Here is a 55,020-nt window from a genome sequence, read left to right as displayed (position 1 = left end):
CCTGCGCCGCGAGGAGGTCGCGGTCCTCGCCGGCGTCAGCACCGAGTGGTACACGCGGCTGGAGAAGGGCCACATCGGCGAGGTCTCGGAGGAGGTGCTCGACGCGGTCGCCGTCGCCCTCCGCTTCGACGACGACGAGCGCACCTACCTCCATGACCTCGCGCGCGCGGCGAAGCCCGCCCACCGCAAGGCCACCCGCCGCCGCGACGTCCCGCTCGCCCCGCAGGTGCAGTGGATGCTCGACTCGGTCACCATGTCGGCCGCCTTCGTGCGCAACGGACGCCTCGACGTCATCGGCTCCAACCCGCTCGGCCGTGCCCTGCACGCGCCGATGTTCGCGAGTCCCACGATCGTGGACGGGAAGCCCAACTTCGCCCGCTACCACTTCCTCGATGAGGGGTCGAAGGACTTCTTCGTCGATTGGGAGGCCGGGGCCGCGGCCACCGTCGCACTGTTGCGCGCCGAGGCCGGGCGCGAACCCTATGACAAGGCCCTGCGGGAACTGATCGGCGAACTCTCCACCGCCAGCGACGAGTTCGCCACGTACTGGGCGGCGCACGACATCCGCATCCGCCACGAGGGCACCAAGCGACTGCATCACCCCGAGGTCGGCGAGCTCGAGCTCACCTACCAGTCCGTCGACCTCCCCACCGGCAAGCGGGCCTGGCACGACTTGTCCTTCTACACCGCCGAGCCCGGCTCGCAGCATGAGGCGAGCCTGAAGCTGCTGGCGAGCTTGGCGGCACCGGCCCTCCGGGCAACGCACACGACGAAGGGCTGACGCCTGCAGCGCGGATGCGCAGTGGTCGTGCGGCACTCGCAGGTGTGGAGGCGGAGGAGCTACTCGGGTACTGCAATGACTTCTCTGTTGCGCGGGAGGGTGCCGTGGAACGACAGCGGAACCGCACGGGCTCGTTCGACGTCAATACGGTCGATCGCCTGGATGTGGAGGTGGGGTTCGGTGCTGTTGCCCGAGTTTCCGCAACGCGCGATGGGGTCGCCGGTGCGAACACGTGCGCCGGGAACCACCCGCGCGCTCGACCGCTGGAGATGGCACAAGGCGATGACGACGCCGTCCTTCTCGATGAGGACGTGATTGCCGGCGAGTGCCGGCCACCCACCGGCCAAGCGTCGCCGTTGCGTCAGGGCGTAGCCGATCGAGGGGACGCCGCGATAGGCGTCATGATCGGTCCCGTCGTCGTTGATCGCGACGACCGTTCCGTCCACCGGAGCAAGAATCGGGCGACCGTAACCGGGGAAGCGGTCGGGCGGTTCCGAGTGAAGGAACGACCCCATGCGCATGGGGGCGCTCCGTCCGTCGGGTGTCACTGGAACGAAGTCGATCGCGTGCGATGAGGCGAATGCCGAGGTGCCATGGCTCGGCACCCGATCGGCCGGGCTGTTCTGCACGCGCCAGGTTCCTGTGAAGGGGTACGCGACATCGAAACCTGCTTCCATCACAACCTCCGTCCAGCATCATTGTGGCCCGTCGCCGCATCGGTTCCTCGCGACATGACGACCGGGATGTGTCTCACAGCCCGCTTCCGTGCGAACTGATCAGTCGACGGGCTACTGGTTGAAAAACGTCTCCAGTACACGGGCCATGAGTTCGGGGGCGACAACGTGTCCCTGCCCGTCGAGCGTGTGTCGTTCGGTCTGGGGGGTGGCAGCGACTATCGCTGTGGCGGCGCGGTCGAAGAAGTCGGTCGGGAGGCCCGCCATCTGGGGCTCGGTGATGGGGCCCTCGGTGGTCACCAGGACCGACTGAGTGATGCGGGAAAGCCGGTTCGTGGGGAGGTTGTAGTCGTTGAGGACCACGGCGTCCTTGACGAGCGTGTGGGCGAGCGCGACGGACGGGGCCCAGTACGGGTGTTGTCTGCCACTCGCGATGTCCGCGTCGGGTCCGCCGGTGAGCCTCATGAACAGTTCCAGGAGCTCCTCGTCCCGGCCGGCCTTGTACGCCTCGTGGGTGTCCGCGAGGTACTGGTCGAACCTCGGCCGTAGGTCGTCCCCGATCACGTACGGCACATCCCACACCGCGATCTTGTCGATCGCCGAACCTGCCGCTGCTGCCTCCAGCGCGAGGGCGCCGCCAGATGAGGCGCCGTACACGTGAGCTGAGCCGCCGGTTGTCGCAATCAGCGCGTCGAGGTCTTCCACCTCCCGCGCTACGGCGTACGGCGGCGTATTGCCGCTGGCGCCCCGGCCGCGGCGTGCGTAGTTGTAGACCGTGAAATGGTCGGCAAGGAGCCGGGCCAGCGGCGCGTTCTCAGCGCCGTCGTCCAGTGTGCCGCCGACGAGGATCACCGCCGGGCCAGTGCCTTGCCGGTCGTGGGCGATCCTCGTGCCGTCGGCGGACGTCACACGAAGTGTCATCTCGTTCACTGCTTCTCTCCAATTCTCGATGCGTGGTCGTCACCGTCGGAGCATGTCGACCGGGGTTGCGTGACGTGGGTTGTCGCCCGTCACTTGCCGTGTGTACCGACGACTGCGGCTGTGGCGGAGGTCACAGGATCGATACTCCTAATATAGGAGTAAACACACCTGTTGTGCAAGTACGATCGGGGCATGAGCAAGAAGCGGCTGTTCGACGACCCCTGCGGCATCGCGCGAGCGCTGAACGCGGTCGGCGAGCGGTGGGCGTTGCTCGTGGTGCGGGAGCTGGTTTTCGGCCCGAAGCGCTACTCCGACCTACATCGCGGGCTGCCGCAGATGAGCCAGAACGTCCTCGCGCAGCGCTTGCGCGAGCTCGAAGCCGACGGTCTGGTGAGGCGAAGACGCCTGGGACCGCCTGCGCCCGCCGCCGTGTATGAACTCACCGAGCGGGGGCAGGAGCTGGAGCCCGTGCTCCGCGCGCTCGCCCACTGGGGCAGTCGCGCGCCGCTGCCCGTGGACGGCGCGGCGGAACTGAGCGTCGACGCGCTCCTGTTCGCCCTGCGGGCCACCTTCGATCCGGCACTGGCGGGGGAGCTGTCGCTGCGCTGCCAGGTGGATGTCGCGGGCGATCGGTTCCGCATCACCGTTGCGGGTGGGCGCATCGAGGTGGATCGCGGTGAGCACTCCGACCGCGATGCGTCGCTGACCGTGCCGGAGGCTGCGACGTTGCGCGATCTGGTGTTCGCCGGTGCGACGCTGCACGACGCCGTCGAGCGGGCAGGCGCCGAGGTGGCGGGCGATACCGCGCGGCTCGCCGCATTGCTGCGCTGCTTTCCCGCAGCCGTGCGGTATCCCGCGCCATAGGGCTCGGTCCGTCGGGCCCGTTTCACCTGGCTCCCGCGTCTGCGGAGGAAGTCGCCGGGGGTGGGGGCGATCCGTGGTCCTCAGGCGCCGATGGTGAGATACCCCGGCCGACAGTGCGACTCCGTCGCGGCGCCGACCGCCGGGTGCCCGTCAGGCGGCCCTATCGGGGGATCGAGTCCCCGGGGAATCCGTGGCAGGGGTGCACCTGACACGTCATCATCCCGGCCCGCACACACGGGTCCTCAGCCATGATCGCGGTCGCCTCCTCCGCCGGCACGGTCATGACGGCGACACCGCACGTCGTATCGGAGCCCACCGGGCAGAGGACCGCGATCACGCCGTCGGCGCGCAGTGTGACCATGCGCCGCTGGTGCTCGAGCTCGACGGCGTCGGCGCCGTCCATCGCGCGGTTCGGACCCCACGCGAGGAGCGCGATGCTGAGCGGCCTGGCGGTCGCCGCCAGGTCCTGGATGTCCTTGTCCGTCACTGTGACGCCCATGCCTGCCCAGATCTCCCGATGGTCCTGGTGAGCTACGGCGCCGACGTGGTCGAACGGAGCGGCGTTCCGGCTCATACGTCGACCGTAGCCCCGCTGGAGGTCCTTAATAGGCGGTTCGCGTTGCGCAACCAGGGAATCCGGGCGCACGGGGCGATTTCCGGCGCCGTGCACCCGGATCCGGCCGGCTTCACGCGACGGCGGTCCCCTCCAGTTCGACCATCTGGCCGGGTATCGCCAGGCGGGCGACGCCGAGCATCGTCGTCGTCGGCGCGACCCCGGCGGCGCCGAGCCGCCCGGCGAGTACGCCGTAGTGCGGGAACAACGCGTCCACGTCGGTGGTGTAGACGTTGAGCCGCACCAGGTTCGCGAGCGACATGCCCGCCGCGGTGAGTACGGCCTCGAGGTTCGCCACGGCCAGCGCCAGCTGCGCCGCGATGTCTCCGTCGTGTTCCGGTCCGCCGGCCGCGTTCATCGCCGTCTGCCCGGAGATGTACAGGGTCCGTGCCTCGCCCGAGACGACCTCTCCCTGGTTGAAGCCCATCTCCTGTGACCAGGTCACCGGGTTCACTGCCGTGCGTTCCATTTCTGCTCCGATCATCGGTGTCGCGCCGATCGACGGCCGGTCGGCCGCCGTCCTCGACGTGCACATCGAGGCTTCCAACGAATCACGACACCTTCTGTCGTGATTCTTGGTAAGCATGGATTCGTGCGAGCGGACCGATTGGTCTCGCTGATTCTGCTGCTGCGCAGGCGAGGCCGCATGACGGCGGACCAGCTGGCGAACGAGCTCGAGGTCTCGTCGCGGACGGTGCTGCGCGATATCGACGCGCTCTCCAGCGCGGGCGTCCCGGTCTACGCCGATCGCGGCCGCCACGGCGGCTACTCGCTGTTGCCGGGATTCCGTACGGAGCTGACCGGGCTGAACCACGACGAGGCTCTCGCGCTGTTCACCGCGGGAGCGGGCCGGGCGGGCACCGTGTTCGGGCTCAGCGCGCCGCTGGCCTCGGCGATGCGCAAGGTCGTCGATGCACTGCCCGACGGGCACCGCACGAGCCTGGACGACGCTGCTGCGCGATTCCTGGTGGAACCCGAGATCGACCTGCTGTCCCGGCGGGCGATCCCCGAGCACGTGGCCGAAACGGTGATGAACGAGGTCCGCGCAGCGGTGCTCACCGGACGCCGGCTTCGCTTCGACTACGCGGCGCCGGGCGTGCCGCGCGGTCGGCGCACGGTGGATCCGATCGGACTCGTCACGGTTCGCGGCCGCTCGTACCTGCTGGCGATCAAGGCCGGTGAGGATCGCACGTACCGTCTGTCCCGGATTCTCAGTGCCGCAGTGCTTCCCGATGCGGCGGAACGCCCAGCGCAGGTCGATCTGGACCGCATCTGGGCCGAGCGCACCGCCAGGTTCCTCTCGGAGGATCACATCGCCGTGGACGTCCGGGTGAGGTCGTCACGCCGCGACGAACTCCTGGACGCGGCCCGTGCCGTCCGCTCGGAGGAGAATGCGGAGAACGATTGGGTGCGACTGGACGTGGCCTTCGAGGATCTGCGACACGCGTCCTGGGCGGTGTGGCAGCTCGGATCCGACGCCGAGGTCCTGGCGCCGGAGACTCTGCGCATCGAACTGCGCGATCGGGCGCTGCGACTCGTTACCCGCTACAGCGGACCTACGCCGGAAGTGTGATCGAACCGTGCCGGGAGCCGCGCGGGCGTGCCGCGGGATGAGTGCCGGCTCAACGGGAGTCTGAGATGCTTCCGGTGTGATCGCCCTCGTCTCCGCTCCGTCGAATCTGGGTTTGCGGCCGCCGGAGCGCGGCGCCGTCCCCGGTACGCACAAGGCCCCCGAGGCCCTGCGTGAGGCTGGGCTGTTCGACGATCTCCTGCGCGCCGGCGCCCGCGACGCCGGGGTGGTGCTTCCAGGACGCTACGTCGACGACGATCCCGTGCGGCCGCCCGGCCACGTCCGGAACGAGCGGGCGCTGGTCGAGCATGCCCGGCGTCTCGCCGATCGCCTGGCCGTTCTGCTGGACGGTGGCGCCGCGCCGCTCGTCCTCGGCGGCGATTGCAGCCTGCTCATCGCGGCGGGACTCGCGGTCGCGGGCCGGGGTGGGGCCGGCCTGGTGCACATCGACGGCCACACCGACTTCCGGCACCCCGGGAACAGTGACGAGTGCGCCAGCGTCGCCGGTGAGGATCTCGCGGCCGCAATCGGGCTGCATTGGGACGCGATCGCGGACATCGACGGCCTTCGCCCCTACTTCGCTCCGGAGCGCGCCGTCCACATCGGGCACCGCCACGACGACGAGGCGGTGGACGAGGTCACGGAGCGAATCGGGCTGGTCGTCTCGGCGGCCGACGCCGCAGCGGAGGATCCCGCGCGTCTCGCGGAGCGAGTCCGCGAGGTCGCCGGCCCGGCCTATTGGCTGCAGATCGATGTCGACGTCCTGGACCCGCAGGTGATGCCGGCGGTCGACAGTCCCGATCCGGGTGGCCTCCGGGTCGAGGAACTCGTCGCGGTGCTGGAGCGCCTCGCCCCCGACGCCGTCGGCGCTTCCGTCACCGTCTTCGATCCCGACCTGGATCCGGACGGGCGGTACGCGCGCACCGTCGCCGATGTCGTCGTCCGGGGACTCGGGCGCCTCGGGACCGCAGCGATCGTTCCGCCGGGGCCGGCGTGAGCGCGGGGCGGGACCCGACGGGCCGTGTCGAAATACCTGTCGGTGGTTCGTTGTATAGATGAAGGCGATGACCGTCCGGGTCGTTGCCGCGCCGACCACGAGGACTTCGCCATGACCACCTCCACCGAACCGATGGACCTTCCGGCCGATCCGCCGAGGGACCTCGGTGCCGACGCGACCCATCAGCCCGGCCGCACGCCGCTCGTGATCAAACTCCTGGTCGCGGCCACGTTCGTCGTGATCCTCAACGAGACGATCATGATCAACGCCATCCCGCGGTTGATGACCGACTTCCACGTCGACGCGCGCGCCGCCCAGTGGCTGTCGACGGTCTTCATGCTCACGATGGCCGCGGTCATCCCGGTCACCGGCTGGTTCCTGCAGCGCGTCAGCACCCGCACGGCGTACGCGGTGGCCATGTCCACGTTCAGCGTCGGCACGGCGCTCGCCGCGGCGGCCCCGACGTTCGAGGTGCTGCTGGCGGCCCGCGTCGTGCAGGCGGGAGGCACCGCGGTGATGATGCCTCTGCTCATGACGACCCTCATGACGGTCGTACCCGAGAGCGATCGCGGCCGGGTGATGGGCCAGGTCACGCTGGCCATGTCCTGCGCGCCGGCGCTCGGCCCGGCGGTGTCCGGGATGATCCTGCACCTGGGCTCGTGGCGCCTGATCTTCGTGTTCGTCCTCCCGATCGCAGTGCTCGTCGGCGTCGCCGGGATGCGTCAGCTGGAGAACGTGGGCGATACGGCGAGCACTCCGGTCAGTTGGCTCAGCGTGGTGCTCGCCGCGGCCGGATTCGGCAGCCTGGTCTACGGCCTGAGCGAGATCGGTTCGGGCGGATGGACGGGCCCGGCGCTCACCGTGGCCGCGGGTGTCCTGCTCATCGTCGCTTTCGCCGCCTACCAAGTGCGGCTGCAGCAGCGCGAGATGCCGCTGCTCGACCTGCGTGCGTTGCGGCACCGCACCTTCGCCGTGTCATTGCTCCTCATGACGGCCGGGTTCATGGCCTTTCTCGGTTCGATGATCCTGCTGCCGCTGTACCTGCAGGACCTGCGCGGCCTGTCCGAACTGCAGACCGGGCTGCTGGTGATGCCCGGCGGTCTCGCGATGGGCCTGCTGGGCCCGAAGGTCGGCAAGCTCTACGACCGGGTCGGTGCGCGGCCGCTGGTGATCCCCGGATCCGTCGGCATCGTGCTCGCGCTCGCGGCGCTGAGCCGCATCGGGGCGACCACGCCGTACCCGGTCATCGTCGCGATCCACGTCGCGCTCATGGTGTGCCTCGCCGCCATCTTCACCCCGGTCTTCACCGTCGGACTCGGCGACCTGCCGGAGCACCTGTACTCGCACGGGTCCTCCCTGCTCGGAACCCTGCAGCAGGTGGCGGGCGCCATCGGCACCGCCGCGCTGATCGTCGTCATGTCGAACCGCTCCGCGCAACTCGCCGAGACGGGCTCCTCCCAGCCGGAGGCCTTCGTCGGCGGACTGCAGTGGGCCTTCGCCGCCGCCGCCCTGATGGGCGTCGTGGTCGTCGCGTCGTCGCTGCTGCTGCCCGCCAAGGTCGACGGTGCCGCGCCCGCCGGAGCGCATCACTGACCGACAGCGGCACCGGCGACTCCGGGACCGGGGTCAGTCCCCGAACTTCTCCAGGAGCGCGAGTGCGGACTCCTTGCCGAGCCGGTGGGCGGCGAGCGGGCTGTCCCCGGTGAGGAGGTTGCGGTCGCGCGTCGTCGCGCCGCTCATGTCGTCGTTGACGACCTCGAGACCGGCGGCGCGGAGGCTCTCGCCGAGCTTCCACGGCATCGCGCCGGGGAGGTAGCCGATCTCGATGTTCGCGCCGAAGTCGAGGGAATCGGGGAACGCGACCAGCTCGTAGCCCGCGAACGGGTTCGCATCCCGCCCGATCCCGGCGGCGAGTAGGCCGGCGGGCCCGTGGCACAGCGTGATCACGAGGCGGTCGTTCTCCAGGAAGTAGCGGAGCGCCTCGCCGACGTCTTCGCTGAACGGCACGCCGTTCATGGCCGCGTGCCCGCCGGGGATGAAGATCGCCGCGTAGTCGTCCAGGCCGCCGGCGATCGCGTCGGACAGGCGCTTCGGCGCCTTGAAATCGTCGGCGGTCGCCTCCCACGCGCTCGCGACGGCCTCGTCCTCGCGGGGATAGGCCCACCACTCGAACTTCCCGGGGCCGCCGGTGACGGTCGCGATATCGATGCCGAAGCCGGCCTCGGCGATGTGGTGGAGGGGGAGCAGCGTCTCGACGGGGTGGTTTCCGGTGGAGAAGAAGGTCTCGTTCTGCATGAGCATGTACCGCTCGTGGGCGGCGGTCACCAGGACCTTCCAGCGCCCGCCCCGGTACTTCTCCTCGGTCGCCAGACCGTCGAAGTCGGTTCGTGGCGCGGTGTACTGGGACAGCGAGTACGGCGACGGGAAGAACGCCCCGTCCTCGGCGGGGTCCGCGGTGGGATTGCGGTCTTGCTGGGCATTATCGTTTGCTGAACCAGTCATATGTTCAACATACGATATGGGGGTGGCTGAGGCAAGTGCATTAGCCTGTGATCGATGAATGACCGGGCTACCGCACTCGAAGCGTGCGATTTGGGGTGGTCGATCGCGATGATCGGCCGCGGGTACGCGGCCGTGGTCGACCCGGTCTTCGCGGACGTGCCGCGGGGCGCCCGCGGGTATCAGCTCCTGCACACGGTGATTCACAAGAGCATCCGGTCGCAGACGGCTCTCGCGGACTACTTGGGAGTCGACCGCACCGTGATGCCGTACTTCGTCGACGACCTCCAGGCCGCCGGCCTCGTCGAGCGCCAGGACGACCCCGCGGACCGTCGGCGGAGGATCGTCGCCGCCACCCGGCACGGGAGAGCGCGGTACGCGGAACTCTCCGAGCGGGTCCTCGAGGCCGAGAGGGTGTTCTTCGGCGACCTCCCCGACGGGGAACGCTCGGCATTCGTCGCGACGCTCGCGACCATGGCGCACCGCAGCCGCGAACTCGCGGCGCAGCGACGCTGACGACATCCGCCGGCGATCAGCGCGGGGAGAGGACGAAGACCCTGGCGCCACCTTCGTAGGCGCGCCGCAGGTCGGTGGGGTCCGGTGCGCCGTCGGCGGTGAATCCGATGTCGTTGAACGACGCGAAATTCTTGTTGTCCGCGGCGATCACGCCGTACAGCTCCATCACGCCGGCCTCGTCCGCGACCACCGTCACGTCGGCGGTCCGACGGTGCCCCGCGAGCTGGATGTCGATCGGCTCGCCGGTGCGCAGGTTCTTCCCCCACGGGAACGGCGATCCGACCAGGAGATCGCTGCCGCGCTTGGTGTAGGCCACGGGTACCTCGAACACCTTGCCGGACTTACGCCCCACCACGTACAGGGTGAGGAGCCGTTCGCCGAGGAACGACGAGACGCCGGGCACCCGCAGCAGAGTGCGCATCACGGCGTTCATCAAGCCCTGCAGCGGCATCGTCTTCGCGGTTCCCGCGGTCCGGCCCATACTCCGACGGTAACCCCAGATCGCCCGCGCGGCCAGTGCGACTGACGCGGGGCCGGACCTCGCCGCAGGTCCGCGCGGACCCGCTCCCCGTCACCGCATGCCACGACTGCTCCCTTCGGCATAGGATCCGACTGTGCTCGTGTCGGCGCTCGACCCCGGTCGGACAGGTGAGAGGAACGCCATGGATCTGTTCGCGCGCATCGCGGTCACCGATCTACCGCGGGCGATCGCGTGGGGAGACGCGCTCTTCGGCGCCGTCGAGTCCTTCGCTCCCAACGACGTCGAGCACGTGTGGACGCTCGAGGCGCACCTCCACGTCTACGCCGAGCTACTGCCCGAGCACGCCGGCCACAGCTCCGTGACACTGTTCGTCGACGACTACGGCGCCTTCCTCGCGGGAGCGGAGAGCCGTGGTCTCGCCCCGTCCTCGGTGGAGGTCTACGAGAACGGTGTGCGGAAGGCGCTGTTCCACGACCCCGACGGCAACGAGGTCGGGATCGGCGGCGCACCGCCGGGCGCGGAGGACTGAACGATGCGATTGAACGTGCACACCACCCTCGAGCCCACCGGCCCGGCCACCGCGATCGTTCTCACCGAGGAGCAGGTGACCGCGCTCGGCGGCGGAAAGCGGGCCGCCGTCCGCGTCACCATCGGTGATCGCACCGCGCGGCTGCGGCTCGCCGCGATGGGCGGCTGTTACTTGATCGGCATGTCGAAGGCGGCGCGGAATGAGCTCGCGGTGGAGATCGGCGACACGGTCGACGCGACCATCGAGCTCGACGACGCCGAGCGCACCGTCGAGGTTCCCGACGATCTGGCGGCGGTCCTCGATGCGGAACCCGGCCTGCGCGCCGCGTTCGACGCGCTCAGCTATACGCGGCGCAAGGAGTACGCCCGCGGCGTCGCGGAGGCGAAGAAGCAGGAGACGCGGGAGCGGCGGATCCGGGCGGTGGTGGACGGCGTCCGCGGTTGAACCTTCACGGGATCTAACTGTGGCACGGGTCACACCATCGGCGGTAGAATCATCGCGACGTGGGGGCCTCGTAGGAGGTGCTCGATGAAGCGAACGACACGAGTGGCGGCCGTCGCGATGATCGCGACTGCACTGTTCGGAATCGGCGGGACCGCGTACGGCGACCCACCGCCACCGCCGCCCAAGCCCGGGACCAGTTGCGGTGTCAACAAGGTGATCACCAGCATCAACACGTGCGCGCAGATCAACTCCCACTGCACGGGGTACGACATGATGCTGATCGGTCGCGTCGACAAGTTCGGCCACTGCGTGATCCCGGGTATGAACGGGACGACCTGGTGACGTGACGTCGTGACCGACCTGACGCTGCTCCTGGTCGGCGTCGTCGGCGGAATCCTGGCGGGGGTCTCGCCCTGCGTTCTCCCGGTGTTGCCGGTCGTACTGGTCGGCGGCGCCGGGGCGGCGCAGGGCGGCGAGCGTGCGCCGTCGAAGGCGCGGCCCGTGGCCATCGTGGCAGGCCTCGTGCTGAGCTTCTCGCTGTTCACGCTGTTCGGCAGTCTCCTCCTCTCACTGCTGCACCTGCCCGCCGACCTCATCCGGTGGGTGGGCATCGCCGCCCTGCTGCTGCTCGGCCTCGCGATGCTCTTCCCGCCCTTGGAGAGGTTGCTCGAGCGACCGTTCGCCCGTCTGCCCCAGCGGGTTCCGGGTGGCAGGTCCGACGGTGCCGGCGGCGGCTTCCTGCTGGGTGTCGCGTTGGGCGCCGTGTACGTCCCGTGTGCGGGCCCCGTGCTAGCGACCATCGCGGTGGCCGGGGCGACGGACCGGATCGGCCCGCGCACGCTGCTGCTCACCGCCGCGTTCGCGATCGGCACCGCGATCCCACTGCTCGTCGTGGCCCTCGCCGGCCGCGGGCTGGCGGATCGAGTGAAGGCGTTGCAGCACAGGCAGAGGGGCATCCGCGTGGCCGGGGGAGTGGTGGTGATCGCGCTCGCCGTCGCCCTCGCGCTCAACGTGACGGACGTGATCCAGCGGCGCATCCCCGACTACACCCAGGCCGTCGGCGGAAAGCTCGGCGCCGCAGTCGCTCCCGCCGTCGCCGGGACCGGATCCCTGCAGCGCTGCCAGCAGGACGCCTTCACGGGTGGCACCGCGCTCGCCGACTGCGGGAAGGCGCCGGAGATCGCGGGCATCACGGCGTGGCTCGGCGACCGCACGGAACCCCGCACCCTCGACGCGATGCGCGGAAAGGTCGTGCTCATCGACTTCTGGGCGTACTCCTGCATCAACTGCCAGCGCGAGCTCCCGCACGTCGAGGCGTGGTGGAAGAACTACCGCGACAGTGGGTTCGAGGTGATCGGCGTGCACACCCCGGAGTACGCCTTCGAACGCGATACGGGCAACATCGAATCGGGGATCGCCAAGCTGGGGCTCACGTTCCCGGTGGCCGTCGACAACGACCACGGGACCTGGAACGCCTACCGCAACGTCGCCTGGCCGGCCGGTTACCTCATCGACGCCACCGGCACCGTCCGCCTCGTGACCCTCGGCGAGGGGAAGTACGACAAGACGGAGGAGTCGATCAGGTCCCTCCTGCTCGCCGCCCGGCCCGGCGCGCACCTGCCGTCCGCCACGGACCTCCCCGACACCACGCCGCGCACCGTCGGGCAGACGCCCGAGACGTACCTGGGTGCCGCGCGCCAGCAGAACTTCGCCGGTGACGGGTACGAGCCCGGAACCCGCACGTTCACCCCGCCGCCCACACTCGATCAGCACCGGTTCGCCCTCTCCGGAACGTGGACCGTCGGCCCCGACGACATCCGGGCGGGGGACGGCGCGCGGGTGACGCTCGCCTATCACGCGCGGCGGGTGTACCTGAACGTCGCCGGAACCGGCACGCTCACCGTCACCGAGGACGGCGCCACCCGGACGGTGCCCGTATCGGGGCCGCCGGACATCCGCACCGTCGTCGACGGCGCCGAAGCCCGATCGGGGAACGTGACCGTCGCCCTGTCGCCCGGACTGACCGCGTACTCGTTCACCTTCGGCTGAACGCGGGAGGTGGCCGACTGCGTGATCGCGGCGCACACTGGGGAGACGTACCGCTTCCACCGAAGGAGTCCGCCATGGCGGGTAACGAGAATCCGTTCGGCTTCGGGCCCGGCGAGTTCGACGATCTCGCACGCGAGGCCCGCGACATGCTGGGCAGACTCGTGGGCGCGGCCGGCGGGCGCGACGTGTTCTCCGGCCTGTTCGACGAGGCGTCCCGGCGGCCCCGCCGGGAACCCGAGACCGCGGGGGAGGCGGGAGACGGCGTGTGGGCGGTCATCGCCACCGCCGAGGACGGCGGCGCCCGCGTGGAGCAGGTGTACGCCACCGAGATCGAGGCCCTGCGCGCGCATCAGCACAACACGGACGCCACCCGGCGGGTCCGGTTCCTGCCCTACGGGATCGCGGTCAGCGCTCTGGACGACTGACGTCCGGATCGGACTCCGGGGCCACCGCGGCGTCGGTCTCCGCCGGCGGCTCGGGCCGCATCCAGAGCCACACCGCCACCGTCGCCATGATCGCGGTGCCGAGTGCTGCGGTCCACCACATCGGAGTCACCAGGAACAGGATCACCGCGCACACGGCCATGCTGCCGATCGCCGCGTACTTCGCCTTGCGGCTCACCGACCCCGTCGCCTGCCAGTCGCGGATCATCGGACCGAACACCTTGTGCTCCAGAAGTTTGCGATGCAGCGTGTCGGAACCGCGTGCCGCACAGAACGCCGCCAGCAGGATGAACGGCGTGGTCGGCAGCAGGGGCAGGGCCACCCCCAGGATGCCGAGCCCCAACGCGAGATAGGCCAGTACCCACCACGCCCACCGAAACCGCGACCGCTCCGCCATACCGCCAGTGTAGGAGCACCGCCCTGCCCGGAGCGGATGCGATTCTTCGCGGACGTAGCATCGATCACATCGCACGAGAAGTCCACCGAGAGCCAGGAGGCCACGAATGTCCCAGTACCGGGCGCTGATCGCAGAACTCGCCGACGATGCCGTGACGTCCCGCGTGGAGGTCCGCGACGCCGCGGCACTCGAGCCCGGACAGGTGCGGATCGAGGTCGAGCACTCCGGCGTGAATTACAAGGACGCTCTGGCGTTCACGCCCGGCGGCGGTGTGGTGCGCTCGTACCCGATCGTGCCGGGCATCGACATCGCGGGCACCGTCGTCGAATCGGCGTCCGACGATTTCGCGGCCGGCGACCGGGTGGTGGCCCACGGCTACGACATCGGCACCGCCCACGACGGCGGCTACGCGGAGCAGGCCGTGGTCCCGGCGGAGTGGGTGGTGCGGCTGAGCACGCTCACCACGCGAGAGGCCGCGACGGTCGGGACCGCCGGCTTCACCGCCGCGATGAGCGTGGCGGCGATCGTCGACCGCGGGATCAAGCCCGGCGACGGTCCGGTCGTGGTCACGGGCGCGACCGGCGGGGTCGGGTCGGCGAGCATCGACCTGCTGTCCGGACTCGGCTACGACGTAGTGGCCTCCTCGGGCAAGCCGGAGGCCGCGGACAGGCTGCGCGAACTCGGCGCGTCCCAGGTGATCGGCCGCCTACCCGAGGACCCCGACGCGAAGCCCCGAGCCCTGGGCAAGGGGACGTGGGCCGCGGCCGTCGACTGCGTGGGCGGTGCGGCGCTGGCCGAGGTGATCAGCACCCTGCGCTACGGCGGCGTGGTCGCCGCGAGCGGCCTCACCGGCGGCACCGGCCTCCGAACCACCGTGATGCCGTTCATCCTGCGCGGAGTGGCCCTCGAGGGCATCGATTCGGTGCAGCAGCCGATCGCGGCCCGTCGTGCGCTGTGGAGCAGGATCGGGACCGACCTGCGGCCCCGTCACCTGGACCTGATCGGCAACGACATCGGCGTCGACGGCATCGCCGGGGTGGTCGACGCGCTCCGCGACGGCACCTACACCGGCCGCGCGGTCGTCGACACCACCCGCGGCTGGTAGCGGCTAGCGTGGTGCCCATGAAACCCGGTGACAAGGCCCCCGACTTCGAGCTTCCCGACCAGGTCGGCGAACCGCGCAGGCTGAGCGACCTGCTCGCCGCCGGCCCGGTGGCGCTGTTCTTCTACCCCGCCGCGTTCACCCCGGGGTGCACCAAGGAGGCCTGCCACTTCCGGGACCTCGCCACCGAGTTCGCGGACGCCGGCGTGCAGCGCGTCGGCATCAGCCGGGACGCCGTCGCCAAGCAGCAGGACTGGGCCGCAAAGCACGAGCTCGGCTACCCGCTGCTGTCGGACGTCGACGGCGCCGTCGCCTCCGCCTACGGCGTGCGGCGCGACGGCCTGCTCAAGCTGGCCGGGATGCCCACCAAACGCACCACGTTCGCGATCCGCGCCGACGGCACCATCGCCGACGTCATCGCCTCCGAGGTGAACATGCAAGCCCACGCAGACAGGGCGCTCGCCGCCCTGACGGCCGGCCGCTGAATCGCGGTCAGACGTCCCCGTGCTCGACGAGCCAGTCGAGCAGCGAGGACGTCTCGCGCCAGTGCTTGCGGATCTGCGGCACCAGCTTCGGCGAGTGGATGACGTCCTCGAAGCCGTAGTCCCGCATCACCGTCAGCGACCGGTGCCGGAGGAGTTCTATGCGCGGGTGGTCGACGTCCCACCCGCGCGGCGCCGTCTTGAGGGTGTCGCCGCCGATCTCCCATCCCCTGCGCCGCAGCTTCGCCACGATCTGCTCCAGTTCCGGTCCGAAGCGGTCGTGGTCGATGGCCTTGCGGAAGGCCGCGAGCCGCGTGGGGCTCGCCTCGTAGAACCCCGCGCCCACGCGGACCCCGGGCGCGCCGATCTGCACGTAGTAGCCGGTGGCGGGGCCGACGCCGACGAACGCGCCCTGATGGGTCTTGTACGGAGTCTTGTCCTTCGAGAACCGCACGTCGCGGTACGGCCGGAAGATCTTGGCGGTGCCGAACTCGTCGGCCAGCGCGTCGGTGAGCGCGGCCATCGGCTCCGCGACCGCTGAGCGGTAGACCTCCTTGTGCGCCTCCCAGAACACCTTCGAGTTGTCGGCCTCGAGGTCGTCGTAGAAGTCGAGCGCCGCCTCGGGGAAACCGCTGAAGCTCATGGTCGTGAGGCTACCGCTCGGCCCGATTGCGATCGGGCGCACGGGCTGCGATTGCGTGTAGCAATGGACCCGTGAAGAATAGGAAATATGAACGGTGGGGCGGGGGAATCGCCGGCGGTCGCGCCGATGGTCGTGCGCCTGGGTTTCCGGCCGGCCGGCGTCGCCCTTCTCCTCGGCTGGATCCTCTCGGGGATCGCGATGCTGGCGGTCCTCGTCACGGTCTTCAAAGAAGGGGGCGGCGGATCCGCCGTCGTGATCGGTGCCCTGTCCCTGGCGATCGCCGCCGGGATGTTCGGATTGGTCGCGTTCCTGCTCATGAGCATCGACGAGGGGCGGGAGGATGCGGTCATCGAGCCCGACGGGGTGGTGTTCCTCCGGGTGCCGTACCCGGGCCTGCAGTCGTGGGGCTGGTCCGAGATCACCCGGATCACCACGTCCGAGGAGTCCGCGCGCGGTGTGCGCCTGGCCCTGGTGTTCCACTTCCACGTCGAGGATGAGCGCAGGCTGTGCGAGATGGAGCACGCGGTACCGGCCGCGACGAGGTCGGACAAGTTCTGGTTCCGCTCGTACTCCGTTGCGACGGTCCGCGTCACGCCGTTCCACACGCCGTCGCCCCGGGCGGTGAGCCGGTACATCTACTCCGTGGCGCCGGAGCTGGGGCTCGAGCTGATCCCGCCGCGGCACCGCCCCAAAGGCTATCCGTGGCGGGACATCAGCGGCGACGGCACGCGGTAGGTGCTCTGGGCACGTACGCGAACCTTCCGGAAATCAGGTCGTGAACTGACCGGTGGTCGGCTTAGTGTCACCCTATGACAGTCAGGCAGGTCCAGATCACGTTCGATTGCGCGGATCCGAAGAAGGTCGCGCTGTTCTGGTGCGAGGTGCTCGGCTACGTCGTTCCGCCGCCGCCCCCGGGCTTCGCCGATTGGGACGCGTTCGAGCAGACGCTGCCGCCGGAGGCCCACGGTTCGGCGTTCGCCTGCGTCGACCCCACCGGCGCCGGCCCGCGCCTGTTCTTCCAGCGGGTGCCGGAGGGCAAGACGGTCAAGAACCGGGTGCACCTCGACGTCCGGGTGGGCGCGGGGATGGTGGGCGCCGAACGCCTCGCCGCCCTGGAGGACGAATGCGCGCGGCTGGAGCAGCTGGGCGCCACCAGGCTCTACCTGCAGGAGGCCGACGGGGTGAACGAGTCCTGCCTCACGATGCAGGACGTGGAGGGCAACGAGTTCTGCCTCGACTGACGGCGGCGCCGCGGGAAACCGGGTGGCGACGGTGCGCCGCCGCCCGGCATAATCCCCGGCGTGATCCGTCTTCGCCCCTGCGCGGGAAGCGCTGAGTACCCCGAGCTCGTCCGGATCTGGCGCAGCGCCGTGGACGCGACCCACCATTTCCTCGCCGACGCGGACCGCGACGAGATCGAGGGCGCGCTGGCCGGGGCGTACTTCCCGCAAGTGACGCTCACCGTCGCGGAATTCGACGGGCGTCCAGCGGGATTCGCCGGAACGGCGGGCGCGGATCTGGCGATGCTGTTCGTGGACGCGCCGCACCGGGGCCGCGGCGTGGGTGGTGCACTGCTCGAGCACGCGATCACCGAGCAGGGCGTCCGCACCGTGGACGTCAACGAGCAGAACGAGCAGGCCGTCGCCTTCTACGCCGGCAAGGGGTTCGTCGTCGCCGGCCGCAGCGAGCGCGACGGTGAGGGCAGGCCGTATCCGCTGCTGCACCTCGCCCTCGACGCCGGGGCGCGCAGCTAGCGGGCGAGGGCGGCGCTCCCGCGCGGCGGAAATCCCTCCGGGCGCGTGTCGATTACCGGTCGGCTCGATCGTCATCCCTGTGCCCCGCCCCTGGGGCACAGTGGAACGAGGAGGAACATCATGCGCTACGCACTGCTGCTCAACAACGCCGAGCCCGGCCCGGGCGAGATCGCCGACGAGGTCATGCTGCAGATGCAGCAGGCCATGGCCGACTACACCGCGGCGCTCGAGGCCGCGGGCGTCTTCGCCGGCGCCGACATCCTGGAGCCCGTCGGGCAGACGGTCACCGTCACCCGGCGCGACGGTGACCTCCGGGTCCAGGACGGCCCCTTCGCCGATACCCGCGAGGCGCTGGCGGGCGTGTTCGTCATCGACGTGCCGGACCGCGATGCGGCGATCGCCTGGGCGGAGAAGCACCCCGCCAGCCAGTACGCGGTCATCGAGGTCCGCAAGGTGGCCGCCGCGTGCGACAAGGGCGTCTGGGGCGGCGGCACCACCGACGCCGGCTGATGGAGGCCGACGCGCGGGTGCGGGCGGAGAACGCCGCCCGCACCTCGTACGGCCGCCTGCTCGCCCTGCTCGCCGCACGCACCCACGACGTGGCGGCCGCGGAGGACGCCCTCGCCGACGCCTTCGAGCGGGCGCTCGACCGGTGGCCGGCGGACGGCGTCCCGGACGACCCCGAGGCCTGGCTGCTCACCGTGGCCCGGAACCGCCAGCGCGACAGGTGGAAGTCCGCGGCCGAGCGCACCTCCGTGCCGCTGGAGGACCGTCACGACGGCCCCTCACTGGAGGAGCAGCCCGACCGGCGCCTCGAACTGCTGCTGGTGTGCGCGCATCCCGGGGTCGCCGGGGCCTCGGTGCCCCTCATGCTCAACACGGTGCTCGGTTTCACCGCGGAGCAGATCGGATCGGCGTTCCTCATCCCCAGCACCACGATGGCGGCGCGACTGACCCGCGCGAAGAAGCGGATCAAGCGCGACGGGGTGCCGTTCGAGATCCCGGCCGCAGCGGATCTGCCGGACCGGCTCACGCGGGTCCTCGAAGCCGTCTACGGCGCGTACAGCATCGAATGGCCCACCCCGCCGCGGGAGCGCCACGCGCTGCTGCTCGGCCTCGCGGAGACCATCACCCAGGCGGCGCCCGCCGCGGCGGAGGCGCACGGCCTGGCCGCGCTGCTGTTCCTCACCAGCGCCCGCCTGCCCGCGCGGACCGACGAGGACGGCCGCTACATCCCACTGGCGCAGCAGGACCCGGCGCGGTGGGACGCCCACCTCATCGCCGCCGGTCATCGCCACCTGCGCGCCGCGCACGCGCTGGGCACCGTCGGGCCGTTCCAGCTGGAGGCCGCGCTCGGCGCCGTGCACTGCGCGCGGCGCGCAGGGGAGCCCCCGGACTGGCGGGCCCTGCGACGGCTGCACGAGGCCCTGCAGGCGCTCGCGCCCACCCGGGGCGGGGCGGTGGCACTCGCGGCCGTGATCGCCGAGACCGACGGTGCCGCCGCCGGTCTGGCCGCGCTGGACGCGGTCGACGACACCCGGGGGTTGCAGTCCGCGTGGGCGCTGCGGGCGCACCTGCTGAGCGCGCTCGCCGATCCCGGCGCGAAAGCCGCGTACGACAAGGCGATCTCGCTCACCACGGATCCGGCCGAGCGCCGGCACCTCGCCGCACGCGCCGCCCGAACCGGACCATAACGGCACGAACAGGCGCGAAGCGGATAGGGTCGGGCCATGTCCGACAGCGATGGAATCCGGGTCGGCGACCCCGAACGACAGCGCGCCGTCGAGCTGCTCGGCGAGGCGATGGCCACCGGCTACCTCACCGTGGAGGAGTTCGACGAGCGCACCCACGCCGCCTACCGCGCGACGCATCGTGGGCGGCTGCGCGAACTCGTCGCCGACCTGCCCGTCGCCGACCGCCTGTTCCCGCCGACGCCCGTCGAGGTCGCCGCGCAGTCGCCACCGGAGGTGCTCGGCATGGACTGGGGCAGCGTCGTCCGGCGGGGCGTGTGGACGGTCCCTGCCCGGCTCCGCATCGAGGGCACGATGGGGACCGCGAAGATCGACTTCCGCCGGGCCGATTTCCCGTACGGACGAGTGGAGATCGACGTGCAGGTCTCCGGCAGCACGGTCAAACTGCACCTCGGGCCATCGATGCAGCTGGACCGCAGCGGGCTGGAGGCGACGGGGTGGAGCTCGGTGAAGGAGAAGCTGGGCGGTGCTCCCGGGCCCGGCGGTCCGTCGGTGGTGCTCCGCGGCTCGCTCGCCGCGATGAGCACCCTGGTGCTGCGGCGCTGAGCGGGCGCGGTCGCTACCCCGCGGTCTCCGGACGGTACGTGGACAGCACCTCGCGCACGGCGGCGTCGACGGCGGCGTGGTCGATCCCCAGGTCGGCGAGCATCGTCGCACCCGGGCCCGCGTCCTCGGCGAGGATGCCGAGCAGGATGTGCTCGGTGCCCACGTAGTTGTGCCCCAGGCGCAGCGCCTCCCGCAGGATCATCTCCACGGCCTTCTTGCCCGCGGGAGTGAACGGGATCATCTCCGGGACATCGGTGTTCTCCCGCACGGAGATCCGCGCCCGCACGGCCTCCTCGGTGACGCCGCGCCCCACGAGGAGCCGGGCGGCGATGCCCTCCGGCTCCCGGAACAGGCCGAGCAGCATGTGGTCGGTGTCGATCACGGTGCTGCCCGCGGCGCGCGCCTCGTCCTGCGCCGCGACGACGGTGCTGCGCGCGCGGGGCGTGAACCGCGAGTACGGCGACCCCGACGCGCCGATGAGCGCCGCCGCGTCGATGCTCGGCGGCGCCGACCGCTGCTGCGCCGCCTGTTTGGTGACGCCCATCGACGAGCCGATCGATGTCCAGGTGGCCCCGCTGCGGCGCGCCTGATCCACGAAGTGGCCCACCAGGTGGTCGGCGGTCTCGCCGAGATGGGACGCGACGGCCACGGCGTCCGTCAGGTGTTCCAGCGCAGTGCCCTCGGGGTGCAGGGCGTGCACGGTGCGGATCAGGTCGTCGAGTCCGATCGGAGCGGGGGTGTTGTCAGCCATGCGTCAATCATGAGTTGACAACTCCGGCGTGTCAAGACGGGGTTGACGCCTCGATCAGGCGGCGTTCCCGTCGCGACCCAGACGCTCCGCGATGCGCGCCGCGGCCCCGCGTGCCGTCGCGTGCCGCGCCGCGTGCGCGTCCGGGTCGGTGGACTCCCCGTCGTGCAGCAGTACGAGGCTCGAGTCACCCGCCCCCGAATAGCCGGCGATCCCGGTCACCAGCTGGGCGTGCATCGCGTCGCGATAGCCGTACTTGTCGTAGGCGCGCGCCCCCGCGGCGCCGATCCCGAAGAAGTGCAGGTTCTTCGGCGCGCGGAGCACGACTCCGCTGCCCGTGTCGTCGTAGGCCCAATCGCGGGTGAACACCCGGTCGATCCACCCCTTGAGGGTGGACGGGAGCGACCACCAGTACACGGGGAACACGACCGCGATCAGGTCGAAGCCCTCCAGGTAGCGCTGCTCCTCGCGTACGTCGCCGGGGAGCGGTGCGTCGCCGCGGTAGGCCGCCACGTCCGCGGCGCGGAAGGCGGGGTCGAAACCCGCGAGGAGGAGGTCGTGAACCTCGACGTCCACGGCGCCGCCGTCCCGGAGGCCCGCTGCGACGGCGCGGGCGGTGGCGGCGGTCGCCGCGTCCGCATCGGGGTGGGCGGTGACGACGACGGCACGGAGGGAATCGGTCTGCTTTGTCATACTGGCAGCATGAACCCTGACATCAGTGTCATAGTCAAGCCCGCGATCCGGATGCGCGATCTGTGCGCCCGAACGGGCGCGACACCGCGCATGATCAGGCACTACGAGAAGACCGGAATCCTCGCGCCCGGCCGGCAGTCGAACGGGTACCGCGCGTTCACCGAGGAGGACGTGCAGACGGTGCTCGACGCGCGGTGCCTCATCGAGGCGGGCCTGTCCGCGACGGAGACCGCGGAACTGGTGGGCATCGTGTGCGGTGAGGGCGTGCCGCCCGAGGAACTCGACGCGGCGCTCGTGCGGATCGCCGAGCGCCGGACGGTGCTCGACGAGCGGATCGATCAGCTGGTCTCGGCCCGGGCCAAACTCGACGAGCTGCGCGACCACGTTCAGGAGAACCGGTGATCGCGGGGGCGGGTACCGACCGGCGCTGACCGAATCGGAGATATCGCCCGTCACCTGCGGTGATTCGCCTCCCTGTCGTACCCTGCCACCCATGCGTGCAACGATTCTGCTGGTGGTCGCGGTCATCGTCGCGCTCCTGGGCGCACCGTCCGTGGCCGCCGCCCCGTCCCCGTACTGCGGTTCGCCCCTGACGGCGGCGGAGAACCGCCGGATCGTCGCGTTGTCGGATCCGGCCACCCTCCCGCGCACTCCGACCTTCGAGACCCTCGACGCGGTCACTGTGCGGCAGCGCGCGATCGCCGACATCCTTGCTGCGCACAAGGATTGGCGGGGGCTGTTCGGTGTCGGCATGGACGGCGTGATCCGTGACGCGGTCACCCCGACGCAGCGCGACGAGGCGGCGCTGGATGATCCGCGCTACGCGAAGACCCTCTCCATCGATCTCGTGTCGCGCTATCTCGCGGCCGTCCACGCACAGTTCACCGGTGGCGCCGTCCCGTCGTGGTGGGCGAACTACTTCCGGCTCGCCACGCGCTGCGAGCTCCCTCCCGGACGCGTCGCGATGGCGGGGTACAACGCACACATCACGGTGGACCTCGCGTACACCGTCGCGGCCGCCCGTAGCCGCCCGCACAACGCCCTCGACTTCTACCGCATCGTGGACTCGATCGCCAAGAACGGCAACGTGATCCCGGAGCGGAGCAAGCGCATCTACGGTGCGGACCTGTGGGGTCTGTGGACCTTCTACTTCTTCGGTCAGGGCCTCGACCGGATCGTCGGCGCGGGTGTGGCGTCGAACCTCATGCTGCGCGCCGCCGACGACGGCTACAACACGCTGACCTTCGCCAACGGTCTCGCGCTGCAGGACCCCGGCGCCCGCCCCGCCGTGAGCGGAGGGATCCTCGCGTTGTGGCAGACCGGGGAGATCGCGTTCGACGTGCTCTCCGGGATCGGCGGCCTCGGCGCACCGGTGCCCGCGCCGGGCCCCGTCGCGCCCGCCCCGCCGCAGTCGGTGGCCGCGGCCCGTCGCTGATCGCGCGGGGATGCGATAGTACGACGATGACCGTCGAGAGAGTCGCCGCCCACAGCGCGGCGATGCCGTTCAACCGGTGGGTCGGTATCGCGGTGGTGAGTGCGGACGAGTCCGAGGTCGTGCTCCGTCTGCCGTACCGCGAGGACTTGTGCCAGAACGCCGGAGGTCTCCACGCCGGCGTCATCCTCGGGTTGCTCGAGAACGCCTGCGGTTTCGCCGCGGGCCTGCACATCGGCCCCGGCGTCGTCACCCACTTCGACTCGCAGTTCCTGCGCCCCGCGCACGGGGAGGCGTTCGTCGCCGTCGGGCGGGTCCTCAAAGCCGGCCGGAGGCAGGCGTTCTCCGAGGCCGACGCCTACATCGAGGTCGACGGTGCGCGGGGCCCGCTGTTCGCGACCGCCCGGGCCACGCTGGTGCCGACCGGCACCGACTGAACGATGGAAGGCTAACCGCGCGAACGGATCCGCCGGAACCCGCGGTATCCGCCGTACAGCACGAGCAACAGCGCGAACCACGGGAGGGCGGCGCCCGCGACCACCAGGAGCCACCGGCCGGCGCCGAGCAACGCGTCCCAGCCGTCCTGCAGCCCGCCGACGAAGCCCGAGCGGTCGGCCCCCGGTTTCGGCGCCTCGACGGTCACCGTCACCGTGGACAGCGCCACCTGTTCGCCGATCGAGGCCCGGCGCGACTGCAGGCTCTCGAGTTCCTGCTGTCGCTGGGTGAGCGCGCCCTCGGCCTGAATCACCTTGTCGGAGGTGTCCGCCCGACCCAGGATGTCGGTGAGCCGGTTCACGGACAGCTGCGTCGCGCGGATCCGGGCGTCGAGATCCACCACGGCGGCGGTCACATCGTCGTGCTCCAGGCGGACGGAGCCCACCTCGCCCAGCCCGGACGCCTCATCGACGAGGGCGCTCACCTTGTCGCCGGGCACTCGCAGCTCCACGGTGGCCGACGTCGTCTCGCCGCCGGTCTCGCGCCGCTCGTCCACGCGGCCACCCATCTTCTCCGCCGCGGCCACCAGGTCGGCCACCACCTCGCGGGGGTCGCCCGCCGTGAGTTCCACTGTGCCCGTCGTGATCACCTGGCGATCCGGCTGTGCCCGGGGCGGGGTCGACGGTGCGGTCGGCGCCGAGGCCGGGCCGGGGAGGGCTCCGGCACCGGGTGCCGGGGTGCCTCCCGTCAGTGGGGCGCTGAAGCTCTTCTCCGCGCGATCGGCGGGGGCCGACGACGATCCGCCGGTCAGCTGCGTGCCCGCGATCACCCCGCCGCCCACGGCGACCACCGCGACGGCCGCCGCTGCGGCGAGGCCGGCGGAGCGCCTGCGGTGGCGCGCCCGGAGGTCGCCGATGTCGTCGTTCACCTCGCGCAGAACGGTGTCGCGCATCCGGTCGATGCGATCCTCGGTGAGGATCTCGCCGGGGGTGTGCTGCGTGGTCATGACTGCTCCCTCAGGGTGCTCAGGTCGGCGCGCAGGCGGCTGCGCAGCCGGGAGACGCGGTTGCGCACGGCGGCGTGGGTGACGCCCAGCTCGCGCGCAGCGCTGTCGTAGGTGTGCTCGCCCTCCACGCAGAGGCGGTACAGGCGGCGGTCGGTGGGGGACAGGGCCTCGACGGCGGCGGCGATGATCCGCCGGATCTCGGCGGACAGCACCTCGTCCTCGGGTGACGGCGCACCGTCCGGTCCCGCGGCGTCGGCGTCCAGCGGGGCTGCGCGGTCCCGTGCCGCCGCCAGCCGCCTGCCCACGTTGAGCGCCGTGTACCGCGCCGTGGTCAGCAACCACGGCAGCACGGATTCGTCGACGATCCGCACCTCGCCGATACGACGCCAGAGCGTGAGGAAGGTGTCCTGGGTGGTCTCCTGCGCGGCGTCGGCGTCGCGCAGCACGGTGTAGGCCTGCCAGTAGACGGGCCGCACGTGCCGGTCGTAGATCTCCGCGAACGCCGCGCCGTCGCCGCCCGCCGCTCGGGCGAGCAGCGCGCGGTCCGCGGCCTCGTCGGTGGTCATCGTGGTGGTCACACCCCGTTACTGTCGCCGGACCCCGTCACCGTCTCACGGTCGCCCGAATCCGCTGGTCAACGCCGCCGGACCAGCGACGGGCGTGTCGCGGCCGGGGCTCAGCCGCTGAACAGCTTCGCGGCCGCGGCGACGGCGTTGTACAGGCCGTACAGCAGCGGTACCAGTACCACCGACCAGGTGATCACGAGTTGCGCCGTGTGCTTGGGCTGGGGCGAGTGGTCCATCAGGCCTCCTTGGTGCGGTCGGCGCCGGAGGCGGCGTCGACGGCGTCGATCACCGGACCGGTCTCGTGCCACCGCTCGGCGACGGGGCGGATCAGCAGATTGGCCACGAAGCCGACGGCGAGTATGGCCACCATGATGAGCAGTGCCACGCGGTAGTCGCCGGCTTGCAGCGGTACCGCGTTACCGGCGGCGTCGACGGCGTCCTTCTTCGAGTCCAGGACGCGGTTCACGATGAGCGGGCCGGCGACGCCCGCGGTGGACCAGGCGGTCAGGAGGCGCCCGTGGATCGCGCCCACCTGGAACGTGCCGAAAAGGTCCCGAAGGTACGCCGGCACCGTCGCGAACCCGCCCCCGTAGAACGAGATGATCAGCGCGCAGAACACCACGAACAGCGCGGTGGACGACGAGCCCACGGTGGTGAGGGCCAGGTACAGCAGCACCCCGCCGCCGAGGTACAGCGTGTACGTGTTGCGCCGGCCGATGTAATCGGAGGTGGTGGACCAGCCGAGTCTCCCGGCCATGTTGGCCAGCGAGAGCAGCCCCACGAAGCCGGCGGCCACGGTCGCGGTCACGGTCGAGAGCCCGTCGTCGCCGCGGAAGAAGTCCTGGATCATGTCCGCCGCCTGCTCCAGGATGCCGATGCCCGCGGTCACGTTGCACAGCAGCACCACCCACAGCAGCCAGAACTGCGGCGTCTTGATCGCGTTCGCCGCGGACACGTTCCCGGCGGCGGCGACGGTCTTGACCCGGGCCGCCGACGGCCCCGCGCCCGGCGGGGCGTAGCCGGGTGCGGGAACACGGATCGTGAAGACTCCCATCATCATCACGAGGAAGTACACGACCCCCAGCGTGATGAACAACTTCATCACCGCGGTGCCGCCGGCGGCGCTGCCGCCGTAGAACCCGATGAGTTCCTTGGACAGCGGGGAGGCCACCATCGCGCCGCCGCCGAAGCCCATGATCGCCATGCCCGTGGCGAGGCCGGGCCGGTCGGGGAACCACTTCATCAGCGTGGACACCGGTGAGATGTACCCGAGGCCCAGGCCGATCCCGCCGACCACGCCGTACCCGAGGTAGACGAGCCACAGCTGGCCGGTGGCGATGCCCAGGGCGGCGATGAGGAAGCCCGCGCTCCAGCAGCACGCCGCGGTGAACATGGTGCGGCGCGGGCCCACCCGGTCCACCCAGGTGCCGAACACGGCCGCGGAGATGCCCAGCATCACGATCGCGATGGAGAAGACGATCCCGATCATCGTCTTGTTGGTGTGGAAGTGCTGGACCAGGGCGTCCTTGTAGACGCTCGTCGCGTACACCTGCCCGATGCACAGGTGGATGGCCAGGGCCGCGGGCGGGATCAGCCACCGGCTGTACCCCGGCGGCGCGACCGAGTGATCCCGGTCAAGGAAGGACAACGCGGGCATGGAGCCTCCTCGGCACGTAGTGGCCCGCCGACGCGCCCGACGGTGCCCGTGCCCATGCCAGCACACCGGCGCCCTCCGCGTGTACTGATCCGTGTGAACGGGATTACCGGCCAAGTGTCGTGCGCGTGCCGGAACGGGGGATAGGGTGGGGCCATGCCGAGGTTCAGCCCCCTCGAGTGGCCCGTGGTGCGCCAGCTCCGCACCGGTGACGCGTTCGGTCGCGGACCGGCGGTGGAGTCCGCGCGGACGCGCGGGATCGAGCCCCGTACCCGCACCGCGGACCGCGTGGTGCAGAGCGTCTGCCCCTTCTGCGCCGTCGGCTGCGGCCAGAAGGTGTACGTCAAGGACGAGAAGGTCGTGCAGATCGAGGGCGACGAGGATTCGCCGATCTCGCGCGGCAGGTTGTGCCCCAAGGGTTCCTCCAGTGAGCAGCTGGTCAACAACCCACTGCGACAGACCGCGATCCGCTACCGCGCGCCGTACGCGACGCAGTGGCAGGACCTGGACCGCGATACCGCGATCGACATGATCGCCGACCGGTTCATCGAGGCCCGCCGGCACGGTTGGCAGGACTACGACGAGCACGGCCGGCCACTGCGGCGCACCATGGGCATCGCCTCGCTCGGCGGCGCGACCCTGGACAACGAAGAGAACTACGTCATCAAGAAGCTCTTCACCGCCGCCGGTGCCATCCAGATCGAGAACCAGGCCCGCATATGACACTCCGCCACGGTTCCCAGTCTGGGAGCCTCGTTCGGTCGCGGTGGCGCGACGCAGTCCTTGCAGGACATGGCGAACGCCGATTGCATCGTGCTCATGGGCGGCAACATGGCCGAGGCCCATCCGGTGGGCTTCCAATGGGTCTCTGAGGCGAAGGCGCGCGGGGCGCGCGTGATCCACGTCGATCCCCGGTTCACCCGGACCTCCGCGGTCGCGGACAAGCACATCGCGATCCGCGCGGGTTCCGACGTGGTGCTGCTCGGCGCGCTCATCAACCACGTCCTGGCGAACGAGCTGTACTTCCGCGAGTACGTGGTCGCGTACACCAACGCGGCGACGTTGATCAACGAGGACTTCCGGGACACGGAGGACCTCGGCGGCCTGTTCTCGGGATTCGATCCCGAGACGGGGAAGTACGACCCGTCGACGTGGGGCTACGCGCACCCCGAGGGCGGCACCGTCGAACCCCCGAACGGGACCGAACACGGCGGCGCCGCGTCGGACCGGGCCGCGGGCGATCAGCTGGGCGCGGCGGGCGCGCCCCTGGCGGAGTCCGCCGTGCTGCGAGACGAGACGCTGCAGGACCCGCGCACCGTGTTCCAGATCCTCAGACGGCATTTCGCGCGCTACACGCCCGAGATGGTCGAGGAGATGTGCGGAATCCCCGCCGCGGACTTCGAGTACCTGGCCCGGTCGATCACGGACAACTCGAACCGCGAGCGCACCACGTGCTTCGGCTACGCGACGGGCTGGACGCAGCACACGCTGGGCGCGCAGTTCATCCGCACCGCGGCGGTCCTGCAACTGCTGCTGGGCAACGTGGGCCGGCCGGGCAGCGGCATCATGGCGCTGCGCGGTCATGCGTCGATCCAGGGGTCCACGGACATCCCCACGCTGTTCAACCTGTTGCCCGGCTATCTGCCGATGCCCTCGGTGCAGCAGCGCACGCTGAGCGACTACCTCGCGACGGTGGGTTCGCCGCAGCAGAAGGGGTACTGGGCCTATTCGGACGCGTACACCGTGAGCCTGCTCAAGGCGTGGTTCGGCGACGCGGCGACGGCGGAGAACGACTACTGCTACGACTGGTTGCCGCGGCTCGACGGGCCCGCCGGCACGTACCAGACGGTGGTCGACATGCTCGAGGACAAGGTGGACGGCTACTTCGTGCTGGGTCAGAACCCTGCGGTCGGCTCGGCCAACGGGCGGCAGCAGCGGCTCGCGATGTCGCACCTGAAATGGCTCGTGGTGCGTGACCTCAACATGATCGAGTCCGCGACGTGGTGGTACGAGGGCCCGGAGGTGGAGTCCGGCGAGCTCAAGACCGAGGAGATCGGCACGGAGGTCTTCTACCTGCCCGCCGCCACCCACGTCGAGAAGTCGGGCTCGTTCACCCAGACCCAGCGCATGCTGCAGTGGCGGCACCAGGCGGTGCAGCCGCCCGGGCAGGCGCAGAGCGAACTGGACTTCTTCTACGAGCTGGGCAAGCGGATCCGGGAGAAGCTCGCCGGGTCCACGGACGAGCGCGATCGGCCGCTCCTGGAGATGACCTGGGACTACCCGCCGGACGAGCACGGCAACCCCGATCCCGAGGCGGTGCTGGCGGAGATCAACGGCTTCCACCTCACGGGGGAGAAGGCGGGCACCCCGCTCAGCTCGTTCACCGAGATGAAGGCGGACGGTTCCACGTCGGGTGGGTGCTGGATCTACACCGGCGTCTACGCAGGTGGCGAGAACCAGTGCGCGCGAAGGGCTCCGGGCGGCGGCCCGGGGCTCACCCAGTCGCAGTGGGGCTGGGTGTGGCCCGCGGACCGTCGGATCCTGTACAACCGGGCTTCGGCCGATCCGGACGGCAGGCCCTGGAGCGAGCGCAAGAAGTACATGTGGTGGGACGCCGAGGCGGGCCGCTGGGCCGGGCCCGACGTGCCGGACTTCCCGGCGACCACGCCGCCGCACCACCGGCCGGAACCGGGGGTGGGCGGCGCCGAGGGGCTCGCGGGCGACGACCCGTTCGTCATGCAGGCCGACGGCAAGGGCTGGCTGTTCGCCCCGTCGGGCCTGGTCGACGGTCCGCTGCCCGCGCACTACGAGCCGCAGGAGTCGCCGGTCCGCAACGCCGTGTACCCGCAGCAGCAGGCGCCGGCGCGAGTCCTGTTTCCGCGCACCGACAACCTGGACGCGCCGAGCGCCGGGGACCGCGGCGTGGAGGTGTACCCGTACGTCTTCACCACGTACCGGCTCACCGAGCACCACACCGCGGGCGGCATGAGCCGCTGGTCGCCGTACCTCGCCGAGCTGCAGCCCGAGATGTTCTGCGAGATCTCGCCGGAGCTCGCCGCGGAACGGGGCTTGGAGAACGAGGGCTGGGCCACGATCGTCTCGCCCCGCGCCGCGATCGAGGCGCGCGTGCTGGTGACCGACCGCCTGAGGACCTTGCGGATCAACGGGCGGGACGTGCACCAGGTGGGCCTGCCGTACCACTGGGGCGTCGGCACCGACGCCGTGGTGAGCGGCGACGCCGCGAACGACCTGATCGGCGTGACGCTGGATCCGAACACGCAGATCCAGGAGTCGAAGGTGGGTTCCTGCGACGTGGTCGCCGGTCGCCGGCCGCAGGGCCGGGCGCTGCTCGACCTGGTCCGCGCGTACCGGGAACGCGCGGGTGTGACGGTCGAGACCGACAATGTACGGCTCACCGAGCCGCGTCGCGAGACGGTGTTCCCGGACCCGGCGGAGGACGATCCCGAGCGGGAGGGGCGGACCCGGTGGTGACGAGAGATACTGCGACGAGGAGGTGTGGCTAGATGGGACAGCTGTCCGGACCGACCGACCCGAGCGCCGACGCGCACTGGCACCGCCACGAGCACCGCAAGGGCTTCTTCACCGACACCTCGATCTGCATCGGTTGCAAGGCGTGTGAGGTCGCGTGCAAGGAGTGGAACCGCAACCCGCGCGACGGCGATCTCGAACTCACCGGCATGTCCTACGACAACACCGAGGCGCTCGGCGCCAGCACGTGGCGGCACGTCGCGTTCGTGGAGCAGGGCGCGGAGCGGATCGCCGCGGCCCGCGAGTCCGGCCGCGAGCTGGTGGCCCTCGGCATGCCCGGCGTCCGCGGATCGGAGGCCCCCGCGGCCGCCGAGGAGATGCCGGCGTGGGGCGAGGTGGACGTCACCCCGCCCGACACCCCGGAGTTCCGGTGGCTGATGAGCTCCGACGTGTGCAAGCACTGCACGCATGCGGGCTGCCTCGACGTGTGCCCCACCGGCGCCATGATGCGTACCGAGTTCGGCACCGTCGTGGTCCAGTCGGACGTGTGCAACGGCTGCGGTACGTGCGTGGCGGGCTGCCCGTTCGGCGTCGTCGAGCGACGGGGCGACGGCACGTTCGGCACCACCAACGGCGAGGGCCACCGCAAGGGGGAGCAGCCGCCGGTCTCCAAGCGCGGCATCGCCCAGAAGTGCACCCTCTGCTACGACCGGCTCCTCGACGACGAGACGCCGGCCTGCGCCAAGACCTGCCCCACCACCTCGATCAAGTTCGGGGATCACGACGACATGGTCACCACCGCCCGTGAGCGCGTGGCGCAGCTGCACGCGCAGGGGATGACCGAGGCGCGCCTGTACGGCGCGAACGAGCTCGACGGGGTCGGCGGCACCGGATCGGTGTTCCTGCTGCTCGACGAGCCCGAGGTGTACGGGCTCCCGCCGGACCCGCGGGTCTGCACCGCCGACCTCCCCGAGATGTACAAGCGGGCAGGCGTGGCCGCGCTCGGCATGGCGGCCGCCGCCGCGGTCTCGTTCCTCGGCGGCGCGCTGCGGCGAGGGGGCCGACGATGACCCACTCCGAGTTCGACGAGGTCCGTCCGCCCGAGCCGCCGCGCCGGCGGAAGTGGCGGAAGAACCCGCCCAAGAACCGCCCCGGCTTGGCGGGCGGCGGCGACGGCAGCCGCGAGGTGTTCATGGTGCCGGACGCCGAGTTCGGCTCGTACTACGGCAAACCCGTGGTCAAGCCGCCGCCGTGGGAGTGGCCCGTGGCCGCGTACCTGGTGCTCGGCGGCGTCGCCGGAGGCTCCGGCGTGCTCGCGCTCGGCGGCCAGCTCACGGGCCGGTCCGCGCTGCGCCGCAACGCCCGGCTCGGCGCGCTCACCGCGGTCGGCCTCGGCGCCGTCGCCCTCATCGCCGACCTCGGTAGGCCGGAGCGGTTCATCAACATGATGCGCACCGCGAAGGTGACGTCCCCGATGAGCATGGGCTCGTGGATCCTCTCGGGCTACGGCACGGGGATCGGCATCGCCGCGGCGGCGGAGGTGGACCGCCTGACCGGTGAGCGCCTGCCGCTGGGCCCGCTGCGCCGGGTGCTGCGTGCCGTGGAGGGCCCGGCGGGCTTCGGCGCCGCCGCATTCGGGCCGCCGCTGGCCGTGTACACCGCTGTACTGTTGTCGGACACCGCAGTTCCCACCTGGAACGAGGCGCACCGCGACCTGCCGTTCGTGTTCGTCAGCTCGGCGTCGCTCGCTTCCGGCGGCCTCGCGATGGTCACCACCCCGACCGCCGAGACCGGACCGGCCCGCGCGTTCGCCGTAGCCGGCGTGCTCGGCGACATCGCCGCGATGAAGTACATGGAGTCCCGCATGGACCCCGTCCTGGTGGAGCCGCTGCACCACGGCAAGCCCGGCGCGATGCTCCGGTGGAGCGAGCGGCTCGCAGTCGCCGGCGGTCTCGGCGCGCTGCTCGGCGGGGGACGCCGCCCGGTCGCCGTCGCCTCCGGCCTCGCGCTCCTCGGCGCCTCAGCGCTCACCCGGTTCGGGGTGTTCGAGGCCGGGCTGGAATCGACGCACGACCCGAAGTACGTCATCGAGCCGCAGAAGCGGCGCTTGGCCCGGCGCCGCGCGGCGGGACAGACCGGAGATTCGATCACCACCGCCGAATAGCGGTACGCGGTCAGCGGATCGCGATACCCGGCCCGGCGGTGGTGCGGCCGATCACGGGGTATCCGGGCACCTCGCCCACGACGAGGAGCCCACCCGATGTCTGCGCGTCGGCGAGCAGGAGCAGCGCCTCCTCCGGGGCGCCGTCGGCGTCCAGGTGCGGCGCCACCCAGTCCAGGTTCCGGCGGGTGCCGCCGGAGACGTATCCGTCGCGCAGCGCCTCCCGCGCACCGTCGACCAGTGGAACGGCGGCGGCGTCGATCTCCGCGCCGACCCCCGAGGCGCGGCACATCTTGAACAGGTGCCCCAGCAGTCCGAAGCCCGTGACGTCGGTGGCCGCGCGGGCGCCCGCGGCCAGCGCCGCGGCGGCGGCGTCGCGGTTGAGCGCGGTCATCGTCGCGATCGCCGCCTCGGACACCTCACCCGTGCGCTTGTGCCGGTTGTTGAGCAGGCCCACGCCGATCGGCTTGGTCAGGGTCAGCGGCAGGCCCGGCTCAGCGGAATCGTTGCGCAGCAGCCGGTCCGGATGCGCGATGCCGGTGACGGCCATGCCGTACTTCGGCTCGGGATCGTCGATGCTGTGGCCGCCGATCACCGGGCAGCCCGCCTCCTGCGCGACGGCGAGTCCGCCGCGGAGCACCTCGGTCATGAGCTCGAGCGGCAGCGCGTCGCGGGGCCAGCCCACCAGGTTGATGGCCATCACGGGGCGCCCGCCCATGGCGTACACGTCGGAGAGCGCGTTCGCCGCGGCGATCCGGCCCCAGTCGAACGCGTCGTCCACGACGGGCGTGAAGAAGTCGGCCGTCGACAGGACCGCGAACTCGTCGGAGAGCCGCACCGCCGCCGCGTCGTCGCCGTCGTCGAGCCCCACCAGGACGTCGGGGGAGGCATGGCCGGTCAGTCCCCGGACCGCCTCCTCCAGCTCCCCGGGAGGGATCTTGCAGGCACAGCCGCCGCCGTGCGCGAACGAGGTCAATCGGGCGTCCGTCACGGCTCCACCGTAGCGGCGTCTATCTTGGACCGCGGAGGTGTCTGAGTTCCTGGTGGGCTCCCCGGTCTTCAAAACCGGTGAGGTCGAGCATCTCGGCCTGGCGGGTTCGATTCCCGTCCACCTCCGCCAGCTTTCGGCAGCAGCGCAAGGAGGGCCCGTGACCGATCCCCGCCGGTTGATCCCGCGCACCGACGCGCTTCTCGCCCGCCCCGCCGTCGTCGCCGCGTCCGCACGCCTCGGAGAGCGCCGGGTGCGGGCGGAGATCACCGCCGCGCAGGACGCGGCCCGGCGGGGCGCCGCCGCCCCGGAGGACGTGGCGGACACGGTCGAGCGCGCACTCGAAGCCGCGACCGTCACGTCGCTACGGCCCGTGCTCAACGCGACCGGCGTCGTCGTGCACACGAACCTGGGCCGAGCTCCGCTCTCGCCCGCCGCACTCGCGGCGATGACGGCGTCCTCGGGCTATGTGGACGTGGAGCTCGACCTGGACAGCGGTGCCCGCTCGAAGCGCGGTGCCGGGGCGCGGGCCGCGCTGCTCGCCGCGTGCCCGGAGGCGGGGGAGGCGCTCGTGGTCAACAACGGCGCCGCGGCCCTCGTGCTCGCCACCACCGCACTCGCCGCGGGACGCGAGGTGGTCGTGAGCCGGGGCGAGCTCATCGAGATCGGTGCCGGGTTCCGCCTCCCCGACCTGATCGCGTCGACGGGGGCCCGCCTGCGCGAGGTGGGCGCGACCAACCGCACCCACGCCCGGGATTACGCCGACGCGCTCGGACCCGGCACCGGATGCGTACTCAAGGTGCACCCCAGCAACTTCCGCGTCGAGGGCTTCACCTCGGGCGTGGACATCGCGGAGCTGCGCGCACTCTGCGGCGACGTCCCGCTCGTCGTGGACATCGGCAGCGGCCTGCTCGCCGCCGATCCGGCGCTCCCCGGCGAGCCCGACGCCCGGTCCGTGCTCGCCGCGGGCGCCGATGTGGTCACCGCGAGCGGCGACAAGCTACTCGGCGGCCCCCAGGCGGGCGTCCTCCTCGGCCGCGCCGACGTGATCTCCGGCCTCGCCCGGCACCCGCTGGCCCGCGCCGTCCGCGCCGACAAGCTCGCCCTCGCCGCGTTGGAGGCCACCGTCTCCGGGCCCGACGCCCCCGTCGTGCGGTACCTGCACGCCGACGCCGACTCCCTCCGGACGCGGGCGGACCGGCTCGCCGCCCGCGTGGGCGGCACCGTCGTCGCGCACGACGGCCGCGTGGGCGGCGGCGGGGCGCCCGGAGTGCCGTTGCCGGGGTGGGCCGTCCGCCTCCCCGAGGCCTACGCACGCCCGCTGCGGCTCGGCGATCCCGCGATCCTCCCGCGGGTGCACGACGGGGCCTGCCTGGTGGACCTGCGGTGCGTCCCCGAGGAATCCGACGGCGACGTCGCGGACGCTGTGCTGGCGGTGGCGGCGTGTTCGTCGTAGCCACTGCCGGCCACGTCGACCACGGCAAGTCCACGCTCGTCCGCGCCCTCACCGGGATCGAACCCGACCGCTGGGAGGAGGAGCGGAGGCGGGGCCTCACGATCGACCTCGGGTTCGCCTGGACCGCACTACCCTCCGGCCGTGAGGTGGCGTTCGTGGACGTGCCCGGACACGAGCGGTTCCTCGGAAACATGCTCGCCGGACTGGGGCCCGTGCCGGTGGTCTGCCTCGTGGTCGCGGCCGACGAGGGCTGGCGCGCCCAGTCCGGCGACCACCGGGACGCGCTCGCCGCGTTGGGGATCGAGCACGGCCTCGTCGTCCTCACCCGCATCGACAAGGCTCGCGGAGACGTCGCTGAGGTCCGGGCGCGGGTGCGCCGGGAACTGGCGGAGACAGGACTGGCGGAGGCGCCGATGGTGGAGGTCTCCGCCGTCACCGGTGCCGGTCTGGACGTTCTCCGCGTTGCGCTCGACGACGTACTCGCGGCCGTGCCCCCGCCTGATCCCGGTGCCGCCGTGCGGTTCTGGGTGGACCGGGCGTTCACCGTGGTCGGCGCGGGCACCGTGCTCACCGGCACCCTGCCCGCCGGTACGGTCCGTTCGGGTGACGAATTGGAGCTCATCGGGGCCGACGGTGCGCGGCGCGTCACCGTGCGCGGGCTCCAGCGCCACGGCGGCGACGCCGCGGAGGTGGGACCCGTCTCCCGCGTCGCGGTGAACCTGCGCGGCGTCGCGCCCGAGGGGGTGCGGCGCGGCGACGTCCTGGTCACACCCGGAACGTTCCCGCTCACCGCCGTGATCGACGTGCGCGCCACCGGGATCGATCCCGACCACGGAGTCCCCGAGTGGCTCACGGTGCACGCGGGGACCGCGGCGATCCCGGCGCGGGTGCGTCCGTTCGACGGCGACCACCTCAGGCTCACACTCGCCCGGCCCGCGCCCCTCACCCGGGGCGACCGGCTGGTGTTGCGGGACCCCGGCGCGCACCGGATCGTCGGCGGCGCAAGGGTGCTCGATGCGGACCCGCCCGCTCTTCGTCGCCGCGGCGACGGTGCGCGCCGGGCCGGCGCCCTCGCCGGGCTGGAGGCCGGTGAAGGCCTCATGGCGGAGGTGGAACGGCACGGCGCGGTCTCCCGGGAGAGGTTGGCGGGACTGGGGTTCGGCACCGTCGTGCCCGGCGGCGTGCGCGTGATCGGGGACTGGTGGGTGCACGAGGACGCCCTCGCGGAGTGGCAGCTGCGACTGCGTGCACTCGTCGACGAGCTGCACCGCACGGATCCCCTGGCCGCGGGCCTGTCCCTCGGGGCCGCCCGGGACGCACTGGCACTCCCGGACCCGTCACTCCTGCGGACCGTCGTCGACGGCGCGGGCGTCGAATCCGCCGGCGGGGTGCTGGCCCTGCCCGGCCACCGCACCGACCTCGGTCCCGCGGAGGCGCCCGTGGCGGAACTCGAGCGTCGCCTCGCATCGGCGCAGTTCGCGGCCCCCGAGGCGGACGACCTGGCCGCGCTGAAGTTGGGGACCAGGGAACTCGCCGCCGCGGAACGGGCGGGCAGGCTGATCCGGCTGGCCGACGGGGTGGTGCTCTCGCCGAAGGCGCCGGCTCTGGCGATGCGCGAACTCGCGCGCCTGCCACAGCCGTTCACCACCTCGGAGGCCCGTCGAGCGCTGGGCACCACCCGCCGCGTCGCGATCCCGCTGCTCGAACACCTCGATTCCCGGGGCTGGACCCGCCGCCTGGACGCGGGTCACCGCGAAGTCGCGCGCTGACGCATCCGCCCGAGGAGGAACGGGCCGAGCACCGGCGCCGTGAGTGCGCGGATCATCGTGTCCTGCGCGAACAGGTGGACCCGGCTCGGGGGAGCGAACCGTGCCATGCCCACCCGGGCCTGCTTCTGCCGGTCGCTCACCTCGCCGCGCAGGCCCGCCTCCCAGTCGGCGAGTGCTGCGGCGAGGGCGTCGGGATCCGTCCCCGGGTGCTAGGCGAGGGCCGCGCCCAGGCGGTCCGCGCCCGCCAGCGCGAGCCCCGCGCCGTGCCCGGCGAACAGCGAGACGCACCACGCCGCGTCACCCAGGAGCGCGACGCGCCCCCGGCTCCACGACGGCAGGACCACGTGGCTGACCGCGTCGAAGTAGACGTCCCCGGCGTCCCCGGCGCGGTCCAGGGCCTCACCGAGACCGCCGCCGAGGTCCCCGAACCGCTCGGCGACCGCAGCGGCGGGGCCGGCCGCGAGATCGTGATCCACCGCGTTCGTCCGGTAGGTGAAGAAGACCGACGCGCGGTGTCCGCGCGGGCGGAACGCGGCGGCGGTGCGGCCCACGTCGATGAAGGTGTCGGCGGTCTGCTCCGCGAGCCCCGCGGGCGGGGAGTCGAGCGGTACGGCGCCCACCACGTGATCCAGGGGGACGACGGCGTCGGAATCCGGGCCGAACACCAGCCTGCGGACGCCCGAGTGCAGGCCGTCCGCGCCGATCACCAGATCCGCATCGAGGGCGGTGTCGTCGCTGAGCGTGACGCGGACGGGGTCCGCCCCGTGATCGCTCACCGCGGTGACCGTCGTTCCGAAGCGCAATTCCGCCCGCTCGCGGACCGATTCGTACAGAACCGATTCCAGGTCGCCGCGGAACAGGGTGATCGCGCGGTCACCCAGTGAGGTCTCGGCGAGGGCCGCCGGCATCCGCAGCCGCGTGGTGCCGTCCGTGCGCACCAGGTTGGACGTGAACACCCCCTGGTCGTGCTCGCGGAGCGCGGACACCAGATCGAGCGCCTCGGCGGCGTCGAAGCCGGAGCCGAGCAGGTTCACGAGGTAGCCGCCGGACCGGCGCGCGGGCGCGCGCTCGACGATCGTGACCCGGTGACCGTCGCGGGTGAGCCGCAGGGCCGTGGCGAGTCCGGCGATGCCGGCGCCGGCGATGAGGACGTGCATGTGGTCTCCCGAGGTATGAGCGAGTGATCAAACAGAGTATGAGCGAATGTTCATACCGACGCAAGCGGGAGGTGGAAGGCCGGTTATGATCGCGGTGTGCCCAGGGGAGTCGCGATCGACGGAGCTCGGCAGCGCATGTTCGCGGCGGCCGAGACGGTGATCCTGCGCGACGGTGCCGGCGCCCTGCGCGGGCGCGCCGTGACTGCGCAGGCGGGCGTCGCGACCGGCTTGCTGCACGCGCACTTCGGGGACTTCGATGCGTTCCTCGAGGCCTACGTCGTGGACCGCAGCTTCCTCCTCGCCGGCGAGTCGGCGGCGCTCGCGCAGGGCGTCGCGGAGGACGGCCGGAGCGTATCGGATGCGCTCGCCGACGGCCTGGCCGCGCTCCCGCGCCGCGAGGCGGGCGCTCTGGTGCGCCTCCTCGCGGCGCGCCCCGATCTGGTCGCCCGCGCGGCCGACACCCTCGGAGAGGAGGCCTCCGGGTTCGCCGGCGTCACCGGCGCCGTCGCCGAGCGGCTCACCGCTGAGCGCGCCGCGGGACGCCTCGCGCCGGGGGCGGCACCCGCGCCGCTCGCGTACGCGGTGGTCGCCGTGCTTCAGCGCGCCTGGTGCGAAGGGCTTTCCGAGGCGCACTGGCGCGCGATCCTCACCGCGCAGCTCGCGGGATTCACGGTGCCGCAGAGCTGATCGCGGGCCGCACAGACTGTGGTGCCCGGGCGGCGCACGGGGTTATGGTCGGGTATGGCCACGATCGTGATCGTCGGAGCGTCCCTCGCCGGGGCGAAGACTGCGGAGGCCCTGCGGGACCAGGGCTACGACGGGGACCTGGTCCTCATCGGGGCGGAGGAGCACCGCCCGTACGAGAGGCCGCCCCTGTCCAAGGGCTATCTGCAGGGGTCCGACGATCGCAGCAGCGTGTTCGTCCACGACGAGGGCTGGTACGCCGACCATTCCGTCGATCTGCGCACGGGCGTGCGGGCGACGCGCATCGACCGGGACGCGCGCACCGTCGAGCTCGATGACGGCACGTCGGTCGGGTACGACCAGGTGGTGCTCGCAACGGGCTCTCGCCCGCGCGAGTTCCCGGACGCGCGGGGCGCGCTCTACCTGCGCACGCTGGACGATTCGGACCGGCTGCGCGAGGCGATCGGCGGCGGCGGACGCCTGGGGATCGTGGGTGCCGGATGGATCGGCCTCGAAGCGGCCGCCGCGGCGCGGCAGGCGGGCATGGACGTGACCGTGGTGGAGCCGGCGCCGCAACCGTTGATCGGCGCCCTCGGGCCCGAGGTGGGCGCGCTCTTCGCGGACCTGCATCGCGCTCACGGCGTGGACCTGCGGACCGGCACCAAGGTGGAGTCCGTCCTGCCCGACGGTGCCGGCCTCACGCTGGAGGGCGGGGAGATCGTGTCCACGGCGGCGGTGCTCGTGGGCATCGGCGCCATCCCGAACATCGAACTCGCGAAGGAGGCCGGCCTCGATATCGAGGGCGGTGGCGTGGCGGTGGACGCCGGTCTTCGGACATCGGACCCCGCCGTCTTCGCCGTCGGTGATATCGCGGCGGCCTGGCATCCGGTACTGGATCGCCGCGTGCGCGTGGAGCATTGGGCCACCGCGCTCAATCAGCCGGCCGTCGCCGCGGCCAACCTGTTGGGCGGATCGCAGCAGTACGACAGGCTGCCCTACTTCTTCAGTGACCAGTACGACCTCGGCATGGAGTACGTGGGCCTCGCCGACGATTACGACTCCGTGGTACTGCGCGGCAGCGCGGAATCCGGTGAGTACGTGGCGTTCTGGCTCGCGTCGGACGGCCGCGTGCTGGCGGCGATGAACGCCAACGTGTGGGATGTCGGTGACGCCGTGCGCGAGCTGATCGGCTCGGGGCGCCCGGTGGACGCGGCACGCTTGGCCGATACCGCGGTGCCGCTGAGCGAGGTGTGATCCGCGTTCCCGAAATGTGGTGCGAAGCACAGTGTCCCGCGTCACAATTAAGTGCATCGCTTAAAGATTGGAACCGCGCGGGCGTGGTCGGTGTACTGGATCCCATGAACGACTTCCGCACCTTCGACCATCTCACTGCCGATGCCCCCGCCGCCTCGGTGTACGCCCGCATCGCCGACCTCCACGACGAGGCTGTGCTGCCCGAGTGGGCCCCGCGCCCCGCGGCGCCCATGACCGTTCTGCGCGACGCCTGGCGCCGGTTCGTCGACGCCCAGCCGGCCTATGCGGGGCAGTCCTACCTGCGCGCCTGACCTCGGATCACTCTCGCCTGGGGGCTTTTCCTGTGGGGGCCGCCCGGGGTGGATGGGTGGCGACTCGCCTTCTGAAGGCCATGCGCCCCGCGCATGGTGGAACGTGACCGAAACCAGCTGCTGGGGACGGGAGTTCCGAGCGCATTTGAGGTAGCAATACCTGCGCGAGCGGAGTATTATCGAATGTATGAGCCAGGCAGATGATGCATTCGAACACGGGAGGGCGGTCCGTCGACCGCTGCCTCCCGAGTTCGGGGACGTCGCAGGCCTCGACGCGGGCGCCCTGCTGGCCGACCTGCGCTCGGTGCTCGTCGAGGCGAACCGCTTGGAGGCCCGCAAGAACGCTCTGCTGTCCCGGTTGTTCGCCGTTCGTGACGATGCCCGACGGTGCCGGGCCGAGTCCGATCGCCGGTTCGTCGGGGATTGGGATGAGTTGGTCGCCGAGGTGGGTGCGGTGCTGCAGGTCGGGAGGAGCGGCGCCTCCGCCGCGGTGCACCGCGGGCTGGACCTCCGCGAACGGTTGCCGCGCGTGTTCGCGGTCTGCGCCACCGGCATCGTGACGAACCAGCAGCTCTACGCCGTGCTGCGGTACGCGTCGGCGATCACCGACGAGTACGTGCTCCACGAATTCGACGTCCGCATGGCCGCCTGGCTCGCGGGAACGCTCGCCGATCCCGATGTCGCGGTGACCGCGGCGGCGGTGGAGGAGGCGGCGAAGCAGATTCTGGTGCGGATCGACATCGACGCCGTTCCCCAGGTGCCGGAGAAGAAGCCCCGCTTCGGGATCGACATGCATGCGCGGGCGGACGGCACCGTCGATGTCGAAGCGATCATCCCGAAGGCGGACGGGATCCGGTTCGCCGGTTTGCTTGCGGACATGCTGAAGACCACCTGCCGGAAGGATCCGCGGACGCTGGGTGAGCGGCAGGTCGCCGCGCATGCGGCGTTGATCGAGGGTTACGAGACTCTCGGCTGCCAGTGTTCCAACGATGCCTGCCGGTTCAAGGAACGCCGACCCCGCACGGCGGCCGTGGCATCGGAAGTAAAAGCCCTGGCACTGATCCTCCTCAACGAATCCGACCTCCGCCCACCGGAACCCGCCGCATCCGAACCCCAACCCGCCACCACGACGTCCGAAGCCTCCACCGCCGAGTCCGCAGTCGATGACGTGATCACCCTGTTCGACGAACCACCCGCCGCCGAAGGCACCGCGGATGAGGCAGACGACGCGGACGGTGCGGACGTCACGAACGACGCCGACGGTGCGGACGTCACGAACGACGAAGACAATGCAGACCGTTCGGACGATGCGGACCTCACGAACGCCGCGGACGACGTATCCGGAACAACTGGGGACATCATGTCCGCCGACTCGGGGGCGCAGCCCACGTCATCTCCGCCGGACACGTCGGGAGGGGCGTATGTGGTGTGCGACGAACTCGGGATCTCCGGGCCGGTGACCGCGGAGCAGGCGAACGACCTGATCGCAGACTGCGACACCACCATCCGGGCCCTCGGCAAACGAGACCCGGTCACCGGCGAGGTTCACGTCGCGGGGGCCTCCGGCTACACCCCCACCCAGTACCAGCTGCTGATCATGCGGTTGACGTACCCGACCTGCGTGTTCCCAGGGTGCAGTGTGCCCTCCACCCGCTGCCAGGCCGACCACGTCGCCGAATACGACCACCGCAACCCCGAACGCGGCGGACCCACAACGGTCGCCGGGAAACACGGCCCCGGAAACCTCGTACCACTGTGCGGATTCCACCACCGCATCAAAACCGAAACCGGATGGCTGTCGGACCTGCTCGAGGACGGCACCGTCGAATGGCACCATCCCGCAGGAGGCATCTGGCTCACCCCACCCGGCGCCGCCCAGGACATCCTCCCCGGACTCGGGAAACTCATCTGGGACACCCCTGCCCGCACCCTGAACGAGGAACCCGAACAGCCGCAGACCTTCGACACCCACGCCGAACACCGCGCCCAGGCCCGCCGCGACGAACGCAGCCGCAACCGCCGCATCCGACTCGACAAGGCCACAAAACGCGCCGAAGAACGACTCCGCAAAGAACTCGAACGCAAACGCGAACACGCCGAGGAACAGGGCGTCGAGTTCGTCCCGAACACGGAACCCGAACCGCCGCCGTTCTGACCGCCCGTGCTAGCGATTGCCGCGCAGGAGGCGCTCGCCCGCCTCGGTGCGGCGGTAGAGCACCTCCCGGCCGCTGCGGGCGCTGTCCACGAGGCCGTTCTCCCGCAGTACCTTCAGCGCCTGAGACACCGCGGACGGCGTGACCTCGAGTCGGCGGGCGAGTTCGCTCACCGCCATCGGCTCGTCCAGGGCGTGCAGCGCATCGGCTTTCGCCCCACCGATCAGGCGGCGCAGTGCACCGGGCGGGACCACTCGCATCGACTCCGTCAGCGTCGCGCTGCCGCGCGCGGGATACCCGACGTGCGGCGCCGCGGTCTCGGGGGAGTGGGCGCTCACCAGGCGCGTCACGAACAGGCTCGGGAACAGCGTGAGGCCCCGCCCCGCCGCCGCGTACTCGCCCGACGCCCGCGGGTACGCGAGGTCGAGCCGCAACCGGCCGTCGCGGTCCCAGCTCAGGTGGGGCGTCAACGAGGCGAACAGTCGGGTGGGGCCGCCGAGCGCCAGCTCTCTGCCGCGGAAGGTGATATCCGCCTCCAGGATCCGATTGAGCGCGGGCCAGATCGGCGCGATCGCCACCCGGTGGTACCGCTCCAGGGCCGCTGCGATCCGCGCGCCGGCGTCGTCGGAATCCAGCAGCTTCGCCAGCGCCGGTGAGGGTTTCGCCCCCTCCCGCAGGTCGTCCAACTGCGCGTGCACCACCGCGCCGTCGGTGGCCGCGATCGCCGCGAGCCCGTCGGCCAGCGTGGGGCGGGCGTCGCCGAGATCGGGCATCGGCGTGAGGAAATCGGGGATCGCGTTGCCGGACGGGGCGATCAGCGCATCGATGACGCGGTGGTCGTACAGGTCGCGCTGGGCCTGTGCGTTCTGCCGCCAACGCTGCAGGTGTGGCGCGGTCCGCTCGCCCGGGCGGAGGTGGAACAGGCTCAGCGCGGCCTCATTGAGCGGGGACAGGACGAAGCGCACGCCGGACATGTCCGCGACATCGAGCACGTACGTCAACATGAGGCAGCCAGTGTATGCGTGCCCCTGCCGCCGCGACGGGGGATCGCCCGATCAGGCTCGGGTCACGGCGTACTGGATGAGATCGGGGCGGGCCACCAGCTTCCGCGTCGCGATCACGCCCAGCCACCACCACGCCACCCCGCCCACGACGAGGGCCGCCGGCACACCCAGCCACCCGGCAGGCCCGGGGAGCAGGGCCGCCAACAGGGCGCACGGCACCGTCGTGACCGCCAGGACGCCCATGGAGCCGAAACTCCACCCGATCGCGGCGCCGCCCGCGGAGTTCCGGGTCGAGAAGGACATCATCTTGCGCGCCTCGGGCACGGGGTAGGGGGCGGCGACGGAGGCGTACGCGACGAGGCCGCCTCCCACGCCGAGCATGCACACGATCACGGCCGCGGGGACCGCCACCCGGTCCAGCGGATCCGCGCCGAACGCCCGGACCACGACGGCGGCGGCGATCGCGATCGGCGCATTGACCAGCGCCCAGGCGATCTGGCGTCCTCGGACGTCGGGGCCGGCGGCCGACGGAATCATCGCGAGGTGCCAGAACGCCTTGCCGTCGAGCCCGTAGAGGTTCAGGGCGGCCATCACGCTCATCAGCAGCGCCATCCACGGACCCCACCGGGCGTTGAACGGGAAATCCTCGCTGAACAGCGGGATCACGCCGCTCATCACCGCGAACGCGATCGGCATGAGCAATTGGTACCGGCGCCGCACGTCGCCGAACCACAACGAGAGCTCCCGGGTGACGACGGCGCCCAGCGGGGTCGCGCGCCACCCCGCCCGACGGTACGCGGTGCGGTCCCGGGTGCGCCCCGACCCGGTGGGCAGCGGGACCTGCCCGGTGAACAGGCGGCGCACCAGCCACTGCCACGCCGCGAGGGTGAGGGCGGTGAGCGCAGCGAGGCCGAGGAGTGCGGCCGCCGCCACGGCCCAATCGCCCTCGGCGGCGCGCTCGACGGCGGTCAGGCCCCATGCGAACGGGATCGCGTACGTGATCATCGGGGCGCCGGAGGCTGACGCGATCAGGTCGTTGAGGGCGAACTGCGCCGCGTAGAGCGCGCAGAAGCCCGCCACGAACAGGAGCAGGGCCGCCTCGCGGGCGCGTCGCGAGCGCACCGCCTGCGACAGCGCCAGCGCGATGACCCGCGACAGCGCGACCACGAACAGGGCCGTCAGAGGGGCCGCGGGGAGGGCGAGCAGAACCGTGGCCGGGTCCCGGACGGCGGCGTATCCGACGACCGCCAGGCTCGCGACCAGGGTGAGCGGCACCGGGATCCCGATGAGCGACGCCGTGAACAGGGCCCGCGCGAACCCACCCGCCGGGAGCGGGAGGAGGGTGAACTGGCGCGGTTGGAGAACGCTGTCGGAGAAGCCCGACATCGCGGGGAGATACGCCCACATCGCGCCGAGGGCGACGAGTGATGCGGCGACCCACGCGCCGGCGTCGGGGTCCCGCGCGGCGCCAGCGGCCACCCCGCCGAGGACCATCCCGATCGCTCCGAGCGCCCCGGCGACGCCGAACAGGATGTTCGCCGCGAGGCGCCCGCCGGTGGCACGCCGCTTGTAGAGCGCCCACTGCATCGCGGCCACGGTGCGCGCGAGTCCGCGCGCTGCGGGCGGCGGCCCGGTCAGCCCTGCAGCCACGAGAGCCCGCCCGTGTACGTGGTGCCGCCGACCAGCCGCACGAACGCCTCGTCGAGCGTGCCCCCGGCGCGCACCTGATCGACCGTGCCCGCCGCGGCGACCCGTCCGGCGTTGATGACGGCCACGTGCGTGCACAGCTCGCCGACGGTGGCCATGACGTGGCTGGACAGGATCACGGTGCCGCCGGACCGGACGAACTCGACCAGGATCGAGCGGATCGTGGCGCTGGACACCGGATCGACGGCCTCGAAGGGTTCGTCCAGCACCAGCAGGCGCGGGCTGTGCAGCAGCGCGGCCGCGAGCCCGATCTTCTTCGTCATGCCCGCCGAATAATCGGCGATGACGGTGCCGCCCGCGTCCGCGAGGCCCAGCACGGCGAGCAGCTCGTCGCGCCGCGCCGCGATCACCTCCTCCGGCATGGCGCGGAGCCGCCCGAGGTAGGTGAGCAGTTCGCCGCCCGTGAACTGGTCGGGGAGGGAGAGCCCGTCGGGCAGGACCCCGATGAGCTGCTTCGCCGTCATCGGGTCGCCCCACACGTCGACGCCGAAGACCAGGCTGCGGCCGTGGGCCGGCCGCAGCAGGCCCACGGCCATCGACAGAGACGTGGTCTTCCCGGCGCCGTTGGGCCCCACCAGCCCGAACATCGATCCCTGCGGAACCCACAACGAGACCCCGGCCACCGCGGGCTTCCCGTTGAACGCGACGTGCAGGTCCTCCAGGAGCAGAGCGGGCGGCGGGGCGGCGGTCATGGACCCGACGCTAATTCACGATGGCACAACGGGCAACGCGGATCCGTCCCCCGACCGGGCGGGCGGTCAGGACTCCCGGAACTCCTCGGAGGTGAGGCCCTGCTCCTCGGCCTTGCGCAGCTCCACGCGCCGGATCTTGCCGCTGATCGTCTTCGGCAGCTCGGCGAACGCGATCCGGCGCACCCGCTTGTACGGGGCGAGGTGCGCGCGGCTGTAGTCGAAGATCGCCTTCGCCGTCTCCTCCGTGGGCGCGTAGCCGCCGGCGAGCACGATGTAGGCCTTGGGCACGGCGAGTCGAAGCTCGTCGGGCGCCGGGACCACCGCGGCCTCTGCCACCGCCTCATGCTCCAACAGAACGGATTCCAGTTCGAACGGGCTGATCTTGTAGTCGCTCGACTTGAACACGTCATCCGTACGACCGACGTACGTCAGGTAGCCCTCCGGGTCCTTCTCCGCCACGTCGCCCGTGTGGTAGACGCCGCCCTCCATCACCTTGGCCGTCTTCTCGGCGTCGCCGTGGTACCCGACCATGAGGCCCAGCGGCCGCGGGTCCAGCCGGAGGCAGATCTCGCCCTCGTCCACGCCCTGTTCGCCGGTCGCGGGGTCCACCAGGACCACGTCGTAGCCGGGACACGGGCGTCCCATGGAACCGTCCTTGAGGGGCTGGCCGGGCGTGTTCGCCACCTGCACCGTGGTCTCGGTCTGGCCGAACCCGTCGCGGATGGTGACGCCCCAGGCGTCGCGGACCCGGGAGATGACCTCCGGGTTGAGCGGCTCGCCGGCGCCGACCACCACGCGCGGCGGCGCGGTCAGCGCCGCCAGGTCGGCCTGGATCAGCATGCGCCACACCGTGGGCGGGGCGCAGAAGCTGGTGACTCCGCACCGCTCCATCTGCTTCATCAGCGCACCGGCGTCGAACCGCGCGTAGTTGTAGATGAACACGCACGCCTGCGCGATCCACGGCGTGAACACGTTGCTCCAGGCGTGCTTCGCCCAGCCGGGGGAGCTGACGTTGAGGTGCACGTCGCCGGGGCGCAGGCCGATCCAGTACATGGTGGACAGGTGCCCGACGGGGTAGCTGGCGTGCGTGTGCTCGACCAGCTTCGGGGCGCTCGTGGTGCCGGAGGTGAAGTACAGGAGCAGGGTGTCGTCGGCGTGCGTGGTGTGCGACGGGGTGAAGGCGTCGGGCGCCGAGTACGCGGCGGCGAACGACTGCCAGCCGTCGACGGGATCGCCGACGGCGACGCGCGAGACCCGCGCGTCGGAGGGCACCTGGTCGGCCAGTTCGCTGCGCACGATCACGTGCTTGGCGCCGCCGCGCGCGATGCGGTCCGCGATGTCGGCCTCGGCGAGCAGGGTGGTCGCGGGAATGACCACGGCGCCGAGCTTGATGGCGGCCAGCATCACGTCCCAGAGCTCGACCTGGTTGGAGAGCATGAGCAGGATCCTGTCGCCCGGTTCCACGCCGCGGTCGCGGAGCCAGTTGGCCACGCGGTTGCTGCGGGCGCTCATGTCCGCGTAGCTGAACTTCGACTCGGAGCCGTCCTCCTCGACGATCCACAGGGCGGGAGCGTCGTTGTCCTTCGCCACGACGTCGAACCAGTCGAGGGCGAAGTTCCACTCGTCGAGCTGGGGCCAGGTGAACCGGCGGCGCGCCTCGTCGTAGTCGTCAGCGAGCTCGACCAGCAGGTCGCGCGCCGCGAGGAAGTCTCGATACCCCTGTGTGCTAGCCACTTTCAGATCCTCCGGTTGATTACTTGGATATCCAAGTATATAGTGATGGGCGACACATCGCGCAAGGTTGAACGATGTACCGGTTCCGAGGAAGGACTCACCATGACTGCTGCGCAGACGCGGACGATCCCGCACTTCATCGACGGGCGACGGGTGGAGGGCGCCGGCCGCACCGCCGACGTGTTCGACCCCAGCACGGGCGAGGTCCAGGCCACGGTGCCCCTCGCCACCACCGCCGAGGTCGACGACGTGGTGGCCCGCGCGAAGAAGGCCCAGGTGGAGTGGGCGGCCTACAACCCGCAGCGCCGCGCCCGCGTGTTCATGAAGTTCATCGAGCTGGTCCACCAGAACATCGACGAGATCGCGTCACTCCTCTCCAGCGAACACGGCAAGACGCTCGCCGACGCCAAGGGCGACGTGCAGCGCGGCATCGAGGTGATCGAGTTCTCGATCGGCATCCCGCACCTGCTCAAGGGCGAGTACACGGAGGGCGCCGGCACCGGTATCGACGTCTACTCGATGCGCCAGCCACTGGGCGTCGTCGCCGGTATCACGCCCTTCAACTTCCCGGCCATGATCCCGCTGTGGAAGGCCGGGCCCGCCCTGGCCTGCGGCAACGCGTTCGTCCTCAAGCCCTCCGAGCGGGACCCCTCCGTGCCGGTGCGGCTGGCCGAGCTGTTCGTCGAGGCAGGCCTGCCCGAGGGCGTGTTCCAGGTGGTGCACGGCGACAAGGAGTCGGTCGACGCGCTGCTGCACAACCCGGACGTCAAGGCCGTCGGATTCGTCGGCAGCTCCGACATCGCGCAGTACATCTACGAGACCGCCGCGCAGAACGGCAAGCGCAGCCAGGCCTTCGGCGGCGCCAAGAACCACATGGTGATCCTCCCGGACGCCGATCTGGACCAGGCCGTCGATGCGCTCATCGGCGCCGGCTACGGCTCCGCGGGCGAGCGGTGCATGGCGATCTCCGTGGCCGTCCCCGTCGGCGAGGACACCGCGAACCGCCTGCGCGAGCGCCTCGTGGAGCGCGTGACCGCGCTGCGCGTGGGCCACAGCCACGACCCCAAGGCGGATTACGGGCCGCTCATCACCCCCGCCGCCGTGGAGCGCACCAAGAGCTACATCCAGCAGGGCGTCGACGCGGGCGCCGAGCTCGTGGTGGACGGCCGGGAGCGCGCCAGCGACGAGCTCACCTTCGGCGACGCCGACCTGTCGAAGGGCAACTTCCTGGGCCCGACGCTGTTCGACCACGTCACCAAGGACATGTCGATCTACACCGACGAGATCTTCGGCCCGGTGCTGTGCATCGTGCGCGCCAAGGACTACGACGAGGCCCTGGCGCTGCCGACCGAGCACGAGTACGGCAACGGCGTCGCGATCTTCACCCGTGACGGCGACGCCGCCCGCGATTTCACCTCGCGCGTCGAGGTGGGCATGGTCGGCGTGAACGTGCCGATCCCGGTCCCGGTCGCGTACCACACCTTCGGCGGCTGGAAGCGCTCCGGTTTCGGGGATCTGAACCAGCACGGCCCGCACTCGATCCTGTTCTACACCAAGACCAAGACGGTCACCTCGCGCTGGCCGTCGGGCATCAAGGACGGCGCCGAGTTCTCGATCCCGACGATGCACTAGGAGAGTCGATGCCCTACCCGAATCTGACGGGGGACGACTCCGCCATCGTCGAGATGGCCCGGGACTTCTCCCGCAAGCGGCTCGCGCCCTACGCCCTGGAATGGGACGCCACCAAACACTTCCCGGTCGAGGAGATGAAGGAGGCGGGCAGCCTCGGCATGGCCGCCATCTACACCCGTGAGGATGTGGGCGGCTCCGGTCTGCGCCGGCTCGACGGTGTGCGGATCTTCGAGGAGCTCGCCAAGGGTGATCCCGTGACGGCCGCGTTCATCTCGATTCACAACATGTGCACGTGGATGGTGGACACCTACGGATCCGAGGAGCAGCGAAGGGAGTGGATCCCCAAGCTCGCCCCGATGGACGTCATGGCCAGCTACTGCCTCACCGAGCCGGGCGCCGGTTCGGATGCGGCCTCGCTGACCACCAAGGCGGACAGGGACGGTGACGACTTCGTCCTCAACGGCACCAAGCAGTTCATCTCCGGCGGAGGGGCGTCCGACCTGTACGTGGTCATGGCGCGCAGCGAGGGTGAGGGCGCGCGCGGCATCTCGACGTTCCTGGTGGACAAGGGGACTCCCGGCCTGTCCTTCGGGCCGGCGGAGGTGAAGATGGGCTGGCACAGCCAGCCCACGACGCAGGTGATCTTCGAGAACGTGCGGATCCCCGCTTCCCGCATGCTCGGCGGGGCCGAGGGGGCGGGCAAGGGCTTCGGCATCGCGATGAACGGCCTCAACGGCGGCCGGCTCAACATCGCCGCCTGCTCCATGGGCGGCGCCCAGGCCGCCTACGACCTCGCGTTGCAGTACATGACCGAGCGGGAGACGTTCGGACGGAAGTTGATCGACGAGCCGACTATCCGGTTCACGCTCGCCGACATGGCGACCTCGCTCGAGGCCTCGCGCCTGATCCTCTGGCGCGCGGCCACCGCGCTCGACGAGAACGACCCGGACAAGGTCGAGCTGTGCGCGATGGCCAAGAAGTTCGTCACCGAGACCTGCTTCCAGGTGGCCGACCAGGCGCTGCAGCTGCACGGCGGGTACGGCTACCTGCACGAGACCGGCGTCGAGAAGATCGTGCGGGATCTGCGTGTGAACCGGATCCTCGAGGGCACCAACGAGATCATGCGGATGGTGATCGGTCGCGCCGAGGCCGCCCGCATCCAGGGCAAGTAGGAGAGGCACTTCCATGAGCACGATCGCATTCCTCGGCCTCGGCCACATGGGTGGCCCGATGGCCCAGAACCTCGTGGCCGCCGGGCACACCGTGCGGGGCTTCGACCTCGTCCCCGCGGCGCAGGACGCGGCGCGCGAGGCCGGCGTCACCGTGATCGACACCGCGGAGGAGGCCGTCGCGGGCGCCGACGCCGTGGTCACGATGCTGCCGAACGGCGCCATCGTGAAGTCCGTGTACGACGCGGTCCTGCCCCACGCGGGCCGGGGCACGTTGTTCATCGACAGCTCCACCATCTCGGTCGACGACGCCCGCGAGGTGCACGCCAAGGCCGAGGCCGCCGGCATGAAGCAGGTGGACGCTCCCGTCTCCGGCGGCGTCAAGGGCGCCGCCGCCGGGACCCTCGCCTTCATGGTCGGCGGCGACGACCCGGCCTTCGAGGCAGCGCAGCCCGTGCTCGACCCGATGGCGGGCAAGGTGATCCACTGCGGCGGCTCGGGCAACGGCCAGGCCGCGAAGGTCTGCAACAACATGATCCTCGCGGTGCAGCAGATCGTCGTGGGTGAGGCCTTCGTCCTCGCGGAGAAACTGGGCCTTTCGGATCAGGCGCTGTACGACGTGGTGACCGGGGCGACGGGCAACTGCTGGTCGCTGCACACCAACTGTCCCGTGCCGGGGCCCGTACCGACGGCACCGTCGGGCAACGAGTTCAAGCCCGGCTTCGCCGCCGCCCTGATGAACAAGGATCTGGGTCTGGCGATGGACGCGGTGGCGTCCACCGGCTCGGTCGCGCCGCTGGGGACTCAGGCCGCGGAGCTGTACGCCGCGTTCGCCCAGGACAACGGCGGTCTAGACTTCAGCGCGATCATCAACACGCTGCGCTAGCAGCGGCACCGACGACGGAAGTCGTGTCGGCGACGAGGAGGGCGAGCGCGATGGACGAACCGGACGGCCGGGACCCGATCGCGCTCGCCCGCAGCAACTGGGAGGAGGCCGGGTGGGGCGGTGACATCGCCGTGGGCATGGAGGCAGTGACCTCCGTGATGCGTGCGCACCAGATCCTGCTGGCGCGGATCGAAGCCGCGCTCAAGCCGTTCCGGCTCTCCTTCTCGCGGTTCGAGCTCCTGCGCCTGCTCGCGTTCACCAAACACGGCGAGTTGCCGATCTCCAAGGCGAGCACCCGCCTCCAGGTGCACGTCTCCTCCGTGACGCACGCGATCGACCGGCTGGGGGAGGCGGGCCTCGTCGAGCGCCGGCCGCACCCCACCGACGGCCGGACCACCCTCGTCGCCATCACGGAGCCGGGCCGCGAGCTCGTCGAGAAGGCCACCGTGGTCCTCAACGACGTGTTCGCGAACATCGGTATGCCCGACGACGAGGCGACGGCGCTCGTCGAGTCCATCCGGACCCTCCGCCGCTTCCACGGCGACTTCTAGACCGGGGCGGGCTCCCGCGGGTCGTCCGCCGGCGACGGGGTCGCGGCCGCGGTCATCGCCGCGCCGACGATCCCCGCGGTGTTCTGGAAGGACGCGGGAACCACCGGCACTGTGGTGGTGAGGTGGTGCGACCACTGGTCGGCGTCCCGGCTGATGCCGCCGCCGAGGATGAAAAGGTCCGGGCGGAGGAGCTTCTCGTACTCGGCGAGGACGCGGGAGAGGTGCGTCGCCCAGGTCTCGTAGGACCAGTTCCGCCGGTCCTTCACGCTGCCGGCCGCGATGTGCTCGGCGATCCGGCCGTCGACCTGGAGATGGCCGAACTCGGTGTTGGGCACCAGGTGCCCGTCGTGGACGAGGGCCGAACCGATGCCGGTGCCGAGCGTGAGCACGAGCGTGAGGCCGCGTCTGCCGACCCCCGCGCCGCACCGGATCTCCGCGAGGCCCGCCGCGTCCGCGTCGTTCACGACGGTGGGAGCGAGCCCTGTCGCCGCAGTCAGCAGGGCCACCGCGTCCGTCCCGATCCAGGTCGGGTCGATGTTGGCGGCCGTGCGGACCACCCCGTCGGTCACGACCGCGGGCACCGTCATGCCGAACCCGCGCGTCCAGCCGAAGTGCCCGATCACCAGGCGGACCGCCTCGGCGACCGCCGCGGGGGTCGCGGGAGTCGGCGTGGGCACTGTGAACCGCTCGCCCACGAGCTCGCCGGTGCGGACGTCGACGACGCCGCTCTTGATGGCGCTGCCGCCGAAATCGATTCCGAGTGCAGTGTTGTCAGACACCGTTGAGGACCTCGCTCCGCACGGGCGCGCCTGCGCGCGACGGCTCGGGGGAGGCGCGGAAGTCCGCCTCGCGGTACCGCTCTGCGGGCACCGTGCGCAGGCGAGTGATCGCCTCCGCGAGCGGGACCAGCCCTATGGACTGTCCCTGGAGGGAGACCATCATGCCGTGCCGGTGCTCGTGTGCGGCGATCGCGGCGTTGATCCCGAACCGGGTGGCGAGTACGCGGTCGAACGGGGTCGGGGTGCCGCCGCGCTGGACGTGCCCGAGCACCGTGGTCCGGACCTCCTTGTTGATCCGCTTCTCGATCTCGGCGCCCAGCTGATGGGCGACGCCCGTGAAGCGCTCGTGGCCGAACTCGTCGATCCCGCCCACGCGCAGGGTCATGCCCTCGGGGTCCGGCTTGGCGCCCTCGGCGACGACGCAGATGTAGGAGTGGTGGCCGCGCTGGAAGCGGCTCTTGATCTCGGAGCACAGCCGGTCCACCTCGAACGGCGACTCGGGGATCAGGATGCTGTGCGCCCCGGAGGCCATCCCGGCGTGGAGCGCGATCCACCCCGCGTGCCGCCCCATCACCTCCACCAGCATGACGCGCTGGTGGGACTCGGCGGTGGAGTGCAACCGGTCGATGGCCTCGGTGGCGATGGTCACCGCGGTGTCGAACCCGAAGGTGGTGTCCGTACGGTCGATGTCGTTGTCGATCGTCTTCGGTACGCCCACCACCGGGATGCCCTCGTCCGCGAGCCACGACGCCGCGGTGAGCGTCCCCTCGCCGCCGATCGGGATGAGGACGTCGACGCCGTTGTCCTCCATGACCTCCCGGATCCTGCCGAGGCCGGCGCGGAGCCGGTCCGGGTGGGTGCGGGCGGTGCCGAGCATCGTCCCGCCCTTGGTGAGCAGGCGGTCGTTGTGATCGTTGTTCTCGAGGGGCGTGCGGCGGTCCTCGAGGAGGCCCCGCCACCCGTCGCGGAAGCCCACGACGGACGAGTCGTAGCGCTCCGCGGAAGTGCGGACGATGGCGCGGATGACCGCGTTGAGACCGGGGCAGTCGCCGCCGCCGGTGAGGACACCGAGCCTCATCTGGATGTGTCTCCTGGTCGTGTCTGGATCAGTGGTCGTTCTCGCCGATGCGGTGGACGTGGATCAGGTTGGTGGAGCCGACAGTGCCGGGGGGAGCCCCGGCGACGATGACGACCTGGTGGCCGCGCGCGTACCGCCCGCAGCCGAGCAGTGTGCTGTCGACCTGGTCGATCATGTCGTCGGTGCTGTCGACGGCGTCCACGAGGAAGCTCTGCGTCCCCCAGGACAGGGTGAGCTGGTTGCGGACCGCGGGGTGGGGCGTGAACGCGAGCAGCGGCAGGTGGGTGCGCAGTCGGGACAGGCGGCGCATGGTGTCGCCGGACTCGGTGAACGCGGCGAGCGCCGCCACCTCGAGCCGCTCGCCGATGTCGCGGGCGGCGTACGAGATGACGCCCGGCTTGGTGCGCGGAGTGTGGGTCAGGTGGTGGACGGGGACGGGACCCCGCTCGGCGGTGCGGACGATGGAGGCCATGGTGCGGACGGTCTCGATGGGGTACTTGCCGACGGACACCTCGCCGGAGAGCATCACGGCGTCGGCGCCGTCGAGGACGGCGTTGGCGACGTCGGAGGCCTCCGCGCGGGTGGGCCGGCTGTTCTCGATCATCGACTCCAGCATCTGAGTGGCGACGATGACGGGTTTGGCGTTCTCGCGGGCGATCTGGATGGCCCGCTTCTGCACCAGCGGCACCTGCTCGAGGGGCAGCTCCACGCCGAGGTCGCCGCGCGCGACCATGATCGCGTCGAACGCGAGAACGATCTTCTCGAGGTCCTCGACGGCTTCGGGCTTCTCGAGTTTGGCGATGACGGGGAGGCGCCGTCCGAAGCGGTCCATCACCTCATGGACGCGTTCGATGTCGGCGGGCGAGCGCACGAACGACAGCGCGATGAAATCGACGCCCAGCTGCAGCGCGAACTCCAGGTCCTCGATGTCCTTGTCCGACAGCGCCGGAACCGACACGTTCATCCCCGGCAGGGACACGCCCTTGTTGTTGGAGACCGGGCCGCCCTCGGTGACCTCGCACACCACGTCGTTACCGTCGACCGCGGTCACCCGCAGCCCGATGTTGCCGTCGTCGACCAGCAGCCGATCGCCCGGCTGCGCATCCTTGGCCAGCTCCTTGTACGTGGTCGAGACCCGATCGTGGGTGCCGACCACGTCCTCGACGGTGATCCGCACCGTCTCCCCGGCCTCCCACACCGTGCGGCCGTCGCCGGCGAACCGGCCCAGCCGGATCTTCGGGCCCTGCAGATCCGCGAGGATCCCGACCGCGCGGCCGGTCTTGTCCGACGCCGCGCGCACGCGGTCGTAGTTCACCTGGTGGTCGGAGTGTTCGCCGTGGCTGAAGTTCAGCCGCGCGACGTCCATCCCCTCCTCCACCAGAGCGAGGACCTTCTCATCGGTGGCGACGGCGGGGCCCAGTGTGCAGACGATCTTGGTTCGACGAGTCACGAACGGCCTTCCGGTAGTGGGATCAGAGAGTGCTGGCGGTCGCGGGCCGGGCCCGGTCACGGGGGCCGACGACCTTGACGAGGCGGGACTCGCTGACGACGACGGCCCGGCCGTCGTCGAACGCGACGCTGGCCCTCCCCGTCGTCAGGACCGCGAGAACCGTTCCGTAGGTCGAGATCTCGCTGCGGAGCCGGACGCGGTCACCGCGCGAGAGTTCGGTCATCGTCGGCCGCCGGCGCTGATGGACCTGCCGGCCGACCGGAGGTCGTTGCAGGCCTCGACGATCCGCTCGGCCATGGAGGTCTCGGCGGCCTTCATGTAGACCC

General features: G+C 71.2%; 60 protein-coding genes and 1 tRNA gene (1 of these 61 cut by a window edge). 36 read left to right on the top strand and 25 right to left on the bottom strand.

Annotated features, from left to right (window positions below; genetic code table 11):
- Window positions 1-781, top strand: the 3' portion of a protein-coding gene (locus BN39_RS00950) for a helix-turn-helix transcriptional regulator (RefSeq protein WP_019200471.1). 104 nt of this gene lie to the left of the window's left edge; only the last 781 of its 885 coding nucleotides appear in the window; the start codon falls outside the window, past its left edge; its stop codon occupies window positions 779-781.
- A 59-nt stretch (window positions 782-840) separates the two neighbouring features.
- On the opposite strand, the gene BN39_RS00945 is transcribed toward BN39_RS00950, so the two are convergent.
- Both BN39_RS00945 and BN39_RS00940 read right to left on the bottom strand, forming a co-directional pair.
- The gene (locus BN39_RS00945; protein ID WP_040766301.1) at window positions 841-1,458 is read right to left on the bottom strand and encodes a M23 family metallopeptidase; all 618 of its coding nucleotides are present in this window, start codon (window positions 1,456-1,458) and stop codon (window positions 841-843) included.
- Window positions 1,459-1,569: 111 nt separating this feature from the next.
- A complete protein-coding gene (locus BN39_RS00940; RefSeq protein ID WP_040766299.1) occupies window positions 1,570-2,376 on the bottom strand; it encodes an alpha/beta fold hydrolase in 807 nt (268 codons plus the stop codon).
- A gap of 192 nt (window positions 2,377-2,568) precedes the next feature.
- Between BN39_RS00940 and BN39_RS00935 the strand changes: the two genes are divergently transcribed.
- A complete protein-coding gene (locus BN39_RS00935) occupies window positions 2,569-3,240 on the top strand; it encodes a helix-turn-helix domain-containing protein (RefSeq protein WP_019200468.1) in 672 nt (223 codons plus the stop codon).
- A 160-nt stretch (window positions 3,241-3,400) separates the two neighbouring features.
- Here the strand turns inward: BN39_RS00935 and BN39_RS00930 are convergent, their stop codons facing one another.
- Both BN39_RS00930 and BN39_RS00925 read right to left on the bottom strand, forming a co-directional pair.
- On the bottom strand, window positions 3,401-3,814 hold the full coding sequence (locus BN39_RS00930) for a hypothetical protein (RefSeq protein ID WP_019200467.1): 414 nt from the start codon (window positions 3,812-3,814) through the stop codon (window positions 3,401-3,403).
- A gap of 112 nt (window positions 3,815-3,926) precedes the next feature.
- Window positions 3,927-4,322, bottom strand: coding sequence for a RidA family protein (locus BN39_RS00925; protein ID WP_019200466.1), 396 nt, complete (start codon window positions 4,320-4,322; stop codon window positions 3,927-3,929).
- Window positions 4,323-4,445: 123 nt separating this feature from the next.
- Here BN39_RS00925 and BN39_RS00920 point away from each other — a divergent pair, with 123 nt between their 5' ends.
- From BN39_RS00920 to BN39_RS00910, 3 genes are all read left to right on the top strand, one after another.
- Entirely contained in the window at window positions 4,446-5,426 is a 981-nt protein-coding gene (locus BN39_RS00920) for a YafY family protein (protein ID WP_040765712.1), read from the top strand.
- A gap of 76 nt (window positions 5,427-5,502) precedes the next feature.
- Complete coding sequence (locus BN39_RS00915; RefSeq protein WP_019200464.1) at window positions 5,503-6,420, top strand: arginase family protein; 918 nt, start codon at window positions 5,503-5,505, stop codon at window positions 6,418-6,420.
- Window positions 6,421-6,531: 111 nt separating this feature from the next.
- On the top strand, window positions 6,532-8,013 hold the full coding sequence (locus tag BN39_RS00910; protein WP_019200463.1) for an MDR family MFS transporter: 1,482 nt from the start codon (window positions 6,532-6,534) through the stop codon (window positions 8,011-8,013).
- A 33-nt stretch (window positions 8,014-8,046) separates the two neighbouring features.
- On the opposite strand, the gene hchA is transcribed toward BN39_RS00910, so the two are convergent.
- The gene (hchA, locus tag BN39_RS00905) at window positions 8,047-8,922 is read right to left on the bottom strand and encodes a glyoxalase III HchA (RefSeq protein ID WP_019200462.1); all 876 of its coding nucleotides are present in this window, start codon (window positions 8,920-8,922) and stop codon (window positions 8,047-8,049) included.
- 54 nt (window positions 8,923-8,976) lie between these two features.
- On the opposite strand from hchA, the gene BN39_RS00900 reads away from it, so the two are divergent.
- Window positions 8,977-9,435 carry a MarR family winged helix-turn-helix transcriptional regulator gene (locus BN39_RS00900; RefSeq protein ID WP_040765711.1) on the top strand — a complete coding sequence of 153 codons (459 nt, stop codon included), beginning with the start codon at window positions 8,977-8,979 and terminating at the stop codon, window positions 9,433-9,435.
- Window positions 9,436-9,451: 16 nt separating this feature from the next.
- Here BN39_RS00900 and BN39_RS00895 read toward each other — a convergent pair whose 3' ends face one another.
- A complete protein-coding gene (locus BN39_RS00895) occupies window positions 9,452-9,916 on the bottom strand; it encodes a hypothetical protein (RefSeq protein ID WP_019200460.1) in 465 nt (154 codons plus the stop codon).
- Window positions 9,917-10,097: 181 nt separating this feature from the next.
- Between BN39_RS00895 and BN39_RS00890 the strand changes: the two genes are divergently transcribed.
- From BN39_RS00890 to BN39_RS00870, 5 genes are all read left to right on the top strand, one after another.
- On the top strand, window positions 10,098-10,445 hold the full coding sequence (locus BN39_RS00890) for a VOC family protein (protein WP_019200459.1): 348 nt from the start codon (window positions 10,098-10,100) through the stop codon (window positions 10,443-10,445).
- Window positions 10,446-10,448: 3 nt separating this feature from the next.
- Window positions 10,449-10,889: a YdeI/OmpD-associated family protein gene (locus tag BN39_RS00885; protein ID WP_040765709.1), complete on the top strand. Its 441-nt coding sequence runs from the start codon at window positions 10,449-10,451 to the stop codon at window positions 10,887-10,889.
- 84 nt (window positions 10,890-10,973) lie between these two features.
- On the top strand, window positions 10,974-11,231 hold the full coding sequence (locus tag BN39_RS00880) for a hypothetical protein (RefSeq protein WP_040765708.1): 258 nt from the start codon (window positions 10,974-10,976) through the stop codon (window positions 11,229-11,231).
- A gap of 9 nt (window positions 11,232-11,240) precedes the next feature.
- Window positions 11,241-12,938 carry a cytochrome c biogenesis protein CcdA gene (locus BN39_RS00875; protein ID WP_019200456.1) on the top strand — a complete coding sequence of 566 codons (1,698 nt, stop codon included), beginning with the start codon at window positions 11,241-11,243 and terminating at the stop codon, window positions 12,936-12,938.
- A 74-nt stretch (window positions 12,939-13,012) separates the two neighbouring features.
- Window positions 13,013-13,363 carry a hypothetical protein gene (locus tag BN39_RS00870; RefSeq protein ID WP_019200455.1) on the top strand — a complete coding sequence of 117 codons (351 nt, stop codon included), beginning with the start codon at window positions 13,013-13,015 and terminating at the stop codon, window positions 13,361-13,363.
- On the opposite strand, the gene BN39_RS00865 is transcribed toward BN39_RS00870, so the two are convergent.
- Window positions 13,344-13,778: a YbaN family protein gene (locus BN39_RS00865; protein ID WP_019200454.1), complete on the bottom strand. Its 435-nt coding sequence runs from the start codon at window positions 13,776-13,778 to the stop codon at window positions 13,344-13,346. The genes BN39_RS00870 and BN39_RS00865 overlap by 20 nt on opposite strands.
- A gap of 106 nt (window positions 13,779-13,884) precedes the next feature.
- Between BN39_RS00865 and BN39_RS00860 the strand changes: the two genes are divergently transcribed.
- Window positions 13,885-14,883 (top strand): acryloyl-CoA reductase, encoded by a 999-nt coding sequence (locus tag BN39_RS00860; RefSeq protein ID WP_019200453.1) that lies wholly within the window; start codon window positions 13,885-13,887, stop codon window positions 14,881-14,883.
- Window positions 14,884-14,900: 17 nt separating this feature from the next.
- Window positions 14,901-15,365 (top strand): peroxiredoxin, encoded by a 465-nt coding sequence (locus BN39_RS00855; protein ID WP_040766289.1) that lies wholly within the window; start codon window positions 14,901-14,903, stop codon window positions 15,363-15,365.
- Window positions 15,366-15,372: 7 nt separating this feature from the next.
- Here BN39_RS00855 and BN39_RS00850 read toward each other — a convergent pair whose 3' ends face one another.
- Window positions 15,373-16,005 (bottom strand): DUF2461 domain-containing protein, encoded by a 633-nt coding sequence (locus BN39_RS00850; protein WP_019200451.1) that lies wholly within the window; start codon window positions 16,003-16,005, stop codon window positions 15,373-15,375.
- Between the two features lie 87 nt (window positions 16,006-16,092).
- Between BN39_RS00850 and BN39_RS00845 the strand changes: the two genes are divergently transcribed.
- The 6 genes from BN39_RS00845 to BN39_RS00820 all read left to right on the top strand — a co-directional run bounded on the left by BN39_RS00845 (window position 16,093) and on the right by BN39_RS00820 (window position 20,056).
- Window positions 16,093-16,740, top strand: coding sequence for a hypothetical protein (locus BN39_RS00845; RefSeq protein ID WP_019200450.1), 648 nt, complete (start codon window positions 16,093-16,095; stop codon window positions 16,738-16,740).
- Window positions 16,741-16,814: 74 nt separating this feature from the next.
- The gene (locus BN39_RS00840; RefSeq protein ID WP_019200449.1) at window positions 16,815-17,246 is read left to right on the top strand and encodes a VOC family protein; all 432 of its coding nucleotides are present in this window, start codon (window positions 16,815-16,817) and stop codon (window positions 17,244-17,246) included.
- 60 nt (window positions 17,247-17,306) lie between these two features.
- Window positions 17,307-17,759 carry an acetyltransferase gene (locus tag BN39_RS00835; protein ID WP_040765707.1) on the top strand — a complete coding sequence of 151 codons (453 nt, stop codon included), beginning with the start codon at window positions 17,307-17,309 and terminating at the stop codon, window positions 17,757-17,759.
- Window positions 17,760-17,879: 120 nt separating this feature from the next.
- Complete coding sequence (locus tag BN39_RS00830; protein ID WP_019200447.1) at window positions 17,880-18,269, top strand: YciI family protein; 390 nt, start codon at window positions 17,880-17,882, stop codon at window positions 18,267-18,269.
- Window positions 18,269-19,453: an RNA polymerase sigma factor gene (locus BN39_RS00825; RefSeq protein WP_019200446.1), complete on the top strand. Its 1,185-nt coding sequence runs from the start codon at window positions 18,269-18,271 to the stop codon at window positions 19,451-19,453. Before BN39_RS00830 ends, BN39_RS00825 begins: the two co-directional genes overlap by 1 nt.
- A gap of 36 nt (window positions 19,454-19,489) precedes the next feature.
- Complete coding sequence (locus tag BN39_RS00820) at window positions 19,490-20,056, top strand: DUF1707 domain-containing protein (RefSeq protein ID WP_019200445.1); 567 nt, start codon at window positions 19,490-19,492, stop codon at window positions 20,054-20,056.
- Between the two features lie 13 nt (window positions 20,057-20,069).
- Here the strand turns inward: BN39_RS00820 and BN39_RS00815 are convergent, their stop codons facing one another.
- Entirely contained in the window at window positions 20,070-20,807 is a 738-nt protein-coding gene (locus BN39_RS00815; protein WP_019200444.1) for a Clp protease N-terminal domain-containing protein, read from the bottom strand.
- Between the two features lie 54 nt (window positions 20,808-20,861).
- A complete protein-coding gene (locus BN39_RS00810) occupies window positions 20,862-21,497 on the bottom strand; it encodes an NAD(P)H-dependent oxidoreductase (protein WP_019200443.1) in 636 nt (211 codons plus the stop codon).
- 9 nt (window positions 21,498-21,506) lie between these two features.
- Between BN39_RS00810 and BN39_RS00805 the strand changes: the two genes are divergently transcribed.
- The 3 genes from BN39_RS00805 to BN39_RS00795 all read left to right on the top strand — a co-directional run bounded on the left by BN39_RS00805 (window position 21,507) and on the right by BN39_RS00795 (window position 23,366).
- A complete protein-coding gene (locus tag BN39_RS00805; protein ID WP_081585868.1) occupies window positions 21,507-21,899 on the top strand; it encodes a MerR family transcriptional regulator in 393 nt (130 codons plus the stop codon).
- 91 nt (window positions 21,900-21,990) lie between these two features.
- Window positions 21,991-22,932, top strand: coding sequence for a DUF5995 family protein (locus BN39_RS00800; protein WP_192814829.1), 942 nt, complete (start codon window positions 21,991-21,993; stop codon window positions 22,930-22,932).
- A 26-nt stretch (window positions 22,933-22,958) separates the two neighbouring features.
- Window positions 22,959-23,366 carry a PaaI family thioesterase gene (locus BN39_RS00795; protein WP_019200440.1) on the top strand — a complete coding sequence of 136 codons (408 nt, stop codon included), beginning with the start codon at window positions 22,959-22,961 and terminating at the stop codon, window positions 23,364-23,366.
- A gap of 11 nt (window positions 23,367-23,377) precedes the next feature.
- Here the strand turns inward: BN39_RS00795 and BN39_RS21955 are convergent, their stop codons facing one another.
- From BN39_RS21955 to BN39_RS00780, 4 genes are all read right to left on the bottom strand, one after another.
- Window positions 23,378-24,370 (bottom strand): DUF4349 domain-containing protein, encoded by a 993-nt coding sequence (locus BN39_RS21955; RefSeq protein ID WP_019200439.1) that lies wholly within the window; start codon window positions 24,368-24,370, stop codon window positions 23,378-23,380.
- Entirely contained in the window at window positions 24,367-24,948 is a 582-nt protein-coding gene (locus BN39_RS00785) for an RNA polymerase sigma factor (RefSeq protein ID WP_019200438.1), read from the bottom strand. Before BN39_RS00785 ends, BN39_RS21955 begins: the two co-directional genes overlap by 4 nt.
- Window positions 24,949-25,046: 98 nt before the next feature.
- Window positions 25,047-25,172, bottom strand: a complete 126-nt coding sequence (locus BN39_RS23950) for a hypothetical protein (RefSeq protein WP_019200437.1) — start codon at window positions 25,170-25,172, stop codon at window positions 25,047-25,049.
- The gene (locus BN39_RS00780; RefSeq protein ID WP_019200436.1) at window positions 25,172-26,593 is read right to left on the bottom strand and encodes an OFA family MFS transporter; all 1,422 of its coding nucleotides are present in this window, start codon (window positions 26,591-26,593) and stop codon (window positions 25,172-25,174) included. Before BN39_RS00780 ends, BN39_RS23950 begins: the two co-directional genes overlap by 1 nt.
- Window positions 26,594-26,746: 153 nt before the next feature.
- On the opposite strand from BN39_RS00780, the gene fdh reads away from it, so the two are divergent.
- From fdh to nrfD, 3 genes are read left to right on the top strand one after another with little or no spacing between them, the layout of a single operon-like run.
- A complete protein-coding gene (gene fdh, locus BN39_RS00770) occupies window positions 26,747-30,082 on the top strand; it encodes a formate dehydrogenase (protein ID WP_192814828.1) in 3,336 nt (1,111 codons plus the stop codon).
- Between the two features lie 32 nt (window positions 30,083-30,114).
- Window positions 30,115-31,149, top strand: coding sequence for a 4Fe-4S dicluster domain-containing protein (locus BN39_RS00765; RefSeq protein WP_019200433.1), 1,035 nt, complete (start codon window positions 30,115-30,117; stop codon window positions 31,147-31,149).
- The gene (nrfD, locus tag BN39_RS00760; RefSeq protein ID WP_019200432.1) at window positions 31,146-32,243 is read left to right on the top strand and encodes an NrfD/PsrC family molybdoenzyme membrane anchor subunit; all 1,098 of its coding nucleotides are present in this window, start codon (window positions 31,146-31,148) and stop codon (window positions 32,241-32,243) included. The genes BN39_RS00765 and nrfD overlap by 4 nt, the downstream gene beginning before the upstream one ends.
- 10 nt (window positions 32,244-32,253) lie before the next feature.
- Here the strand turns inward: nrfD and selD are convergent, their stop codons facing one another.
- Window positions 32,254-33,231: a selenide, water dikinase SelD gene (selD, locus tag BN39_RS00755; protein WP_019200431.1), complete on the bottom strand. Its 978-nt coding sequence runs from the start codon at window positions 33,229-33,231 to the stop codon at window positions 32,254-32,256.
- Window positions 33,232-33,264: 33 nt separating this feature from the next.
- Here selD and BN39_RS00750 point away from each other — a divergent pair.
- The 3 genes from BN39_RS00750 (at window position 33,265) to selB (ending at window position 36,453) form a co-directional block, all read left to right on the top strand.
- Window positions 33,265-33,360, top strand: a tRNA-Sec gene (locus tag BN39_RS00750).
- A gap of 28 nt (window positions 33,361-33,388) precedes the next feature.
- Window positions 33,389-34,684 (top strand): L-seryl-tRNA(Sec) selenium transferase, encoded by a 1,296-nt coding sequence (gene selA, locus BN39_RS00745; RefSeq protein ID WP_019200430.1) that lies wholly within the window; start codon window positions 33,389-33,391, stop codon window positions 34,682-34,684.
- Window positions 34,672-36,453, top strand: coding sequence for a selenocysteine-specific translation elongation factor (gene selB, locus BN39_RS00740; RefSeq protein ID WP_019200429.1), 1,782 nt, complete (start codon window positions 34,672-34,674; stop codon window positions 36,451-36,453). Before selA ends, selB begins: the two co-directional genes overlap by 13 nt.
- On the opposite strand, the gene BN39_RS23750 is transcribed toward selB, so the two are convergent.
- Both BN39_RS23750 and BN39_RS00735 read right to left on the bottom strand, forming a co-directional pair.
- Entirely contained in the window at window positions 36,432-36,593 is a 162-nt protein-coding gene (locus tag BN39_RS23750; protein ID WP_019200428.1) for a hypothetical protein, read from the bottom strand. The genes selB and BN39_RS23750 overlap by 22 nt on opposite strands.
- Window positions 36,594-36,662: 69 nt before the next feature.
- Window positions 36,663-37,610: an FAD-dependent oxidoreductase gene (locus tag BN39_RS00735; RefSeq protein WP_019200427.1), complete on the bottom strand. Its 948-nt coding sequence runs from the start codon at window positions 37,608-37,610 to the stop codon at window positions 36,663-36,665.
- Between the two features lie 96 nt (window positions 37,611-37,706).
- On the opposite strand from BN39_RS00735, the gene BN39_RS00730 reads away from it, so the two are divergent.
- From BN39_RS00730 to BN39_RS00715, 4 genes are all read left to right on the top strand, one after another.
- Complete coding sequence (locus BN39_RS00730) at window positions 37,707-38,297, top strand: hypothetical protein (protein WP_051158788.1); 591 nt, start codon at window positions 37,707-37,709, stop codon at window positions 38,295-38,297.
- Between the two features lie 54 nt (window positions 38,298-38,351).
- Window positions 38,352-39,548, top strand: coding sequence for an NAD(P)/FAD-dependent oxidoreductase (locus BN39_RS00725; protein WP_019200425.1), 1,197 nt, complete (start codon window positions 38,352-38,354; stop codon window positions 39,546-39,548).
- Between the two features lie 104 nt (window positions 39,549-39,652).
- Window positions 39,653-39,859 (top strand): hypothetical protein, encoded by a 207-nt coding sequence (locus tag BN39_RS00720; RefSeq protein ID WP_148281379.1) that lies wholly within the window; start codon window positions 39,653-39,655, stop codon window positions 39,857-39,859.
- Window positions 39,860-40,046: 187 nt separating this feature from the next.
- Window positions 40,047-42,014: an HNH endonuclease signature motif containing protein gene (locus tag BN39_RS00715; RefSeq protein ID WP_019200423.1), complete on the top strand. Its 1,968-nt coding sequence runs from the start codon at window positions 40,047-40,049 to the stop codon at window positions 42,012-42,014.
- A gap of 9 nt (window positions 42,015-42,023) precedes the next feature.
- On the opposite strand, the gene BN39_RS00710 is transcribed toward BN39_RS00715, so the two are convergent.
- From BN39_RS00710 to BN39_RS00695, 4 genes are all read right to left on the bottom strand, one after another.
- Window positions 42,024-43,016, bottom strand: a complete 993-nt coding sequence (locus tag BN39_RS00710) for a helix-turn-helix transcriptional regulator (protein ID WP_019200422.1) — start codon at window positions 43,014-43,016, stop codon at window positions 42,024-42,026.
- Window positions 43,017-43,067: 51 nt separating this feature from the next.
- Entirely contained in the window at window positions 43,068-44,666 is a 1,599-nt protein-coding gene (locus BN39_RS00705) for a hypothetical protein (protein ID WP_019200421.1), read from the bottom strand.
- Window positions 44,651-45,415, bottom strand: coding sequence for an ABC transporter ATP-binding protein (locus tag BN39_RS00700; protein WP_019200420.1), 765 nt, complete (start codon window positions 45,413-45,415; stop codon window positions 44,651-44,653). Before BN39_RS00700 ends, BN39_RS00705 begins: the two co-directional genes overlap by 16 nt.
- 66 nt (window positions 45,416-45,481) lie before the next feature.
- Window positions 45,482-47,149: an AMP-binding protein gene (locus tag BN39_RS00695; RefSeq protein WP_019200419.1), complete on the bottom strand. Its 1,668-nt coding sequence runs from the start codon at window positions 47,147-47,149 to the stop codon at window positions 45,482-45,484.
- Between the two features lie 102 nt (window positions 47,150-47,251).
- Between BN39_RS00695 and BN39_RS00690 the strand changes: the two genes are divergently transcribed.
- From BN39_RS00690 to BN39_RS00675, 4 genes are read left to right on the top strand one after another with little or no spacing between them, the layout of a single operon-like run.
- Window positions 47,252-48,781 (top strand): CoA-acylating methylmalonate-semialdehyde dehydrogenase, encoded by a 1,530-nt coding sequence (locus tag BN39_RS00690; RefSeq protein ID WP_019200418.1) that lies wholly within the window; start codon window positions 47,252-47,254, stop codon window positions 48,779-48,781.
- 8 nt (window positions 48,782-48,789) lie between these two features.
- On the top strand, window positions 48,790-49,953 hold the full coding sequence (locus tag BN39_RS00685; protein ID WP_019200417.1) for an acyl-CoA dehydrogenase family protein: 1,164 nt from the start codon (window positions 48,790-48,792) through the stop codon (window positions 49,951-49,953).
- Window positions 49,954-49,966: 13 nt separating this feature from the next.
- Window positions 49,967-50,836, top strand: a complete 870-nt coding sequence (gene mmsB, locus BN39_RS00680; protein ID WP_019200416.1) for a 3-hydroxyisobutyrate dehydrogenase — start codon at window positions 49,967-49,969, stop codon at window positions 50,834-50,836.
- A gap of 50 nt (window positions 50,837-50,886) precedes the next feature.
- Window positions 50,887-51,387 carry a MarR family winged helix-turn-helix transcriptional regulator gene (locus BN39_RS00675; RefSeq protein ID WP_019200415.1) on the top strand — a complete coding sequence of 167 codons (501 nt, stop codon included), beginning with the start codon at window positions 50,887-50,889 and terminating at the stop codon, window positions 51,385-51,387.
- On the opposite strand, the gene ppgK is transcribed toward BN39_RS00675, so the two are convergent.
- From ppgK to BN39_RS00655, 4 genes are read right to left on the bottom strand one after another with little or no spacing between them, the layout of a single operon-like run.
- Window positions 51,384-52,166, bottom strand: coding sequence for a polyphosphate--glucose phosphotransferase (ppgK, locus tag BN39_RS00670; protein WP_019200414.1), 783 nt, complete (start codon window positions 52,164-52,166; stop codon window positions 51,384-51,386). The genes BN39_RS00675 and ppgK overlap by 4 nt on opposite strands.
- A complete protein-coding gene (locus tag BN39_RS00665) occupies window positions 52,159-53,244 on the bottom strand; it encodes an ATP-dependent 6-phosphofructokinase (protein WP_019200413.1) in 1,086 nt (361 codons plus the stop codon). Before BN39_RS00665 ends, ppgK begins: the two co-directional genes overlap by 8 nt.
- A 28-nt stretch (window positions 53,245-53,272) precedes the next feature.
- Complete coding sequence (gene pyk / locus BN39_RS00660) at window positions 53,273-54,694, bottom strand: pyruvate kinase (RefSeq protein ID WP_019200412.1); 1,422 nt, start codon at window positions 54,692-54,694, stop codon at window positions 53,273-53,275.
- Between the two features lie 22 nt (window positions 54,695-54,716).
- Window positions 54,717-54,917 carry a hypothetical protein gene (locus BN39_RS00655; RefSeq protein ID WP_019200411.1) on the bottom strand — a complete coding sequence of 67 codons (201 nt, stop codon included), beginning with the start codon at window positions 54,915-54,917 and terminating at the stop codon, window positions 54,717-54,719.
- Between the last annotated feature and the right edge of the window lie 103 nt (window positions 54,918-55,020).

Source organism: Tsukamurella sp. 1534 (assembly GCF_000312385.1).
Lineage (GTDB): Bacteria > Actinomycetota > Actinomycetes > Mycobacteriales > Mycobacteriaceae > Tsukamurella.
The sequence above is the reverse complement of the archived record's forward strand: the minus strand, read 5'-3'. Positions and strand labels throughout refer to the sequence as shown.

Coding starts and splice junctions, on each gene's coding strand:
- BN39_RS00720 (WP_148281379.1), top strand. CDS start 39,653: ATGAACGACTTCCGCACCTTCGACCATCTCACTGCCGATGCCCCCGCC.
- BN39_RS00830 (WP_019200447.1), top strand. CDS start 17,880: ATGCGCTACGCACTGCTGCTCAACAACGCCGAGCCCGGCCCGGGCGAG.
- BN39_RS00735 (WP_019200427.1), bottom strand. CDS start 37,610: ATGCACGTCCTCATCGCCGGCGCCGGCATCGCCGGACTCGCCACGGCC.
- BN39_RS00780 (WP_019200436.1), bottom strand. CDS start 26,593: ATGCCCGCGTTGTCCTTCCTTGACCGGGATCACTCGGTCGCGCCGCCG.
- BN39_RS00895 (WP_019200460.1), bottom strand. CDS start 9,916: ATGGGCCGGACCGCGGGAACCGCGAAGACGATGCCGCTGCAGGGCTTG.
- BN39_RS00925 (WP_019200466.1), bottom strand. CDS start 4,322: ATGGAACGCACGGCAGTGAACCCGGTGACCTGGTCACAGGAGATGGGC.
- BN39_RS00815 (WP_019200444.1), bottom strand. CDS start 20,807: ATGGCTGACAACACCCCCGCTCCGATCGGACTCGACGACCTGATCCGC.
- BN39_RS00710 (WP_019200422.1), bottom strand. CDS start 43,016: ATGTTGACGTACGTGCTCGATGTCGCGGACATGTCCGGCGTGCGCTTC.
- BN39_RS00820 (WP_019200445.1), top strand. CDS start 19,490: ATGTCCGACAGCGATGGAATCCGGGTCGGCGACCCCGAACGACAGCGC.
- BN39_RS00935 (WP_019200468.1), top strand. CDS start 2,569: ATGAGCAAGAAGCGGCTGTTCGACGACCCCTGCGGCATCGCGCGAGCG.
- nrfD (WP_019200432.1), top strand. CDS start 31,146: ATGACCCACTCCGAGTTCGACGAGGTCCGTCCGCCCGAGCCGCCGCGC.
- BN39_RS00675 (WP_019200415.1), top strand. CDS start 50,887: ATGGACGAACCGGACGGCCGGGACCCGATCGCGCTCGCCCGCAGCAAC.
- BN39_RS00685 (WP_019200417.1), top strand. CDS start 48,790: ATGCCCTACCCGAATCTGACGGGGGACGACTCCGCCATCGTCGAGATG.
- mmsB (WP_019200416.1), top strand. CDS start 49,967: ATGAGCACGATCGCATTCCTCGGCCTCGGCCACATGGGTGGCCCGATG.
- BN39_RS00900 (WP_040765711.1), top strand. CDS start 8,977: ATGAATGACCGGGCTACCGCACTCGAAGCGTGCGATTTGGGGTGGTCG.
- BN39_RS00890 (WP_019200459.1), top strand. CDS start 10,098: ATGGATCTGTTCGCGCGCATCGCGGTCACCGATCTACCGCGGGCGATC.
- BN39_RS00665 (WP_019200413.1), bottom strand. CDS start 53,244: ATGAGGCTCGGTGTCCTCACCGGCGGCGGCGACTGCCCCGGTCTCAAC.
- BN39_RS00850 (WP_019200451.1), bottom strand. CDS start 16,005: ATGAGCTTCAGCGGTTTCCCCGAGGCGGCGCTCGACTTCTACGACGAC.
- BN39_RS00825 (WP_019200446.1), top strand. CDS start 18,269: ATGGAGGCCGACGCGCGGGTGCGGGCGGAGAACGCCGCCCGCACCTCG.
- BN39_RS00810 (WP_019200443.1), bottom strand. CDS start 21,497: ATGACAAAGCAGACCGATTCCCTCCGTGCCGTCGTCGTCACCGCCCAC.
- BN39_RS00870 (WP_019200455.1), top strand. CDS start 13,013: ATGGCGGGTAACGAGAATCCGTTCGGCTTCGGGCCCGGCGAGTTCGAC.
- BN39_RS00840 (WP_019200449.1), top strand. CDS start 16,815: ATGACAGTCAGGCAGGTCCAGATCACGTTCGATTGCGCGGATCCGAAG.
- BN39_RS00865 (WP_019200454.1), bottom strand. CDS start 13,778: ATGGCGGAGCGGTCGCGGTTTCGGTGGGCGTGGTGGGTACTGGCCTAT.
- BN39_RS21955 (WP_019200439.1), bottom strand. CDS start 24,370: ATGACCACGCAGCACACCCCCGGCGAGATCCTCACCGAGGATCGCATC.
- BN39_RS00945 (WP_040766301.1), bottom strand. CDS start 1,458: ATGGAAGCAGGTTTCGATGTCGCGTACCCCTTCACAGGAACCTGGCGC.
- BN39_RS00845 (WP_019200450.1), top strand. CDS start 16,093: ATGAACGGTGGGGCGGGGGAATCGCCGGCGGTCGCGCCGATGGTCGTG.
- BN39_RS00930 (WP_019200467.1), bottom strand. CDS start 3,814: ATGAGCCGGAACGCCGCTCCGTTCGACCACGTCGGCGCCGTAGCTCAC.
- BN39_RS00765 (WP_019200433.1), top strand. CDS start 30,115: ATGGGACAGCTGTCCGGACCGACCGACCCGAGCGCCGACGCGCACTGG.
- BN39_RS00855 (WP_040766289.1), top strand. CDS start 14,901: ATGAAACCCGGTGACAAGGCCCCCGACTTCGAGCTTCCCGACCAGGTC.
- hchA (WP_019200462.1), bottom strand. CDS start 8,922: ATGACTGGTTCAGCAAACGATAATGCCCAGCAAGACCGCAATCCCACC.
- BN39_RS00800 (WP_192814829.1), top strand. CDS start 21,991: ATGCGTGCAACGATTCTGCTGGTGGTCGCGGTCATCGTCGCGCTCCTG.
- BN39_RS00795 (WP_019200440.1), top strand. CDS start 22,959: ATGACCGTCGAGAGAGTCGCCGCCCACAGCGCGGCGATGCCGTTCAAC.
- BN39_RS00715 (WP_019200423.1), top strand. CDS start 40,047: ATGAGCCAGGCAGATGATGCATTCGAACACGGGAGGGCGGTCCGTCGA.
- BN39_RS00700 (WP_019200420.1), bottom strand. CDS start 45,415: ATGACCGCCGCCCCGCCGCCCGCTCTGCTCCTGGAGGACCTGCACGTC.
- BN39_RS00725 (WP_019200425.1), top strand. CDS start 38,352: ATGGCCACGATCGTGATCGTCGGAGCGTCCCTCGCCGGGGCGAAGACT.
- BN39_RS00940 (WP_040766299.1), bottom strand. CDS start 2,376: ATGACACTTCGTGTGACGTCCGCCGACGGCACGAGGATCGCCCACGAC.
- BN39_RS00880 (WP_040765708.1), top strand. CDS start 10,974: ATGAAGCGAACGACACGAGTGGCGGCCGTCGCGATGATCGCGACTGCA.
- BN39_RS00910 (WP_019200463.1), top strand. CDS start 6,532: ATGACCACCTCCACCGAACCGATGGACCTTCCGGCCGATCCGCCGAGG.
- BN39_RS00885 (WP_040765709.1), top strand. CDS start 10,449: ATGCGATTGAACGTGCACACCACCCTCGAGCCCACCGGCCCGGCCACC.
- BN39_RS00690 (WP_019200418.1), top strand. CDS start 47,252: ATGACTGCTGCGCAGACGCGGACGATCCCGCACTTCATCGACGGGCGA.
- BN39_RS00655 (WP_019200411.1), bottom strand. CDS start 54,917: ATGACCGAACTCTCGCGCGGTGACCGCGTCCGGCTCCGCAGCGAGATC.
- BN39_RS00805 (WP_081585868.1), top strand. CDS start 21,507: ATGAACCCTGACATCAGTGTCATAGTCAAGCCCGCGATCCGGATGCGC.
- BN39_RS00860 (WP_019200453.1), top strand. CDS start 13,885: ATGTCCCAGTACCGGGCGCTGATCGCAGAACTCGCCGACGATGCCGTG.
- BN39_RS23950 (WP_019200437.1), bottom strand. CDS start 25,172: ATGGACCACTCGCCCCAGCCCAAGCACACGGCGCAACTCGTGATCACC.